Origin of the sequence: Pseudomonas sp. NUPR-001 (genome assembly GCF_052147955.1) — a bacterium.
In the GTDB taxonomy this organism is placed as follows: Bacteria; Pseudomonadota; Gammaproteobacteria; order Pseudomonadales; family Pseudomonadaceae; genus Aquipseudomonas.
Window position 1 is genome coordinate 675,047 of the sequence record NZ_CP197353.1, and the last position, 56,155, is coordinate 731,201.

The window sequence follows — 56,155 nt, forward strand, 5'->3', positions numbered from 1 at the left end:
GCCACCTACAAGCTGCACAACATCAATCGTACTCGGATGGAAAACTTGTTCCACCGGCTGTTCAGCCCAGCCCAAATAGAGCTGACCATCCCAGACCGCTTCGGCAACCCGGTAAAGCCCAGAGAGTGGTTTCTGGTGCCGCTACATGTGATTGACGAGGCGGTGGAGCGTATTCGCGATGGCTCAATCACTGGCGTGATATACGACCCACAATCGGCTCGGCTCATCACGGAGAAATAGCCCTACTGGAGGGCGCGAGGCCAAGAAAGCCCGCGCCCTATCGTCTTGTCGACTGTCCTAGTCGGCATCGCTTTTAGAGGCACCATTGCGAAATTACACCACACTCTACCACCTGTTTGCATTCGACCTGACCAGACATTTGCACTCCTTCTGACCACCGATTGCATCGGATCTGACCATCACGCTGCCTCACAATGAACGGCAGAAAACGGCCGAGGCTATGTAAAAACGTTTTAGAACGGAGTTTACGGTCAGAGGCGAACCGAAAATCGCGCGCCTACGCAAATTTTTGGTCTGCTGATTAACCAAACGCTGGCAGATTTTACGTAGCAACGCAGACTTTAAAACGATGGCTGCGTTTTTACACAGCCTGGGCCAAGAGCTGCCCGTGACGACGGCAGGGACTTCAGGCTAGGCTGTAAGCACAGTGACAGTATCAAGCGGAGTCTTTTACTTTGGTGTGGCGAAACTGTCACTGTAAAAATGGGAGTGCCCTTTGAATTTTTAACGCAGAGAAATTATTAAGGCGGGCGTTATTTAGTCTTCGTTTTGAACACGCTCTTATAAATAATGATAAACACTGTCTGAGCCCCTATCATTGCAAGTGCCCATTTTCCAATCAGTCCCGTCTGCTCAAGATCAATTTCAAAGCCTAGCCATCCTTGCCTGATCGAGATGGCAGAAATTAAAAAAATGGCTATTGACGGAAGAGTTCCGACAGAAAGAAAGGTCTTTTTAAAATCTTCATCAACATATTTGAGGCAAGCAGTCAAAGCCAAAACCCCAGCGATCAGTAATAAAAGCAAGCTTGGAACTCTCTTTGGATCCCCTCCCCACAGCTCAAATGCCCACAAAGCAATCGCACCTCCCAACGTGCCGCTGAACGTCTGCAAGAACCTCGCAATCAACTTCAAAATAAACTCCATAACGGTTATTGGCGCCCTGCGACGCTTATGATCTGTCAATTAAGTCGAATTAACTAATCTAATCAGAAATACCTTAAATAAGACAGACCATGTCTTCGAGCGACCAAATGCTATGGTCGGAAGCTATCGCTCACGAGCGACTGCTGTTGGCCGCTCTCTGCCGGTCACGACAGGCGGGATACGGCCCAGACCGTGTAAAAACGTTGGCATCGTCCTTGCTGTGATTTGATGGATTCAAAATCAGCGGGGGACGCCAATGAAGCGCTTTATCCAGGGAGAGCACCGAGGGCAAAGCACACTGCTTCCCGAGAGCTTGGATGACTACGTGGCGGACACCAACCCGGTGCGGGTGGTCGATGTTTTCGTCGATGAACTCGACCTTGGCCTACTGGGTTTCGAGGGTGTCGTCCCGGCGGAAACCGGCAGACCCGCCTACCATCCTGCTGACCTGCTGAAGATCTACATCTACGGTTACCTCAACCGTATCCAGTCCAGTCGACGTCTCGAACGCGAGAGTCAGCGCAACGTTGAGTTGATGTGGCTGACCGGACGTTTGATGCCGGACTTCAAGACCATCGCCAACTTCCGCAAGGATAACGGCAAGGCAATCCGCGGCGTCTGTCGGCAGTTCGTGGTGCTGTGCCAGCAACTTGGCCTGTTCTCTGAAGCGCTGGTAGCCATTGATGGCAGCAAGTTCAAGGCGGTCAACAACCGTGACCGCAATTTCACCAGCGCCAAGCTTCAGCGGCGAATGGAGGAGATCGAGTCCAGCATCAACCGTTACCTGACCGCACTGGATACCGCTGATCGCCAGGAACCGGCCGTGGCGCAGGTCAAAGCCGAACGCCTCCACGACAAGATTGCGACCTTGAAAACTAAGCTGCGGGAGCTCAAGGAAGTCGAGGTACAGCTCAACGAAACACCGGATAAACAGATCTCCCTGACCGATCCCGATGCCCGCTCAATGAAGACCCGGGGCAGCGGAATAGTCGGCTACAACGTGCAGGCGGCGGTCGACGCGAAGCACCACCTGATCGTGACCCACGAGGTCACGAACGACGGGGTCGATCGAGACCAACTGAGCTCCATGGCCAAGCAAGCGCGAGAGGCCATGGGTGTCGAGGAACTCTCGGCGGTCGCAGACAGAGGGTATTTCAAAGGCGAAGAAATCCTGGCGTGCCATGAGGCTGGAATCACCGTTTTCGTGCCCAAGACGCTGACCTCGGGAGCGACAGCGGCTGGTCGCTTCGGCAAAGGTGATTTCATCTATGACGCAGCCAAGAACGAGTATCGATGCCCGGCTGGGCAAAGCCTGATCTGGCGGTTCTCAAGCGTCGAAAAAGGGCTGAAACTGCACCGCTACTGGAGTTCGCATTGCCAGGGTTGTGCGTTGAAAGAGCACTGTACGCCTAGCTCAGAGCGCCGAGTGAGCCGATGGGAGCATGAGGCAGTGCTCGAAGCGATGCAGAGTCGCCTGGATCAAGCGCCTGAAATGATGCGAATCCGCCGTCAGACGGTCGAGCACCCGTTCGGCACGCTGAAGAGCTGGATGGGCGCCACCCACTTCCTCACCAAGACTCTCGACCGAGTGAGTACCGAGATGAGCCTGCATGTGCTCGCCTACAATCTCAAACGCGTGTTGAACGTGCTGGGCAGCGGTGCCCTGATGGCAGCGATGAAGGCCTGAGGCCTGTTCTACGACTCGTACCGCCCTCCAGCAGGCGTACTGAAGCCGAAAGTGCCATAGCAACCAGAATTATCGATTGCGCCTGATTGGGCCTCCGACGGCCTCCTAGACGCTGAGAAAATCCCCGGAAGTTGATGGTCATCGTTTGCTGCGTTTTTACACGGTCTGGGCCAGAAGCAGACGTTTGGCCTTTACCTCATTCAGTCATCAGCTGATTGCGCCATTTGAGAGCAAAAAAAGAAAGAGCCGTGGCTCCCTCTATATAGTACGCGGCTGCCGATGCAGGTGGGTGAAATAGCAGCTGTGGTCCAGTGGCGCTTGGGGCCGTTACTGCAACAGGTAACCGACGGGTTGATTGTCCTTATCGAAACAGAGGATTGTCTCGCAGAAGCCGCCGATCTGGTCGATGTTCGCTTCAGCAACTGCCGGCAACCACTTGCCAAGGTCTGTGATCGGGACCTTCTTCTCGTTGATGTAACAGTCGTCATCCATGCGTGGATTGCACCAGGCACTTTTCACTTCCGGCCATTCTGATTGGGGCGAGATGGCAGGTGACTGCAGTGCCGATGCTTGTACACCACCTTTCAGTGCTTGCCACGCTGCGTAACCACCTTCATAACGCCCGTTGAATGTGACAACGAGCTGATCATCGGGGACGCCAATATCCAGATAGAACTGGTACAGGAGAGAGCCTGCCTCGGCATACGACACCTGACGGGAGGAGTCGATGCGGTAGGCCACCGGCTTGCCATCGGTGCTGGTGCCGAGGCGGTACCAGATCGACAGCGCGAAGAAGACATCCTGATTCCATTCACCCACGATGCTGGTGTTCGTCCGGCACTTGCCGCGCAGGCATGTGCCACTGACCTGGTTGACATAGCGCATGTCCTGCTGGCGTTGGGCATCCCAGATGAGCACCTCGCGGGAGGTCTCCAGCCAGGTGCACTTGATCATGGGTTGGCCGTTGAAGGCTTTCTTCGTGATACACGGAATAGCTTCGGGGAGGCCATTGGTGGAGGTCTCGTCTGGGAAGGCGATACTGCCCCAGGCGTAATGGTCGATGACGGCGTTAGCGTTGGCACAGAAGACGAGTAGCAGGACGCTGAGTATCCGTTTCATGGGGTTATTCCAGTGTGTTGATGCTGTCGGGTATGAAATAGGAGCCGGTCGCTGAACGACCGGTGGCGGAGCAAGCGGACCCCGCAGCTCAGCAGGATCTTTCGCTGTTGGTAGCAGTGGGGATGGGCGGGACTACTTTTTGTAGATGACCCTGAGCCGCTTGTTCACGTAGTCCTTCAGGATTTCGTAGTCGGGATCGTAGGTGGCGAGTGTGTGGCCTACACCGGCGGCGGTTGCGATGGTTGCTGCTGCCAATGTTACTGGCATGGACGCGATGCTCAGCATGCCCCCCAAGATGCCGCCTTGTATGGCGGCACTTTTCACGTCGCTCTTGACGCGGCATTTCATCCCAAGTCTTTCAATCTTGGTTTCGACCAGTTTGATGCCGGCTGTGAAGTTGCCCCTGAGGCCATTGATCTCGAAGGACGCTCGGCTGCGCACGAGGCTTTCGATCTGCGCTTCGTTCAGTCCAGTAATGACGTTCATGCTGTTCGGTGCTCCTTGCTAGGGCATTGGTGGTAAAGAAAAAGTCGTATATCAACCTTTTGGGTTGAGTCTCGGTTTATGAAGTCCTTCATGTCAATGGGGTGATCCTCAACCATCCAGGTTGACCTGGAGGGTGGCATGTCGAAAAGCGATTCAAAGCAGTTGGCGGAGCTGGTGGGGCAGGCGATTGCACGTCAGCGCGCGCGTTGCGAGCTGAGCCAGGAGCAGGTCGCGGAGAAGCTTGGGATCGGTAGTGAGGCTGTATCCCGTATCGAGCGTGGGGTCGTCATGCCCAACGTGGAGCGTCTGGTCGAGCTCGCTTCGGTCTTCGGCTGCGAGACGGCCGATCTGCTGACCGAGGGGAGTTCTCGACCGGAAGACCAGGCGCGCCGCCTGCAGAATTTACTGTCTACTCTGAAGGCGGATGATCGGACGCTGGTACTGGAGATGGTGGAGCGTCTGGTGGAACGTCTCAGCTGCTGTTGAGGCTCTCCTGGTCCGCGATAGCCGCGTCGAATAGCGCGCCACAGCGCAGGCACAGGCAATCGAAGCCCCGGAAGTGGAAGCGGGCGACATCCTCAGCCGCATCCAAGGCGGCAGGGTAGGTCGGGGTAATCGCGGCCAGCCCGCTCATGAGCATGTCGCGATTGCATGCTCCGGGTGCGCTTCGAGCTCTCTGAGCCGCACCATCGATCAGCCCGACCAACAGCGCAAGGCCCTTGGCGGCGTCACGGGGCATTACGGCCCTGGACTCGCAGATCAAACATTGTCTGTTCATCTTCATGCTTCCTGGGGACCAGGGTTTACCTGGCTGCTTACGGGGGATGGTCACTGCAAGGAGGTGGGGGGCTTTGTCGGTGCTGCCTCTGACGTCTGGAACAGTTTCAGCAGTCGGCAGAGGATCCAGCACGCCAGCAGCACGGCGATCAGCAGTGGCGGAAAGCGCACCAGCAGAATCACCAACAGCAGGAGCGCCAGGCAGCCGGCGAGAATGCCAACGAACATAAACACGGCAGCCAAGATCCGTAGTAGCGTCATCTTCGTCTTCTCCTCACAGGTGGCCCTGTTCTGCCAGCGACAGGCAGCCTTCGCGACCGACGATGATGTGGTCCAGCGTCCGCACCCCGACCATGCTCAGTGCCTCCTTCAGTTTGTGGGTCAGGTTGCGGTCCGCCTGGCTGGGTTCGGGGTCCCCGGAGGGATGGTTGTGCACCAGGACCATGGCGGCGGCGTTGTGCTCCAAGGCTGCCTTGACGACCTCGCGTGGATAGATGCTGGCACCGTCGAGCGTGCCTCGGAACATTTCCTGGAAGGCGATGACTCGATGGCGGCTATCAAGGTGGAGAAGGGCAAAAACTTCATGCTCGTAATCGGCCAACAGTGCCTGCAGGTGGCTGAACACCGCTTTCGGTGAGGTCAGTGCTCGTCCCCGGCGTAGACGCAGGTTCGCCAACTGCCGGGCCATCAGCAGGATGTCGGTTTCGGTTACCGGCGACTCGACCAGGTAGGTGCCGGTCGAGTCACTGGCCTTCAGCTTGTGCAGGCGCATACTGGGCTCCTTGGTGGTAATCAGTTGGTGGGGTATGGCGCTGGGCTTGCGCCTCCAGCTTCTCGGTCAGGCTGTTTTTCGCGGATCGCTGGGGAGTGTTGGCGATAGGGAATTGACTTTCCTCGACGGGGTAGAACTCCTCGACGATGGTGCCGGCATCCTCCTCGCTGTCCTCGAACGCGCCATTGGCGAAGCCACGCTGCGCCGCTTCATCCAGCGCAGCTTGATCGAAGCCTGCTGCTTGCCGCTGCGCATCGAGCTCATTGGCGGCCTGCAGCGCCTCGGCCATGTCCATACCGCCACGTACTGTGAGGTCGACGTAGAAGATCGGCGTTCCGTGGCTCTGCCGCGTCGATTTTCCGCGCAGTCGCAGTTCCAGCGGCAGGCACGCCAGGCGGTTGCCGGAGATGGCTTGGAAGTAATGCAGCCGGGCGGCGAGGGTGCGGATGCTGTTGAAGCCGGTGGTGCGAAACATGAAGCTACCGAGCGGATCCTCATCGCCAATGACCACGTTCAGCCGTCCATAGGGCCTGCAGGCATTACCCTTGGCCAACGGGCAGGCATCAGGCGAAGGGCAGGGTAGGGACTGCATACCCTCCTGGGTGACGCGCCTGCAGGTCTCACCGTTGCCCACGCACAGCGGTCGTCCGGACTGCCGATCAAACAGCGTGTAGTCGGCACGAAAGTTCAACTCCGGCTCGTTGAACAGCAGACGTACCGGAATGCTGCGTAGCTTGTCGTCCTTGCCCTGGCGCAGTCCGTCGTTGAGTGGGTGCAGCAGCCAGCCGTCCTTGCCTTGCACCTGGGAGGTGATGGTGAACTGGTCATCCTTCTCCGGCAGGCGCTTGCCGTTCTTCTCGATGACCTTACCGATGGAGATGCGCCCGAGCACTGGGGGCGTCAGGGCTAAGCCTTTCAGCATGGTGGTACTCCTAGAAATGAAAAAAGGCCAGCCACGCAGCGCGAACTGCATGGACTGGCCAAGGGGGAAGCGAATGAGGAAAGTGAAAATCAGCCGACCAGGAAGCGCCGCGCACCGGGTTTCAGTAGAGGGTATTTGGCCTGCAAGTAGGGCTTGTCCTGGAGTAACTGAGCGACATCGAGGCCGAGGCTGTCCTTGGCTTTGCGCCAGCTGACGTAGCCACTGGTGAACTCCGCCCGGCTGGCATCGCCCATGGCCTGCTGCAGCATCTGCTTGAGTTCGGCCTCGCGCTTTTCCTTGTCGGCAATCGACTGGCGGACGGCCTTGAGCTCGATGTAGGTCGCCGTCAGTCCGGCATGACTGCTGAAGTCGACGACCTGACCGTTGTCTTTTGGATAAAGGCAGCGCAATGCGAATTCAGCAGAGGCGGTGCCATCGGCTGGCGGTGGCGTATCGGTCTTCACGTATTGCCAGAAAATGCGCTCCAGCTCGATCAGGCGCGCGATCATCTGTTCGTCCCGTTCGATACGGTGCACCTCCAGTATCTGGCCACCGAGCAGCACCGCCACATCTGCAGCCTGCTTGCCGGTGACGGCGAGTTGGTGCATCACTTGAAGCTGAACATACTCGGGGACGCCGTCCCTCCAAAGGCGTGCCCCGTTTATGCCAGCCGTCTTACATTCGAGGATCTGTACGTCGTCGGCCCCGATCACCTCGCGGTCGATGTTGGCCAGCATCCAAGGCAGCTCTGGATCCGGATGCTGCAGCACGGCGTTGATGCGACGGACCCTGTTCTTGGTGCGTTTGCTGTAGTGCCAAGCCACGATGGGCTCTAGGACATTGCCCCAGTACATTGGACTTTCCTCATCGTGAGGATCAACCTTTGGTAGCCCAGCATCGCGACCAGTTTTCTCCAGCCACAGTTCCAGCTGTGACTTGTACGGATTCAGCCCCACCGCTGCGGCGGCATCTGAACTGCCGATGCCTTGCTTGCGGATCTGCAGCCAGTCCTCGCGCGGCAGCTCCTTGGTGCTGACCAGGCGCAGGGCAGGGCGTTTCTTGCGGGTGCTGCCGTTCAATGACGTTGCTTGCATGGTATTCACCTGCAGACATAAAAACGCCCAGCCAGCACAAGGCTGACCGGGCGCGAGGTTGAGGTAAGTGCGGGTTAAGCGGCGAGCTGCAGTGCAGCATCCAGGGCGCGTTGCTTGATCTGCGCCCCCTGGCCGAACCAGGCCGAGTCCATGCGGTACTCGTTGCTACGCGCACGACGCTCGTGGTCAACGTACTCGGTCACGGCATTGAGCAGGCCCCAGGCAGTGCCTCGTGCCGAGTCCAGCTGACTGCCCCGACCCCGGCCCTCGTACAACTCCTGGACCTTACGCAGGGCGCGCTCGTTGGGCAGTTGCTCCGGCAGCGCGCCGGTCGGGCTGGTCTCGCACAGCACGTTCATGAAGAAGCTCATAGCCTCAGGCCACTGCACCTTGCGCTCGGACAGCGTGCGCATGCGGTACATAAACTCGTCCCAGCCAGAGACGGCGATACCCAGTTGCTTTTTCACCGCCTTGGGATCGAAACGGGTGTTGTGCGGCACCTTGATCGCCCGACTGGTGCCGTCCAGGGCAATGGTCAGGGTGTTGTTGCACACGACGCGAACCGTGGTTGGTGTGGCTGTGGTGGCCAGGGTGCCGTCGCAGGAGGTTGCCAGCAGCAGATAGCCATTCACCTGGTCGTTGCCCTTGAGCGCCGCGCCTTGCCCGGTACGCGCCAGCGCCCAGAACTTGCGCCCACCCTTGAGCACGCCGGCCGTTTCCAACTCGTAGCCGGAAACCTCGGTGAGGTCACGATAAAACTCCAGAACTTCCCGAGGTTGCACAGTGTGGTAGCGCTGGGAGACCACCGATAGCGGTGCCTTGGTGTCCGAACGGAACAGCACCTTCTGTTCGGGAAAGGAGTGGATCGCACCCAAGTGGCCGACTGCATCCGACTTGAAGTGCACGGGGCTTTCAAGGATCTGCCAGTCCATGCCGGCTTCGCGTTGCCAGACTTCGATGGGTTGTTTCTGAGTGAGTTGATTGCCCAGGCCGTGCCACGGAGTAGCGCCAGCGTAGGCCATGGTTTCGACGAGATGTGCCATGTGAACGATTCCTTTGGGTGCAGGCCGGCATAGAGCGCTGCGCGAGGCGCAGCACCGACCGGAGGTAATAAATAGAAGGGGAGTTGACTTGGTTAGGTCGGGAGGTTGAAGCGGTGACCGCAGAGTAGGCAGAGGTTGTGGGCCAGGACGTGGCGGTCGAGCGACTCGCCGAGCTGAGCGCCGAGTGCGCAGCCACCGACACCTCCGGCCAGGCCGCCGAGGATGGCGCCCGATACGGAGCCGAGGGTGATGCCAACTGGCCCGGCGATAGCGCCGATAGCTGCTCCGGCCTGCCCACCAGCCAGGGCAGCACTGACGCCACGCGCAACACCGCCAACGGTGCCGATGGCCGCGCCGACTTTCATGGCGTGATGGAAGGAAGCGACTTTGGGGGAGTGACAGTGAGGGCACTGCAATGACATGGGGTGAATCTCCTTGGGGGTGATGTCATTGCAGTAATGTGTGGTTGAGATTATTTTGAAACGAATATGCTGCCCGATTGTCCGCTCAGTTGGGGTGGGTCGAAAAATGGATATGGGCTGCCGCTATAGTCAGATGGGCAGGAAGCTTGCATCAGGTAACGTGAGCTGTTGGGTTAGAGGGCCTTCAACCCCGGGCAGCAGAGTCCGATTGGAGGCTGAGGCACAGGCAGGAGGGACCTATACGTGCAAATAGAGGTCAGACTCTTTGCACGCTTGGGCTTGCCGATCAAGTCAATAGACAACAAAGCTTGCACAGTGAGTTTTGACACCAGTAGGGGCACCAGGCGCCCAGCAGCTAAGCAGCGCTTTACAGTCTGGCAGGACTGTCATAGGATGGTCGGATTTGCTTAGGTGAATCAGTGCGTTACGCTGGTTTTCGACGCCATCTCGGTAATACATGGATGACAATCAATGACTTCGCAGCGCACCATTGCATTCAGCTCGCGTCTGCGAGCTATTCGAAGTCGTCTTGGCTTTTTACATCTACGCCATCATCGCCATCCTTCGCGGCGAGGCCACTGGCTGTGGCGTCACTAAAACCCAGTGGCTTTTTTGTGAGGGCGGTGCTATCCCTCGCTCCGAATCAACCAGAAGTAAGAGCAAGCAACTTGTCATATCCCTGTGCGCCTTCTAGGGTAGTGAAAGAGCACAAGAATTGGTCTGATACTGGCAATAATTACGGAGCTGTTGAGACTCATCAGGTCGAGGAGCTTTTATGAGCACTTACATCGATCTACTTGTCGATATGCTCGGCTACTCCGGCGATGATGGTTTACTTCAAGGTCCTTCAGACTATGCCCGCGCAATTGGCAGTGCCCATGCATTGCACGCTGCTGCGGATGCGATCAAGTTGAAAGCCTGCTTCGGCGCATGGGAGCCAGGGTTTGGTGACCGACTCACTAGTCGATTTGTTCCCATTGTTTATCTTGCTCACGCGGATAGCATTGAGGAAGCACGGCGACACCATCGGTGGGTATGGAGCCAGGGTCTAGCGCCGTGGCTAATTATTGCGGTAGAAGAGCGCTTCATTATCTGCCCAGGCTTTGATTTTGCTCCTGAAGCCGACTGGGCAAGACTCGTAGTTTTTGCCGACTCCGATGACTTGAAGAAGGAGGAGGCAGGCTCAGTCTTCAAAGATTTTGTTGCTGTGCGCTTGCGATCATCACTGCAATGGCGAGATTTTAGGCTGCAGTCAGCAGGTACAGTGGACAAGCGCTTACTCCGAGCCTTGGAGCACCTGCATAAACGCTTAGCCTCTACGATAAAGGGTGGCGAGCTTCCCGCAGCGATCGTCAACCGGCTGATTGGGCGTGTCCTATATACGTTCCTTCTGTTGGATAGGAAGGTGGTACCAAGTGAATGGGCTCAAGGGTTAGTCGTAGACGATAGCTCGTTACACTTCACTCGACCGGCGATTTCTCTTGTTCAATTCTGGGCGCTGCAGGACAGGATTGACGATATCTTCAATGGCGCGGTTTTTTTACTGGATTCCAATCAGCGGCTCAAGATCCAGCAAGACCATCTTGATCTTGCGATCGATTATCTGCGCGGGGGAACAACGCTGCACGAAGGGGGGGAGCAGACTGAACTCTTCGAAATAGATCTCACAGCGATCCAGATCGAGACACTGTCGGCTGTTTACGAAGAGTTTCTAAGGAGTGAGAGTCCGACCAGCGTACGCAACGATGGTGTTGTCTATACGCCACCTTTTCTTGTGGACTTTGTCATCAATCGACTTAGCGATGAGTGTGAATTTTCAAAAGCCTCTCGTGTTCTGGACCCAACTGCGGGATCCGGTGTCTTCCTCGTGGCTGCCTTCCGGCGGATCGTTGAGCACGTTCTTGTCGAGCATCGTCTGCAGCGCCTTCCCATGGAGGAGTTGCGTCAAATCCTGGTGGAGTGCATTTACGGAGTCGAGAAGGCAGCATCTGCAGCGGCAGTTGCTGCTTTCAGCCTTTATTTGAATCTCCTTGAGTACGCTGACCCAGCCGAGTTGCAGGCCATTGTCACTGAGAGGAGGCGCCCGAAGGTCTTCCCTTCTCTCATCGGTAAGAACATCTTAGTGGCTGACTTCTTTAGTGCGCCGAGACATTTCGAAGGGATCGAGTTCACCTGTGTGGCGGGCAACCCACCCTGGAAACCACTAGAGCGAGTCACAACCTACAAGATCGTCAGCGATGATCCGGTTGATGGTCAGGAAGCATCTGAATATATAACGTGGATGAGTTTAAGGCGCTACCTGAAAGCGGGTGGCGTGCTTGGCCTTGTCATGCCGTCGAAATCGATTTCAAGTCCTTCCGCGAAGACATTCATAACGGGATTAGGGCAGGAATTTCATGTTCGGGCCATCGTCAATTTATCGCAATGGCGCCGACATCTTTTCGAGAATGCTGAGCAGCCCGCTGCTTTGCTGTTCGTCTCTGCGCGTACAATTACATATTCCAGCCGCACTGCATTCTATTCGCCTGCAATGTGGACTCAACCTTTCACTCCCAAGGCGATGTGGACGTTGGCGATCGATTGTTCCGACGTACAATGGATGCCCAGTATTCTTGTCTTTCGAGATAGGGAGCATGTCTTTGAGGCGTATGCTCTTCGTCCGCTGGATCGTGCCGCGAAGAACAGGTTGCGACAAGCCGTGTCACGAGGAGCAGCGACTACATTTGGTGAGCTACTGGTGCAATTGGGACTGGTGTCTGCGGGAGGTAGTACGCCGGCAAGAACTCTTTTACGCGCCGATGAGATCTGCAGTATTAGCGATTTTGCCAAATATGGTGACGGGTTTAGTGTACTAGCCAGCCATCCTAAGCAGTTGTCCGAGCAGCGGCTCGAGGACTGCAGTATGCAGCACCGTAAAAAGTTTCAGGGCGAGAGACTGCTAGTCTCACGAAGCTTAGCCCAGGCCTTGTCGGTAGACTTTCCTCTTGCGGTTAATTCTTCAATGAACGTGATCCACTGGAAGGACAACCCAACTCACTTGACGCCCGCTAAACGCGCGGCCGTGCTGTCTAAGTTGGGACGCTTTTTGATGGGCGACTTTGCCCGTTTTCAATTCGCACTGTTCGGCCAGCTGTGGCAGGTGGACCGCACTCGCGTTGAGAGACGTGACTTAGATGGAATTGTGGTGCCTCGACCGGAATATTTTCTGCAGCCTGAGGATTATACCTCGGATACGCCTGATCTTTTGGCGGCGATGCAAGTTGAGGATGTCGCTGCTGCCATGCAAGATTACCTCGACATGCGCCTTCAATTCGAAAATGGTCTCACTCCTACCAATGCAAACGAGCGCATTGACAAGGTGCCGGGCGACTATCTGGAGGTGCTAAGTACTTCCTTGAGCAGCAGTTTTGGCGCACTCTTCCAGGGCTGCGATGCGAGTTACATTAGCGATTCTTCAATACGAATCGTTATTGACATGACTGACCCGCTGCCGAAGTCGCCGGTGACCCACTTAGCTGCGTTTCAGTTTTATGACTCAGCGCATGTCATGTGGATTGAAGGTGAGCGGCAAATAGTAGTCGACAAGCCAGCCGGGCGTCTTAATTTCTCGCTTGACCGTGCATACGGCGATGCACTGCGAATTGCGAACCTTCTCTTGGCTGCTCAATGACATCCTCCGAAAATTTTTCAGTGAAGCTCAAACAGTCCTTGGTCGAAGCGGGCATCAACCCGTATCGTGCATTAGCAGTAGCAACTTTCGTTACCCAATGCTATGACCTTCTCCTGACTGCACATCACGCTTTGGTGCAGCCTGCTAGGTGGAGCCAATTCTGCGCGACACGAGGAGCCACAACAAGAAGAAGGCGCGTAACCGCAGCGCCAGCAAACATCTCGGAAACAGCTATCACAGCCCATCTCTCAAGCGAGGCTCAGCGGCTCCTACAAGAGCGTGGAGGAGTAGGAGCGCTGGTTCCGGGAATCAGTATTGCTTGTGTAATCGCTGATCATACGGCTCCCAGTGACATTGCTACTGGGTCGAGTTCTAAGCGTCCAGATCTTGTGTTTTTCCCTGCTGATCCAGCGCTGCAGCTCCAATTTGCTATGGAGGCCAAGATCATTCGTTTGGCAGCGGACATAGCAAATGAACTGCTTGGTGAGGCGGGCTACGGGTGTTTTGTTCGTAGTATCGATCCGTATGAAACTAATGGTGTGGTTGGTCTGCTGGGCTACGTGGAGCCGGCGCAATCCATTGCCATGATGGGCGAAACTGAACGTTGTATGAAGGCAGATGCCCGCTTCAGGCAAGTGAAGGCGCAGGAATTGATCGTGAGCGAAAGGGGGCTCAACCATCGGCCTCATACTGTAGTCGGCCACATAGCCGGTGCTGGGCCAAAGGTGTGTATCGCCAACATGCTTGCGGTCGAACTCACAGCACAGTAATCATTGAGCTACCAGTTGGAGCGACCGAAGCGTAAGCCGCCTAAGACTGACCCGTGTGAGCTACCGCTCCGATGATGGGCCTCGGCCCACCATCGGAGCGGTGCATCGAGCTGGTGGCATCAGTCGATCATCAGCCAGGGCCGCAGTTCCTTGAGGTTTTTCACCACGATCTGCTGCGCCTCGGGGCTGGTCGCTAGGTTACGCGGGTCGATGTGGAAGCGCTGCAGCACGTATTTCACCAAGGCCTTACGGCTCGGCACCACCAGTTGTTCGTGCTGCATGCCGAAGTCGGCTTCTATGATGGCCTTCTGCGCCTCGTTCAGTCGCCCGTCGGGCTCGAAGATGACCGGCACTTCGGAGTTCCATTCCTCGTCTAGCTCCCGTGTGTTCGGCGACTCGTCGAGCAGGTCCGGCTGCCCGCGCAGGCGGCTGAGCACGAAGTCGCGGTACTGGCCGTTCTTTTCGCAGTAGGCCCGCACATGCCAACGCATGCCGGTGTAGACCAGCGTGTGAGGGGCGATGAGGCGAATCTCTACGTTCGGGGTATTGAACGACACGTACTCGGTTTCCAGGCGCAGGCCTTCGCGGCAAGCCTTGAGCAAGGGGCGCAGGATCTCCGGCCGAATGGGGCGATCCGGTACTTCCAACACTTTGGTGTGCGCATAGGCCAGTGCCAGCCCGTCGATGTGTGGGGCACGCTCATTGTTCTGATAGAGCAGGTGCAAATAGGCACTGGCACTGTCGTCGATGAACAGTGGCTTGAACTGCTTGCTCGGCACATACCCTTTGAGCTGCTTGTCATATGTCAAGTTTTTGGGCGCATGCTCGCTGATGTAGGTATTGATGTCCTTGGACGCCTGCTGGCGGCTGATGCCAAAGCTCTGCATCAAGTGCCCCGTGGTCAGTCTGCCTTCCCACCAGGCAACGGTCTCGATCAAACGATAGCGAAGTGCCAGGTCCCAGCGTACCTGTTCAATGGATTGCTTGCGTTTCATACCCTCTCCATGTGCACGAATACTTTACCTGTATAAGTCTACATTCTAGACCTGTCGTTAATCACTACATATCGTGTATCTGCCTTAGAAATAAATTGAAGTCACGAAAGGAAGTGGACATGACTATGTCTGAAGCGGTTTCGACAGGGGCGTTGGTGTTGATCGGGGTGGTCCTGACGGTGCTCCTAATGCAGTACCTGAGGTTGCGAGAAATCTGGCACATGGCGCTTGCCTGCCGCAAGGACGCACGTTGGGCGCGGATCTGGGAGATGGAAAACCGGGAGCTACGTTCGGCACTGCGTGCTGAGAAAGCGCACATCGAGCAGTTGCAAAGCAAGCTGGTGATTTTGCAGAACCTGATCTCTGCAGAGCGATAAGGGAAGTGCATGAACAGACTTGAACGGATCAAAGGCTGCCTGCTGGGTGGTGCTATCGGAGACGCGCTGGCGCCCCCGTGGAGTTTCTTGAGTGGCCTGCCATCGAAGCCAAGTTCGGTCCGCAGGGCATCATTGATTTTGCCCCGGCTTACGGCAACACCGGCGCCATCAGCGACGAAACGCAGATGATGCTGTTCACCGCAGAAGGTTTGCTGCGCGCTTTTGTGCTTGGCAGTTTACGGCAGGCGTGCCATGTCCCGAGCATTGTTCACCAAGCGTTGCTGCGCTGGCTGATGACCCAGGATTACCCCTCTGCGATACCGATCGTCACAGATGGCTGGTTGATCAAGCAAGTCGAGCTCTGGTCTCGTCGCTCCCCAGGCACAACTTGCCTGAATGCACTAAAGGCCAGCGCGCGGTTGGGAGCGGTTGCCGAAAACAACAGCAAGGGCTGCGGCGCCTTGGTACGTGTTGCGCCCTGTGCATTCTTTGCCAATGCATTTGACTACGCGGCGCAGTCTGGGCGCCTGACGCACGGGCATCCGACGGGCTACCTGGCGGCAGGGCTATTCGCCGACATTCTTCAGCGTGTTGTCGAAAGACAAGACAGCCTGGAACACGCGGTAACTCAAAGCTTGGCCAAATATGGGCAAGTACCTGGTATGGAAGAAACGCGCAGCCTCATCGAGCGCGTGCTGTTTTTCTACTACGAGGGCTATTCACCCACCCCGCAACGCATTGGCGACCTTGGCGGTGGGTGGGTTGCCGAGCAGGCGCTGGCGATTGGACTGTGGTGTGCGCTGACAGCACGATCACTCGAAGAAGGGGTGATCACGGCGGTGAATCACAGTGGCGATAGCAACAGCACAGGGCTTGTCGCCGGGCACTTGTTGGGTGCCCAGTATGGTGCTGCTGCCATTCCTTCCCGCTGGTTCGAACGCCTGGAACTGCGCCAGGTGATCGTGCAGGTAGCCGAGGATCTTGAGCGTGTTCCACGTGATTACTGCGGGGTTGGTGGCGCGTTCGACGAGCAGATCGAATTGGCTTATCCGGGCAGTTGAATGCACCGATGGCAATACATCAGCGAAGAAACCAAGGAGCTTTAGAATGCCCATCAAACCCAGGCCCTTCACCTTTGAATGTGAAGGATGCGGTTGGACAAAGACAGTGGCACCGCAAAGTGATGCGCTGATGCCCGGCGAGTGGTTTGACCAGTGCCCGAGTTGCGGGAGCAAGGCACTGAAGATGCGCACCGCAGGGTGGCTTGAAGGGGCGTTGGCGGAGTTGCTGGCGCGGCGGCGATTTTGAGTGCACAGGCCAGGGTTCAGCGCCCTGGCCAGCAACGGCCTGCCAGCAGGCAGGCCTGGGTTAGTAACACGCTGTGTGCCGGCGTTTACCGGCGTATTCGAGTGCGAAGGAAGCCATCAGACTCGACAGAGGTTCTGGTACGAACGAGTTCGCAAACCTCCAGGGCTTTTCGAGCGGCCAGCTTGAGCGTTCGACGAAGGCCTTCGCATTCATCAACGAGTTTTTCCAGCCCGGAAGAATCGAACATTTGCTCAGAGATGGGGAATGCTCGATCAATTCTGTCAAACAGCGCCGTTCCGCCTATTTCCAGCGCATCGAGCTTGAACGCATTGAACTCGCCCTTGCGGCCTTCCAGTTGCGCAATATCGGCCTGGATGGCCTGCTTGTAGGCATCGAATACGGTATCGAGCTTGCTGTTAACCTTGCCGACTACATCCACTTTACGGTTGATCGAGCGCAGGAACTGCTCGAACGTCAGGCCTCTGGAGGGGTAGTCTTTCTTGCGCGTGGACGAATAGGCGCACATGCCGGCGTACTCGATACCCGCGAAGCTCAGGTCGTCGGCTACTTGCTCCATGATCTCAAGAATATCGTCCTGAGACTTCACATCCGCCTTGTTCAACACGATATACAGCGACTCTGCGCGGAACGGCGTGGACTCGATGAACTCGATGTCGGACTGGTCGATGGTCCCGGCCGGGTCAAGGCCGATGACCCAGACCAGCGCCGAGGCCTGATTGACCAGGGAGGCTGCAGTGCTACGGTCGGAGGCCGCGGCCCCACCCGTGGTACCCGGGTTGTAGCCGGGCGTATCGATGATGCACAGGTTGCCGAACAGCTCCGGGTCCATGGGAACTTTGACGCTGATGAAAGGCAGTATGCGCCGCAGGTCGAAGCCGAAGGCCTGAACATATTCGTGGCACATCGATGCGTACAGGCTGGGCTCAAGGTCGATGGCTCCGCCGTTGTACGAATAGCCCTTGATCCGGGTTTCTTCGGAACACACCACGTAGCTGGGCACCACGGTCACCGGATTGATGCCGGTCGCCAATTTCACGCTCGGGTTGCGGATGAAGCTGTTGACGAACGCCGATTTGCCGCTGCTGAAACCACCCGCAATGCTCAGGATGGTTTTGCCCGCAATGCTCGGGAAGTTGTTCAGCATCTGCATCTCGGCGAGGATCGCCTGCATGTCGAGCACGGCTTGGGCTTCACCGGCCAACGACGATTCCCGGCTGGCGAACTCCATGTAATCGTGGTTGATCAGGTCGGCGAATTTGGCCAGTTCTTCATTACCGGGAGGTTGCTGGGCCAGGACTTTGCTCACCAGAGAAAATTTCTCGGTGAGCGACAGGTGCTGCTTGTTGATGTCAGCGTAGTTGTCCTCCAGATGCTGCTGGGAGGCTTTCAATTGTTCGGTCAGGCTTTCCAGAAGGTCGACGTTCTGCTCCGTGGAAAGCAACTGGTTCTTATGTTCCTCCAGGTACGTCTCCAGCTCGGCAATTTGCGCCAGCGCCTGTGCCTTGCGTTCCTCCAGCTCGGCAGCATTGGCTCGTTCTGCCTGCAACTGGGCTGTTAGCGCTTCATTGTCCGACTCCAGCGAGTCGATCTGTACAGCCTGCCCGGTGCACTGTTCGGCCAACTGCTGTTTGGCGTCGTTCAGTGCTTCGATCTGCTGTTGAGCGTCCGAGAGGGTGTGCCCAAGTTCAGCGATACGCTGTTCTTTTTCCGCCAGCGCCTGCTTGCGATCTGCCAGTTGCTCTTGAAGGGTGGTGATCTCGGCAAGCGCCTGGTCCTTGCGTGCTTCCAGCTCTGTCGTATTGGCCTGTTCGGCCTGCAACTGGTCGCTGAGCGCCTCCTTGCGCGACTCCAGCGTGCGGATCTGCTCAGTCTGTTCGGCGCACTGCTCGCTCAACCGCTGTTTGACGTTGTTCAGTGCTTCGATCTGCTGTCGAGTATCGGCCAGGGTGTCCTGGAGTTCCTGAATGCACCGCTCTTTGTCGACAAGCTGCTGCCTGTGATCGGCAAGGTGCTCTTCGAGCCCGGCGATCTGGGCCAAGGCCTGAGCCTGCCGCTCTTCCAGATCCTTGGCGTACGCCTTGGCCTGAGTGAGTGCGAGCATAGCCTTCTGGAGCTTGCCCTTCTCCTGCGCCAAAGCTTCGGAGGTCGAGGCCAAATTGGCTGTTTCAAACTGCAACGCATCGACGAGCGAGCCGTTGCGCGACTTCAGCTCGCCGATTTCGTCGTTCTGGCCTGCGCACAACGCGGACAATTGCTGATTGGTGCTGAACAACGTGTCGAGCTGGCACTGGGCATCATCGAGGTGGCCCTGAAGCTCAGCTGCCAGCTTCTTGCGTTTGAACTGCCAGAAGCGGGACAGCGACTCCAGCGTCGAGCGTGCCTGTTCATGAATGGCTGGCGGGTTGCTCACAGGGTGACCTCTTCGGCCTTGCGTGCCAGGCGTTCAAGCCGGTCAATGGTTTGAGCCGCGTTGTCGACCTGATCCTTGAGCACATTGATACGGCGTTGAATCTCATCGACGAAGGAGTTAGAGATGGTGGAAGGCGCGTTGCGTTCAACATCGTTGATGAACGAACTGATCTTGCTTTTGACCTTGCTACCCAACGAGCCGATGAAGTCATCGGCGGCATCCTTGAAGCGTTCGGCCTCGTAGCCCTTGAGCGTGCCGTTGCTTTTCAGGGTGTCAGGCAACGGAATGCCCAAATCAAAGTCATCGTCAGGAATCGATTGAATGATCGAAAGAATCGCGAGCTTGATCATTTGCGCATTGGCATCCTGTTCAAGCACCTCACGGATCTTCGGCGTGAGGGTCCGGGCCAGTTCTTCGTTCAACCCGCGATGAGAGCTTTCCACCTTGGCGCCCAGCTCATCCTGGATGTCGTTCATGAACTCGTTGATGGTGGAGATGACCTGGCTACTGATGATCTTGGCGCGGACGACCGTTTTCTCGGTAGTGCCGCCGCCCCAAAGCTTGCGGGCAAACCAGCTGCCAACCCCAGGGTTGTCGACGACAATGGTTTCACTGAAAGAGCCTTCCGCGTCTTTGACAGTGGACTGCGTCTCGCGAAGCAATTGTGCAGCTGACTTGCGCATCTCGTCACGCAACTTCTGGCGGTAGTCGGCCATGGTGTATTTGAAGCTGACATCCAGTTCCAGCGAGAGATCCAGTCGCTTCGATTCCAGCGAAGCCAGTTGTTCGTCCAGCTGATCGACGTTGGCGTTCTTGATCTGGATGACCTGGTTGCGTGCCAGGGTGATGATCAGCGCCTTGAATGCCTCAAGGTTCTTTTGTTTGCGAACCATCAGGTTGGCGATTTTTTCCCGTGTGATCTCCGCTTTCTTCTCGCGCACCTGGGCAAGCATGGCGTTGATCGCATCAATGTTTGCCAGGCTGTCCAGGCTGCTCAACGACAGTACCTGGTTGTCGCGGGTGAAGTAATCCGGGTAATCAGTGGACAGGTTGTCCCACGTCACCTGCTCGTTCGAGTCCCAGGTTTCGGGTGAGTCGAAGCGGCGGTTGAGGCTGTGACACAAGCCGGAGCTGTGCAGCAGGTTACGGTGCACCGAACCGATCAGGTTGTCGAACACCGAGCCCACTTCCGGGCTGCTCAACTTGAGGTCGGTGAGGGTGCTCTGCGCCCGTGCCGACAGCTGGGCACGGATGGCTTCCACGGCATCGCTCAAGCGTGCACGTTTTTCGCTGCCGTACAGTTGTGTGTCGATCTGGCTGGCCACCAGTACCAGTTCCTGAATGCCTTCCTTCTGGGTAATACGCCCCATCACCTCAAGGTCTTGCTCATTGAGGAACTGGCCGGCCGGGCTGACGATGAACACCACGTCGCAGGTTTTCAGCAATTCGACCGTGCGCTCTTCGCGCGACTGGACCGGATCGTTCATGCCGGGGGTATCGATGATGCAGATATCGCGTAGTGCCTCCAGCGGCATGGCGACATGAACCGTCTTGGTGAACGGCATGTATGTGCCATCGGCACCGACATAGTTGTGAAGGCCAGCAGCCAGCTCTTTCGGGTTACCTGCCTGAATCTCGCTGTGCAAGTGCAGCTTGGCCGCATCGAGCCCTGACTTCTTCATGCGCTGGAACTGGTCGTATGCCGCGAACAAGCCTTCTTCGCGCTGCAGTTCGTTCAAGGCTTTTTTATCGGCCATGATCGTCAGCTGCGCCATATCGAGGGGCGCGCCATTGGCTTGGGCGTTACGACGCTTCACCAGCTCTTCCAGGCATTCGCGCTTGCGCGTGGCCAGGCGTTGCTCGAACTGGTCCGATTTGAAGCGGATCGCGGCGATGTCCGTTTCGCTGTAGAACTCAACCTTGGCCTGGAACACTTCGCCCCAGGTAATGGTGGTCAGTGCAGCGGTCATGGGAGTTGCGGCCTTGGGCAGGATCGGCTCGCCATTAAAGATCAGCGCATTGAGCAGCGATGACTTTCCGGCTTTCACGCGACCAACAATACCGATGTTCATCAGCCGGTTCTGGTCCTGCAGCGTCTGGCACGCTTGCGCGAGCTGTTGCGGTTGGTCGATGCCGTTCAGCCGCTTGAACTGCTCGATTTCGCGCTCAAACAGGTCCTGGTTGCTTGCTGCCAGCGTGTGCAGGCTTTCGCTAAAAGCGACGAGTGATTGGTAATCCATTAGGTCGTTCGCCTTACTTGTAGAGGTGTTCGTTTGCAGCGGCTTTTACTGCGGTGGCGAGGTTTTCCAGCACAGCCGTCTTCTCGCTGATCTGCGCTTCAAGCTGCAGGCTTTCCTGTGCAATTGAGTCGATCACATGCTTTTGCTTGGTGATCTGCTCTTCGAAACCGTCGCTGATCTTCTTCAGCATGGCGTTGAGTTGCTCGTCGATGATTGCTGGAATTTTCCCGCGCAGTTCCGCCTTGATGTTGGGGAACACTTCACCGGTCAGCTTCTGGCGAAACTTCTCGCGCTCGTTACCGCCACCGTTAAACATCTTGAGAATTTCGGGCAAGAAGATGATCACCAGCTCTACCAGCGGATTGACCACGGTGGTGGTGACAGCGAGCACGGTAGAGAGGCTGCGGTAGAGCATGACGCCGCTGCTCTTGTCTTCCTCGGCCCGATTGCTCAGGCGTGTCGACCAGTCGCTGAGCATTTCCGTGGTGCGCTCCAGCGAGAATTTGACCTTGTTGGAAAGTTCCTCGCTCCAGTTGCCGCTGATGTCCAGCACGGACATCTGGCTGCTGGTGGCGCTGAGGTTGCTGGCAATCCGGTCGACCATGTTGGTGGAGATGTCCTGCACTTCAGATTTGATCGTGCTGGACAGGCTGCTGCGGATGATGTCGGAGAGTGCATTCGACAGGGCACTCGGGTTCTTGCTGCTGCCCAAGGTGACCAGCTCGTCGAGGGAGTCATTAAGCGCGTTGTCCAGGCCGCGCAGGCTACGGTCGAGCATTTTTCCCGAGTAGCGATCTTTCAGGTCCGACTCGACGTCTTTGCGTTGCTCCAGCAGCTTGGCCAGGGCCTGCTCGAGTGCGCGTGCGGTTTGCTCGCTCTCGGCCTTGTCCTTTTTCAGCATGCTCAGCGCCAGGTTGATCTGCGCCAGTACTTCGAAATTCTGGTCCTTGAGGATGTCGATGAACAGGCGCGAGAACAGAACGTCAGGCTGCAATGCGGTCAGTGCATTTGTCAGTTCCTCGCCACCCCGGTTGCCGAGAGTGATGCTGCGGTAGTGTTCGCCGAAATACACCCCGAGCTGGTCGTCAATGTAGGCCTGCACGTCTTCCACCTGGTCGGCGGCGCGCAGGTTGCATTTGCTCAGCAGGAAGGTGAAATCGGTGTTGTAGGTTTTTAGCTCATCGAGTTTGCGTAGCATCGACTGCGTAATGTTGCCGTCCTCGATACTGGTCAGCACCACGAAGTGCACACCGCGTGGCAGGTAGTACGCAATGGCCTTGTTGTGGTTTTCCAGCGATGAGCCAAAGCCAGGCATGTCGACCAGCACCAGAGGTGCAATGGCTTTCAGCGCCTCGCTGTCCAGGTAAAGGCGCAAGTGCGAAAATTCGCTGGAACGACGATTGATGGTACTCAGCGCTTCAACAGGCAAACGTTCTTGCACACCGTCGGGTTTGATCGCCAGCAGATAAGGCTCGGAGGAATAACGCAGCTCGGTCGCCAGTTCAGTTTCTGGCGCAATTCCGACCGGCAAGATGTCCTTGCCCATCAGCGCGTTCAACAGCGAGCTCTTACCGGCACTGAAGGCCCCGATCACGGGCACCACAAGCTCGGTCTCCATCACTTTTGCAAGCAATGACTGATCGAATGAAAACGCCTGGCCATTGAGCAGCGACTGCATTTTCTTCAAATAAGTGGCGAACTCTTTCTGGCTTTCGAGCATGGTGATATTCCTTTAAGTGTTGATGGTCTGCGCGAAGACACGGCATAGGGTGCACAGAGGCTTATGCGCTGGGATATTCAAGTAACCGCTGGTCTTTTGTCATCGTTCGAGAAGGGGGCCTGCCCGAGAAGGTTACAACCGCAGTTGCCTCATTCGGGGCGCGTCCAGTGCCGTTCACGAGGTCGATGCGTCACTGCTTGGCGTCGGGGTCCTGTTCCAAAAGCATTGAGTGCAATTGAAGGGGAGGGGCAAAGGCATGCACACGTCCTTGTCTGTAGGGTGTTGATCGCGCATGCCCTGTAAATAACGGCATACCGCTTCCCGGATGAGATGGCATTGGGTGAAACCTATAGATCGGCACGATCTGTATCGCCTGCATGATGGCACTTTGACTTGGCAGCGTAAACTGTCAACAAAACGCCCATATCCCAGGGTTTTCTTCAGATGCAATGCGTATTTTCAAGGCCTAGCGCGGCGGTATATGTTTTAAAGTGTTACCTGTATATTTAATCAGTGCTCAGGCGCTGTACGTGTAACTGCTAGCGGTAGGGGTAGAACGAAAGCAGGCCAAGCTATTTTCTCGCCAGTAAGGATTTGGCGACGGCTCCATTTTTCTGGTGGCGGCCTATTGATACTATGCTGGTCGAGTTTTTGATGACGGATCTCGCTTGGCTATCCAGCGAACTGGCAGGAGCAGCAGTGAATGGTTGCGGTTATTGGTATTGTCGTCGCGTTGATCGGCTTTGCGATGATGTCTCGTCCTTTCAGAATTGGTTTCGCCCTCTATTTGGCCTTTCTGGCTTACTACATCTACCTGTATGGCGGTAATGTGCGTCCATCGATTACGGGAGAACGCTCGAAAACTCGCATGGTTGGTGCCTGCCTGATAGTTTCCCGAGGTTGCGTCTGGGCAGCCCACAATGCTCCCGCGTACCACGCCGGCACTCCGGCCCGGCTGCTGGCTGAATAGAAAGAACAACGCAGCGATGAAGGGATTGAGGAGTATCTATCGTGAGCACAGGTAAGAAAGGCCAGATCGACAGTGCCAAGATCGTGATCGGCGAAGTGTTTTCCCGTTTCTGGTTCCGCATTCCGGACTACCAGCGTGCCTACGTCTGGGGCAAGGATGAGATTTCCGAGCTGATCGACGATGTGAACTACGCCAGCGAGCATAATCCAGACGGGCAATACTTTCTGGGCTCGATGGTGCTGCGCAAGGCTACACGCACTACCGACGGGGTGAGTTTTGAGGAGTACGAGCTGCTGGATGGCCAGCAACGCCTGACCACCCTGATGCTGATGTTGGCCTGCATCCGTGACCGGGTTACGGACGATAAGCTCAAGGGGGCCTGTCGCGAGATGCTGTTCCAGGAGGAAAACAAATGGAAGAAGATTCCTGGACGTAACCGCATCGTCTATGACATCCGCGATAACGTGGGCAATTTCATTGAGCGCTATGTCAAGGCCGACAACGGTTCGTGTAGCGCAGACTTGCGGGGCATTGCCGCTAGCAAGAATCTGTCCTTGGCCAATATGGCAGCAGGCATGCAGACCATTCATGGTGGTTTTGATGATAGCAGACGCTTCCCCACGGAAGGGGGCTTCGACCGATTCGTTGGCTATCTGCTGAACAACGCCCTTTTCATCTATGTGGCCACCGAAGACCTGGACGATGCCTTCCGGCTTTTTACCATTCTCAACGACCGGGGTATTCCGCTGTCCAACAGCGACATTCTCAAGGCCAAAAATCTCGGGGCGGTCACCAAGGAAAGCGAACGCAGCAAGTGGGCTGAATACTGGGAGGAAGTTGAAGGCGAGATGGGGCGCGACGAGTTCGACCGCTTCCTCTCGTTGGTGCGCACCATCTATGTGAAGGACAAAGCACGGGAAGGCCTGCTCAAGGAGTTTGACGAACGCATCTACGGCACTAAGCCGCCTCTACTGGCACTGGGCAGCGAGAGCTTTGAGGCCGTGAAGGCCTACAAGGATGCCTTCGATGAGGCGATCCAGCTCGATGGCCTGCCGATCGGTCTGGGCAATGCCTATCGCAACCGTATCAACGTGATGCGTCGAGGCCTGCCATCCACCGATTGGATTCCGCCGGTACTGGCCTGGTATCGCAAGTTCAAGGCAGAGAAGTTGCTCGATCTGATCGAGCGCATCGACAACAAATTCTCGGCTGACTGGATCGTGCAACTCACGCCCACCCAGCGCATCAGCAACATGAATGAAGTGCTAAAGGTGATCGAAGCGGCCGAGACTCCGGCTGAAGTGCTTGCCAGCAAGGCTTTCGACTTTGACCGCAAGCAGTTGCAGGACTTACTGGATGACGCTATCTACGGTCGGCGTTTCGCTCGATATGTCCTACTGCGCCTGGAGTACCTGCTGGCCAGCCATGCTGCGCCGCTTAATCTGCCCGATGATATTAGTGTGGAGCACATCCTGCCGCAGAATCCGGGCGGTGCGAGCCAGTGGGTCAGAGACTTCAATGAGGAGCAGCGTGAGACGTGGCTGCACCGACTGGGTAACCTGATGCTGCTCTCGCGGCGCAAGAACACGTCCCTGGGTAATCTGGACTTTGCGAGCAAGCGGGTTCGATACTTTGAGGATCGGGTGGAAAGCTTGCCAAACTCGCAGCGCTTGTTGGCAATGGGGTGTTTTGCGCTGGCTGATCTGGAGGCGCGCCACAAAGATCTGTTGCAACGTCTGAAAGACTCCTACGCTCCGGGAAAGTGATTCGGCGCTTGGTAAGGCCTCACGCAAAGAAAAAATCCAAGTCACAGCATGAGCAGCCAATGGCTGCTCATGCTGGTTTATGCCCGATTGACTGGAGTGAGTTGTTGGTGTTCGGGATCGCCGCATGGATGGGCACCCTGACGTAGGCCGTCGTTGAGCGGGTGCAACAGCCAGGGGGCTCTAGAGGCGCTACCGTCGACAGTTTTCGGTGATGCGGTTTGTCAGTCAAAACATGATAGGGTTTTCTTACTAGAAGGCGGTTCTTCTGCAGCTGGAATTATAACGGTTCACCACTTATGGCTTTATCCGGAATAACCTTGTGAGTCGTCTCGGTGTCGTGGAGTAACTTAGGCTGGATTTGCTAGGTGGATCTTTCGGCTTTCCGTTTATGTGGCTTTTGTCGACCGTATGATCCATCTCAAGTGAAATGCTGTCACTTTATGTGAGAGCAGAATGTTGCCCAGTCCGCCATTAGGATTCTGCGCTTCTCCAGAAGATCCGAGCGTGAGTAGGCAGCTTCCGTTTGGTCGCGCTCATCGTGTGCGAGTGCGAGTTCGCAAACCTCTCGTGGATAGTGTGTGTACTCATTCGCCCAGTCCCGGAAGGTAGAGCGGAAGCCGTGTCGTGTAATATCCGCGTGGCCGAGCTTATGTAGTAGGTTGCGTATTGCGTTGGCATGGATGACTCCGCTCTTCCCTTGACCGGGGAACACATTGGGCGAGTCTGTGCGGGTCATGTCACGTAGCATGCCAACTACTGCTGAAGGGAGTGGTATTACGAATGCCTTTCTCATCTTCATTCGTGCAGCTGGCAGTGACCATACTCCTGCCTCTAGATCAAACTCTGACCATTGGGCGAAACGAATCATGTGGGCGCGGGCTCCCGTCAAAATTAGCAGGCGGGCTGCGATGGCATCTCGGCTGGGAATTTTAGCGAGCTTCTCCATCAGCTCTGGCAAGTCCTTCCAGTGCATAGCGGGGAAGTGTGTTCGCTGACGAGCTTTCTTCTTTTCTGCTTTGCTCAGGAGGTTATCTAGGTGACCTCGCCAGCGGGCGGGATTGTCGCCAGTACGTAGACCGCGGGTTCTTGCTGCATCCAATATCTGCTCGATCTGGCCGCGAACTTCGTCAGCAGTACGAGTCTTGGTGGCCCAGATTGGACGCAGCACGTTCACCACTTGCTCGGTTTGGATCGCATCTGCCGAGACAGATCCGATGGTAGGGAATGCGTAGAGCTCCAGTTTTCTAAGCCAGCCTTTGTGCCACTTCTCTGACCAGGAAGCTCCGTGTGCTTGTTGATACTGCAAAGCGAGGTCTTTGAAGGTTATACGGCGTGCGTCTGCCTGGCGCTGAGCCTCACGTTTGGCTTCTCGTTCTGCATCGCGGGTGCCCAGAGGGTCTGCTCCGCTTGCCAGTATTTTGCGTTGCTCAGCAGCAAGCTGGCGTGCCGCACTGAGAGTGATAGTGGGGAAGGGACCTAATCCCATCTCACGGCTTCGCCCCTCCAGCTTGTAGCGGAAGATCCAACTGGATGCTCCGCTTTTCGATACCTGGAAGTAAAGCCCGTCACCGTCGTTGGTTTTTCCTGGCACTGCAGCCTTGGACAGCGATTCGGCCGTCTTGCTCGTTAGCTTACCCATTCTGACTCTCCAGATCTGCCCCCTTGACCCACACTCTGACCCACACCTTGGGCTCGGATTTAGTGGTTGCTTATCGGACGCTATGGGACAGATGGTACGCAGCAGGCCATGTAAATACTAGGCTGTGGGATCTTGGTGGATTTCTTTGGACAAATAAAAAGCCGGCTTGTGGCCGGCTTCCAGGGGAAGGCTTTGGCTAATTTATGGTAAGCCGCAACCCTCTTAAAATCGTTGGACCGGCACTGGGGCCGGGAGTGGCTGCAAGCAGTGTATGCCGCGCCAGGCCCGCTGGCGTGCTAGGCAGCCGGGGCTAAATGTGCGGCGTAGCATACTGGGTATGGCGGCCGATGCCCAGCAATAATTGCATCTCAAGCGCTCAAGCCGGGCGACTGGCTCGTAGATGCCCCCACCAGAACACCCAACCCAATATGCTCAGCTTCTGACTTTTCAGCTGCGCCGGGCTGTAGGTTTCGGTGGGGTGTTCGTCGCTGTTATGGCTGTGCAGGCGCAGGCTGCCGTTGGCTTGCTGGCTGAGGCTGTTGATGCGTAAGCGTCCGTTGTGCAGCAGGGCATAGCATTCGCCTTCGACGATGCGGGTCAGGCCGCAGTCGATGGCCAGGGTACTGCCCCTCGGCAGCAATGGGCTCATGTTGCTGGTGGGCATGCTCAGGCACAGGGCCTGGCGAGGGTCGACGCCAAGGGCGTCGAGCGCGCGAGCGGGCAGGCGCAGGTAGTGGTCGGCAATGGGTTTCAGCTGCCGGGATTGCATGCTGTAGAACGGCAACTGGATGTCGCTGGATGTGTGAGCGGCCAGCAGGGCCGAGTCTGTGGGTTCGATGCCGGGTTTGCGCGGTGCTGCGTCAAGGCGCGGTAATGGAGTGGGGTGCTTGGGGCCTTCGCCGGTGCGCAACCACTTGCTGCGAACACACAGTAGCTCGGCGATTTCCTCGAGCCGGGCCAAAGGCACTCCGCGTTTGAACCAGTTATTGACGTGCTGCGGAGTGACCTTGCGCTGTGCGGCAAAATCCGAAGGCGAGAGGTTGCACTCGTGCAGCAGTGTTTTGAGACGATCACCTGACGTATTCATAAAACCGAGTCTAGTGGGCTTGTACGGGCAGGGATATAAACGCGAAGTTCATTTTTGAAGGCGATAAATAGCTAGGTTTACAGGCATTTCCTAGATGGCTGTAAGAGATTTCCTGGCAAAAAATCAGCCTGACCTGCGCAGCACCTGAATCAGGTGCGACCCGGCGCACATTCCTTGAAATCGGCGCAGGATGATGGCCAATTGATGGTTACCTGTTCAGGAATATCGCTGTATAAGGCAGTCAGCGCGAGAGGGTCCGTTCAGACGGGCCGCGCCTGCACGCAAGCGTCCATGAGGGCGGTTGGTAAAAATGGAATTTGTGCTCGCTTTGGATAGCCTGCGGCGACGCACCTTTGGGCCTGCCTTATGAAAACCTACAAGCTCATTGCAGTACTGATCCTGCTGCCTTTATGTCTGAACCTGTTCGGCGTCTGGGAGCTGAATCGCAGCACCGAAACCAATTCGGAGCTGGTCAGTATTCAAGCCAACATCAACGAAATCCTTCCCGAACTTGAAGCGCTGGTCTCCCAGAGCGGCGCACGCGCGCCGATGGTCGAGATCGACGGGGAACGCCTTTCCGCCAGTCTGGCCTTGTCCCGGCTGAGCACCGCTAAAAGTGACATAGAAACGCTGATACCCCTGGGTGAATTGAAGAGCTGGCTGGCCAAGGCGGTGATTGCCTTGGGGCTGCTCGCCGCGCTGGTCGGCGGAATCGGCATGTGGGGGTTGAACTGGGCAGGGGCGCGCGCCCTGCATTCCCGTGAGCGATTGCTTCACACGTTCACCCGCGTCAGCCGGATTCTGCCCTACGTGCTTGTGGGGCATATCATTTTGATGGGCGCCGCGGTTGCCTCGATTCTCGCCTTTGAAGGCTTGGGGATCTGGCACGCGGGGAAAATGAACACCGGCGAAATCAAGTTGATGCTGGTCACGCTTTTGATCATGGCGGGCTGCCTGTATTCAATGTGGCAAATGGCCAAGCAGTTGCGGGTCATGCTGCACATGTTCGAGCCTACCGCCATGCCGGTGTTGGGGCAGGACGTTAGCGAAGCACAAGCGCCGGTGCTGTGGGCGCATGTGCGCGAGCTGGCCGGGCGACTTGGTGCGCTGGCACCCGATCACATCGTACTGGGCATGTCCGAGGGCTTTTACGTCACCTCCAGCGACGTCGACCTGTTGCCCGCCGGCAGCACGCTACAGGGCCGTACGTTGCATGTGCCGCTGATGTACCTGGGGCTGCTCGATACCGGGGAGATCGATGCGGTCATCGGGCATGAACTGGCGCACTTCGCCGGTGCCGACACCGAGTACAGTCTGCGCTTCGTACCGATTTACGATGGCATCGGCCGCAGCCTCGGGGTGATTGCCGAAACCATGCTGGCCAGCGATATGCTGCAGCGCACGATCTTGCGTCCGGCATTCATGCTGGGCGTCTATTTCATGGAGAGCTTCGACCACGCCGTCAATCACTGGAGCCGTGTGCGCGAGCTGGCGGCCGACGCTGCAGGCGCACAATTGGCGGGCAATCTGGCTATGGCTTCGGCACTGGTGCGTATCTCCGCCATCGATCCTGTACTGCTGGAGCGGATGCACACGCATATCGCCAGCGCGGTCCAACAGACGCCCGAGCATCCGCCGGTTGCCGACTTGCCGACCTGTGTCACCCAGGAGTTGGCGGTGCAAGCATTGCACCTTCCGGAAGAGGAGATGGCGACGCAGTTGCCGCACCCTTCTGACACTCACCCCTCCAATGGCGAGCGCGTAGCCGCATTGCAGATTGCTGTCGATGATGCCGTCCGTAGCGGCACCCGCGCCTTGGACGCCGGGCAGGCCTGCGCTGCGATGGATCGCTACTTTGCCGACCCGCAGGCGTTGCGCACGCGCATCACCCAGGATTACATCAACCACTATGTGGCCCAGGATGCCGCAGCGGTTGAAGCGTTACGTGATCATGCCAGCAAGGTCAGCGGCAATGTCAGCCTGCATGAAGGCTCGCAGCTGCGTGGTTTGCTGTTGCTGGTGTTTTGCGCGGTGCTCACGCTTGCAGCGTTTGCTGTGCTGGCCGTGCCGTTCCTGTCTCCGACGGCGGGGGAGAAGTTCCCGCGCATCTTGATTGTGACCTTCAGCGTTTTGATTTTCACGGTGGTGTGCATTGTGCCGTTTGCGTTGCGCATGCGTGCCCGCGCCGACAAAACGGCCTTGTTGCTTACGCCGGACCATCTGGTTTTCAGCAACTTCAAAGCGCCATTGCCGATTCAACACATTGCCGACTTCGGTTTGCAGACGGGTCAGGGCATGATTCTGAACATTCAGCTTGAAGAGGACGCGCCATTGCCGGAGTTGGCGTCGCGGTCGTTCTTTGCCCCAAATGCCAAAGTGTTCAAGAAAAAACGCTGGATACAGTTGCAGTTGACGCAGTTCTGTCGCGATGGCAAAGCGCTCAAGGCTCAGGAACTCGCCGACCTGATCGGTAGCTACCTGAACGCCGGCGCCGCGCGGCACTTGCTGCAACAGCGTTTCGAACAGGCATAACGAGCCCTCTGCAAACAAAAAGCCCCGCAAATGCGGGGCTCTTTGTTAAGCGGTGGCTTAGCCTTTGTAGGCAGCAACCGATTTGGTGATCGCAGCGCGGGCGGCGTCAGCGCCGTCCCAACCTTCGATCTTGACCCACTTGCCCTTCTCCAGATCCTTGTAGTTGGCGAAGAAGTGCTCGATCTGCTGGATCAGCAGCGCTGGCAGGTCGGTGTATTCTTTGACGTCGACGTACAGTTGCGACAGTTTGTCGTGCGGTACGGCAACCACTTTGGCGTCGCCGCCGCCGTCGTCGGTCATGTTCAGGATGCCGACCGGACGAGCACGGATCACCGAGCCTGGGGCGACTGGGTACGGGGTAACAACCAGGACGTCCAGCGGATCACCGTCGTCAGCCAGGGTGTTCGGGATGTAACCGTAGTTGGCCGGGTAGAACATCGGGGTGGCCATGAAACGGTCAACGAACAGGCAATCGCTGTCTTTGTCGATCTCGTACTTGATCGGGGCGTGGTTGGCTGGAATTTCGATGGCGACGTAGATGTCGTTCGGCAGGTCTTTGCCAGCCGGAATCTTGCTGTAGCTCATTGGGCAGTGCCCCCATGTTTGGCCAAAAATTGGTCGCGATTATAGGCACATTCCGCACTGCTTGCCACGTCCGCCCTGATGTCCGGCGTATCAGCCTTGTGTCTGCTGGTAATGCGGGTGGCTGTGCTGCAACTGATGCAGGCGGGCCAGCGGGTCCTGGCGGTAAAAGCCGCGCAATTGCTGGTATACAGCGGGGTAGGCGTCGTTGAGCAGGTCGGGGGCGCTGAAGAAGTATTCGCTGGTGACAGCGAAAAACTCCGCGGGGTTTTCCGCCGCGTAAGGGTCGATGGCGGTCTCGGCGTCCGGGTCGCGGTCCAGCTGGCGATTGAGGTCGTCGTAGGCGTCTTGCATGGCCTTGGCCCAGTCGCTGACGCGCATGTCGTTGTGCAGCGGCGGCAGGCCGTTGGCGTCGCCGTTGAGCATGTCGAGTTTGTGCGCCAGTTCGTGGATGACCAGGTTGTAGCCTTCCCAGCCACCGCTGGCCAATACGCCGGGCCAGGCCAGAATCACCGGGCCTTGCTGCCAGGCTTCGCCGCTGTGCTCACCGTTCCATTCATGCTCCACGCCACTGGCGTCGCGGTGGCGCTGAGGGCTGAGGAAATCATCGGGGTACAGCACGATTTCATGGAAGCCCTGGTACCAGTTCAACTCGCCCAGATGCAGCAAAGGTAGCTGGGCCTGGGCAGCCAGGAACAGGCGTTGCTCGCCGTCGAGTTCAACACCGGGCAGGGCGCTCAGGTGTTTGTCATGCAGAAACAGTACACAGGCTTCGCGTAGCCAGTGGTCTTCGTCGGCACTCAGCCCGTCGAGCATCGGCAGGCGCTCGCGAACCCGCTGCCAGCGCTGCGGGTCGATGGGGTGACGTGCCAGGGTGCGGCGACGGCGCCAGGCGCTCAGCGACCACATGGCCCGGGCTTAATGAACCTTGGCAGCGCGGTGCATGCGGCTGCGCACTACGCCAATGATCATCGGCACCAGCGACAGCAGGATGATCGCGACGATCATCAACGACAGGTTCTGCTTGATGAACGGTACGTTGCCGAAGAAGTAGCCGAGGGTGACCAGGCCGCCGACCCACAGCACAGTGCCGGCGACGCTGAAACCGAGAAAACGTGGGTAGTGCATTTTCGCAATGCCGGCGACGAACGGTGCAAAGGTGCGCAGGATCGGCAGAAAGCGCGCCAGGGTGACGGTTTTGCCGCCATGACGCTCGTAGAAGTCGTGGGTTTGCTGCAGGTAGTCGCGGCGGAAGATTTTCGAATTGGGATTGCGAAATAGCCGTTCACCGGCGGTTCGGCCGACCACATAGTTGGTGCTGTCACCCAGAATCGCCGCAGCCATCAGCAGGCCACCCAGCAGTACCGGGTCCATGCCACCGCCAGCGGCCACGGCACCGGCAATGAACAGCAAAGAGTCACCCGGCAGGAATGGCATCACTACCAGGCCGGTCTCGCAGAAGATCACCAGGAACAGGATCGCGTAGATCCACGGGCCATAGTTGTTGACCAGCAAATCGAGGTAGGCGTCGAGATGCAGAATGAGGTCCAGCGGGTTGAAATCCATGTACAGCACCTGTGTTCTTTGACCCGGTCGAGGGGCATGCGAGGACTGGCAGTGCGAATGCGAGCAGCCGCTACCCGAGAGATGGGTAAAGTTTCACACATTTTGAGAGGGTGCATTATACGGAGGCGATAAGAATGTGCCCGTGCAGTTTGTAGCGACGGATTTCTAAAATTGTGGGAGCGGGCTTGCCCCGCGATAGCGATATACCTGACACACCGCTATCGCGGGGCAAGCCCGCTCCTACCGGGGGATCAATCTGATTTGATTGGCAGGATGTAGCTTTTGAACTCGGTGTCTTCACGAAAGCCGATGGATTCGTAGGTTTTCATCGCCACTTCGTTGTCGCTGCTGGTCGATACCCGCAGGCGTACGGCGTTGGTCTCCTTGGCCATTTTCTTGGCTTCCTGCATGAGGTGGTCAGCGACCAGCATGCGTCGGGAATCTTCCGCTACAAAGATGTCGTTGAGAATCCACACGCGCTTGAGCGACAGCGACGAGAAACTGGGGTAGAGCTGGCAAAAGCCCATCAGCTTGGTGTCGTCATCGTCTGGCAAGGCCAGGTAGATAATCGATTCGCCGCGCTCAAGGCGCTTTTGCAAGAAATTGCGCGACGAGTCGGGGTAGGGCAGTTGTCCGTAGAATTCGCGGTAACGGACGAACAGAGGGGCAAGCAGGTCCAGATGTTCCAGGGTTGCTTTGATGATTCGCATAAGCAGGCCTCAGGGTCCATGGAAGTGTGCGGCGAATCGCCGGCAGCCGCGGTAAATGCTGCCTGAAGGCAATTAGAAAGTGCAATCTACGAAACCGCCACCGCTTCAGGATTTGCTTAGCAAGAAGTTTCCTTTGTTCGGCGCATCCGCTGCTGACTCAAGTGTGTGCACCTGCGCTTCATCTTTGAGGTTGACCCCGGACAGTTGGCGTCGGCACGCCTCGCGCATCAGGTACAACAAACGATGGGCGGCCATGCCGTAGCTGAGGCCTTCAAGGCGGACATTGGAAATGCAGTTGCGGTAGGCGTCGGTCAGGCCGACTTTGGGGTTGTAGGTGAAGTACAGGCCGAGGCTGTCGGGAGAACTCAGGCCAGGGCGCTCACCGATGAGGATCACGGTCATTTTCGCCCCGAGCAATTCGCCGACTTCGTCCGCCACCGCCACGCGCCCTTGTTCCACCAGGATCACCGGCGACTTCGACCAGCCTTCGGCAGCAGATTGCTCTTCAAAGCGCGTGAGGAAGGGCAGGGTGTGGCGATGCACGGCCAGGGCCGAAAGGCCATCGGCGACGACGATGGCCAGGTCTACGCCCCCGGGATTGGCTTCGGCATGCGCGCGCAGCTGTTGCGCCGAGTCCGGGTGCAGGCGGCGGCCCAGGTCGGGGCGTTGCAGGTAGCTGTGGCGGTCGGCAGCGGCGCTGTGCAGCAGCAGGCTCTGTTGTTGGCGTTCATCCAGCTGTGCACGCAGCCCCTGGTGATCGAAGGCCAGATGCACGGCATCACGGGCCTGGGCGTGGGCAAACTGGAAGTCCAGCTGGGCGCTGGTCGGCAGGCTGGTGCCGGTACGGCCCAGGGCAATCCGGGCCGGGGTCAGGCGGCGCAGTTCCAGCCAGGGGTTGCTGCTGTGGTCGGGGGTGTTGTCCATGTTCGCCTCGCTTATCCCAATTGCGCCAAGGCCTGGCGGAACGCCGGTGGCAGGTTGTCACCGAAGCGCACGCGGCCATCGGCCTGGGTGAAAATACCGGTGCGTGCCAGCCAGGCTTCGAATTCCGGTGCCGGTTTCAAGCCCAGGGTCTGGCGGGCATACAGGGCATCGTGGAATGAGGTGGTCTGGTAATTGAGCATGATGTCGTCGGAGCCGGGGATGCCCATGATGAAGTTGATCCCGGCAACGCCAAGCAGGGTCAGAAGCATGTCCATGTCATCCTGGTCGGCTTCGGCATGGTTGGTGTAGCAAATGTCGCACCCCATCGGCACGCCAAGCAACTTGCCGCAGAAGTGATCCTCCAGACCGGCACGGATGATCTGCTTGCCGTTGTACAGGTACTCCGGGCCGATGAATCCGACCACGGTGTTGACCAGAAACGGCTTGAAGTGGCGGGCCACGGCGTAGGCGCGGGTTTCGCAGGTTTGCTGGTCGACGCCATGGTGGGCGTTGGCCGACAGCGCACTGCCCTGGCCGGTTTCGAAGTACATCAGGTTTTGCCCGAGGGTGCCGCGATTGAGGCTCAGGCCGGCTTCGTAACCTTCTTTGAGCACATTGAGGTTGATGCCGAAGCTGGCGTTGGCCGCTTCAGTACCGGCAATCGACTGGAACACCAGATCCAGCGGCACGCCACGGTTGATCGCTTCGATCGAGGTGGTGACGTGGGTGAGTACGCAGGCCTGGGTCGGGATGTCGTAGCGCTGGATGATGGCGTCGAGCATTTCCAGTAGCGCGCAGATCGAGGCGATGCTGTCGGTGGCCGGGTTGATGCCGATCATGGCGTCGCCGTTGCCATACAGCAGGCCATCGAGAATGCTTGCGGCGATACCGGCCGGTTCATCGGTCGGGTGGTTGGGCTGCAAGCGGGTCGAGAGGCGTCCACGCAGGCCCATGGTGCCGCGAAAGCGGGTTACTACACGGATTTTCTGCGCCACCAGCACCAGGTCTTGCACGCGCATGATCTTCGACACGGCAGCAGCCATTTCCGGCGTTAGACCGGGCGCCAGGGCACGCAGGCGGGCTTCATCAGCCTGATCGCTGAGCAGCCAGTCGCGCAGGCCGCCCACGGTCAGGTGGCTGACCGGGGCGAAGGCGGCGGCATCGTGGGTGTCGATGATCAGGCGGGTGACTTCATCGGCTTCGTAGGGAATCAGCGCTTCGTTGAGAAAGTGTTTGAGGGGGATATCGGCCAGGGCCATCTGCGCGGCAACCCGTTCGCCATCGTTGCTGGCCGCCACCCCGGCGAGAAAGTCGCCCGAGCGGGCCGGGCTGGCTTTGGCCATGACTTCTTTGAGACTTTCAAAGCGGTAGGTCTGCTGACCTGCCGTGTGTACAAAACTTGCCATACAGACTCTCCAGAACGCCGCAGGTCTGGCCTGCGGCGCAGGTGGCGTTGATCAGTGCAGGGCCTCTTCGGCCTTTTGGATCGCGGCGAACTCTTCTTCCGGTGTGCCCGCTACCAGGTGGTGGCGGCTGTAAAACGCAAAGTAGGCAATCAGTACGCCGTAGATTATGGCGGCGCCAATCACTACACGCGGGTCTACCAGAAAACCGGCGACGACGGCGATGCAGGCCAGCACCAGAGCCACACCCGACGTGAAGATCCCGCCCGGCGTGCGGTATGGGCGCTCCATTTTGGGGCGTTTGATGCGCAGGGTGATGTGCGCGGCCATCATCAGTACATAAGACAGCGTAGCGCCGAACACCGCAACCAGGATCAGCAGGTCGCCCTGGCCGGTCAACGACAGAGCAAAACCGATGATGCCGGGGATCACCAGGGCCAGCACGGGCGCTTTACTCTTGTTGGTTTCCGAGAGTTTGCGTGGCAGGTAGCCGGCCCGCGACAAGGCGAAGATCTGCCGGGAGTAGGCGTAGATGATCGAGAAGAAACTGGCGATCAGCCCGGCCAGGCCGACCAGGTTGACGAAGCCGCCCATCCAGGTCGAGCCGCCGTAGGCTTTGGCCAGTGCTTCGACCAGCGGGTTACCCGAGCTTTTCAGCGCTTCTGCGCCTGCCCCCCCCGGCCCAACCACCAGAATCAGCAGGGCGAAGGCCAGCAATACCAGCATGGCGCCGATCAGCCCGCGGGGCAGGTCGCGCTTGGGGTTTTTGGTTTCTTCGGCAGCCAGTGGTACGCCTTCAACCGCAAGGAAGAACCAGATGGCGTAAGGGATCGCCGCCCACACGCCGACATAACCGAACGGCAGGAAACTGCTGGCGCCCACGGCGTCGGTCTGGGCGATGTCGAACAGGTTGCTCACTTCGAAGTGCGGCACCATCGCGACCAGGAACACGCCCAGTGCAATAGCGGCCACGGCCGTGATGATGAACATCAGTTTCAGTGCTTCACCGACCCCGAAGATGTGGATGCCGATAAAGATGATGTAGAAGGCCAGGTAGATCATCCAGCCGCCAATGCCGAACAACGATTGGCAGTAGGCACCGATGAACACGGCAATGGCCGCCGGGGCGATGGCGTATTCGATGAGGATGGCGGTGCCGGTCAGAAAGCCGCCCCAGGGCCCGAACGCGCTGCGGGCAAAGCCGTAGCCGCCGCCTGCGGTGGGGATCATCGAAGACAGTTCAGCCAGGGAAAAGCACATGCACAGGTACATGGTGGCCATCAGCAAGGTGGCGAGGAACATGCCACCCCAGCCGCCTTGGGCCAGGCCGAAGTTCCAGCCGGCGTAGTCGCCGGAAATCACGTAGGCAACGCCAAGGCCGACCAGCAACACCCAGCCTGCTGCGCCTTTTTTCAGTTCACGTTGTTGGAAGTAGTCGCTGCCGACCTTTTCGAAGTCGACGGAAGAACCGGCCGGCACACTGCCGGAATGATCGCTTGGCATAGGGTTCACCTGTTTTTTTCTTTTTCAACCGGCGGCTGCCAGCTGTTGGTGATGGTCTTGCAGGAAGCGAGCCAGCGCGGCCCCGGGGTGGGGCCGCGCTGTTTTGCGGGTTAGAAGAAGCCCAGCGGATTGATGTCGTAGCTAACCAGCAGGTTTTTGGTTTGCTGGTAGTGGTCGAGCATCATTTTGTGCGTTTCGCGGCCAACGCCGGACTTTTTGTAGCCACCGAACGCGGCGTGCGCCGGGTACAGGTGGTAGCAGTTGGTCCACACGCGGCCAGCCTTGATACCGCGGCCCATGCGGTAGGCGCGGTTGATGTCGCGGGTCCATACGCCAGCGCCGAGGCCGAACTCGGTGTCGTTGGCGATCGCCAGTGCTTCGGCTTCGTCTTTGAAGGTGGTGACGCTGACCACCGGGCCAAAGATTTCTTCCTGGAACACGCGCATCTGGTTGGTGCCCTTGAGCAGGGTCGGCTGGATGTAATAGCCGGTCGACAGGCTGCCTTCGAGTTTTTCCACTTTGCCGCCGGTCAGCAGTTCAGCACCTTCCTTCTCGGCGATTTCCAGGTAGGAGAGGATCTTGTCGAACTGCTGCTCGGACGCCTGGGCGCCGACCATGGTGTCGGTGTCGAGGGGATCGCCGCGCTTGATCTGTTTGATCTTCTTCATGACCTCCTGCATGAACGCTGGGTAGATCGACTCTTGCACCAGCGCACGCGATGGGCAGGTGCACACTTCGCCTTGGTTGAAGAACGCCAGTACCAGGCCTTCGGCGGCTTTTTCGATGAACGCAGGCTCGGCCTGCATGATGTCTTCGAAGAAGATGTTCGGCGATTTGCCGCCCAGTTCTACGGTCGACGGGATGATGTTCTCGGCAGCGCATTTCATGATGTGCGAGCCGACCGGGGTGGAGCCGGTGAAGGCAATCTTGGCGATGCGTTTGCTGGTGGCCAGGGCTTCACCCGCTTCGCGGCCATAGCCTTGCACCACGTTGAGCACGCCGGCTGGCAGCAGGTCACCGATCACTTCCAGCAGCACGGTGATACCCAGCGGAGTTTGCTCGGCAGGCTTGAGCACCACGCAGTTACCGGCAGCCAGGGCGGGTGCCAGTTTCCACGCGGCCATCAGGATCGGGAAGTTCCACGGGATGATCTGCCCGACCACGCCCAGTGGTTCGTGCAGGTGGTAGGCAACGGTGTTGCCGTCGATTTCTGCGGCGCCGCCTTCCTGGGCACGCAGGCAGCCGGCGAAATAGCGGAAGTGGTCGGCAGCCAGCGGGATGTCGGCGTTGAGGGTTTCACGGATGGCCTTGCCGTTGTCCCAGGTTTCGGTAATGGCCAGCAGTTCAAGGTTCTGTTCGATGCGGTCGGCGATTTTCAGCAGGATCAACGAGCGTGCCTGGGCCGAGGTGGTGCCCCAGGCGTCAGCGGCGGCATGGGCAGCGTCCAGGGCTTTCTCGACGTCTTCGGCGGTGGAGCGCGGGAACTCAGCGATCAGTTGGCCGTTAACGGGCGAGGTGTTCTCGAAGTATTGCCCTTTGACCGGCGCAACGAATTCGCCACCAATGTAGTTCCCATAACGGCTCTTGAAGGAAACCTTGGCGCCTTCGGTACCGGGGTGTGCGTAACGCATGGTGTGTCTCCTGGCTTTTGTGCTTGTTGGGGAGGTTACTTAAGCATAGAGCAAGGCTTGGGCCAGTGTGGCCGGGGTCAAGTAAATCAAGGGCTTGCGAGGTTTTGCCAGGGCAGGGCGCGGAGGTGCTGTGGCAGCCTCGGCACAGTACAGGTGACACTTTGTACCGTTTCTGGCACAGGCGGTGACTTGCCGGTCAAGCCAGCATTGCATTGCGCGGACGGGTAGAGGATGCTGAGGCCATCTCGTCTGCGGAGAACAATAAAAAGTGCAGAACAATCACCTCAGCCGGCACGCCCGGCAAGTGCTTACGGTGACTCAGGGACAGGCACAGATGCAGGGGCCCGGCAGTGATCCTTCGATTGCCCGCTCATGGCTGCGCTGCCTTGAGGATTACCACCTGGACCCGGCCCTGAGCGTGGCGCCCACCGTGCTTGAGCACGGGCGCGTGCTGGAGAGCCGTGAGCGCCTGCAGCAGGTCTTGCAAATCGCCGGCAACGAGATGAACAGCCTGCATCAGCAGTTGTCGGGCGCAGGCCATGCGGTGCTGCTCACCGATGCCCGCGGGGTGATCCTCAACTGTGTCACCGCCGCCACTGAACGGCGGATTTTCGAGCGTGCCGGGCTATGGCTGGGGGCCGACTGGAGCGAAGCTCGCGAGGGTACCAATGGCATTGGTACCTGTCTGGTCGAGCGTCAGGCGCTGACTATCCATCAAGATGAACATTTTCGCGGCCGCCACACTGGCCTGACGTGCTCGGCCAGCCCGGTGTTCGATCCGCACGGCGAGCTGATGGCCGTGCTCGATGTCTCTTCGGCGCGCCCGGATGTGTCGCGCCAGAGTCAGTTCCATACCATGGCGTTGGTCAACCTCTCGGCGCGGATGATCGAGAGCTGCTATTTCCTGCGTTACTTCGAGAACCAGTGGCTGCTGCGTTTTCACCTGCAGGCGGAATCGATCGGCCTGTTCAGTGAGGGCCTGCTGGCGTTCGATGGTGAGGGGCGAATCAGTGCGGTCAACCAGAGCGCGCTGAACTTGCTCGGCACCATCCGCGGCGGCGTGCTGGGCAAACCGGTGGAGATGTTTTTCGATTGCTCCCAGGACGAGCTGTTCAGCCGGGCAATGGCGGAAGGCAGCACTCGCTGGCCGCTGCGCACCCGTGATGGGCGGCAGCTGTTTGCCAGCCTGCGGGGGCAAGCGCGCTCGGTGCCGTCAGTGGCGGTGCCGGCTGTACCTGCACAGGCGTGCAGCCCCGCGAGTATCTGCCTGGTCGATCCGGCGCTGCAGAATGATTTTCGCCGTGCCGTGCGGGTGTTCGAGCGTGATGTGCCGTTGCTGCTCAATGGCGAAACCGGTTGTGGCAAGGAGGCGTTTGCCAAGGCGGTTCATCAGGCCAGTCAGCGCAGCGGCAAGGCTTTCGTGGCACTCAACTGTGCTTCGATCCCTGAAAGCCTGATCGAGAGTGAGCTGTTCGGTTATCGCGGCGGCAGCTTCACCGGCGCACGCAAAGAGGGCATGCGCGGCAAGTTGCAGCAAGCTGATGGCGGCACGCTGCTGCTGGACGAGATAGGCGACATGCCGCTGGCCTTGCAGACCCGCCTGCTGCGTGTGCTGGAAGAGCGCATGGTGGTGCCGATTGGCGGCGAGCCGCAGGCGGTGAACGTGCGCATCATCAGCGCCACGCACCGCAATCTGCTTGAGCGGGTCGAAGACGGCAGTTTCCGTGAAGACCTTTATTACCGTCTCAATGGTCTGGAAATTCAGTTGCCAGCGCTGCGTGAGCGCAGTGACAAGTCGCAGTTGCTGGATTTCATCCTGGCCGAGGAGGCCGGTGAGCAAACAGTGGTGCTGGAGCCTGAGGCGCGCCAGGCGTTGCTTGAATTTGCCTGGCCCGGCAACGTGCGTCAGTTGCGTAACGTGTTGCGCACGCTGTCTGCGCTGTGCGATGACGGCTGCATCCGCCTCCCCGACCTGGTAGGCGCGGGCTTGCCCCGCGATGCGGTGTGTCAGGCAGAACGCAATCGCGGGGCAAGCCCGCTCCCACTGTTAGTCGATGCGGAGCGCAGTGCATTGCTCAGTGTGCTGGAGCAACACCGCTGGCATATGACGCATGTGGCCGCGCAGTTGGGGGTCAGCCGCAATACCTTGTATCGAAAACTTCGCAAACACGGCATCGCCCGCGACGCATGAGCGAAACACAGGGTGCGAATTCCGACGCCCTGGGCTACCCTGCCTCGACGTTTTACGAGGTCGATCATGCATATTCATATTCTTGGTATTTGCGGCACTTTCATGGGCTCTCTGGCGGTGCTGGCCAAAGAGCTCGGGCATCGGGTTACCGGCTCCGACGCCAATGTCTATCCGCCGATGAGCACTCAGCTCGAGGCGCAGGGCATCGAACTGACCCAGGGTTATGATGCCGCCCAGCTGGATCCGGCTCCCGATCTGGTCGTGATCGGCAACGCCCTGTCGCGCGGCAACCCGGCGGTCGAGTATGTGCTCAACAAGGGCTTGCCGTATGTCTCGGGCCCGCAGTGGTTGGCTGACCATGTACTGCAGGGGCGCTGGGTGCTGGCAGTGGCCGGTACGCACGGTAAAACCACCACCAGCAGCATGCTGGCCTGGGTGCTGGAACATGCCGGTATGAGCCCGGGCTTCCTGATCGGTGGCGTACCGCAGAACTTTGCCGTGTCGGCCCGACTGGGCGGCACGCCGTTCTTTGTGGTGGAGGCCGATGAATACGACAGTGCCTTCTTCGACAAGCGCTCGAAATTCGTGCACTACCGTCCGCGCACCGCGATCCTCAATAACCTTGAGTTCGATCATGCGGACATTTTCCCTGATCTGGCCGCCATTGAGCGACAGTTCCACCACTTGGTGCGAACCATTCCAAGCGAAGGCCTGGTGATTCATCCCACCACTGAACCGGCGTTGGAGCGGGTGATCAAGATGGGCTGCTGGACGCCGGTACAAACCACCGGTGAAGGCGGGCAGTGGCAGGTCAAATTGCTCAGCGCGGACGGCTCGCGTTTTGAAGTCAGCTTCGAAGGCGAAAGCCAGGGCGTGGTTGAGTGGGAACTGACCGGCCAGCATAACGTCGCCAACGCCTTGGCGACGCTGGCGGCGGCCCGTCATGTGGGCGTGGTACCGGCCATGGGCATCGCTGCGCTGAGTGCCTTCAAAAGCGTAAAACGGCGTATGGAAAAAGTCGCGGAAGTGCAGGGCGTGACCATTTACGACGACTTTGCCCATCACCCGACCGCCATTGCCACCACCCTCGATGGACTGCGAAAACGCGTTGGCGATGCACCACTGATTGCCGTGATCGAGCCGCGCTCCAACTCGATGAAGCTTGGCGCCCACCGCGATGGTTTGCCGGAAAGCGTCAACGATGCGGATCAGGTGATCTGGTACGCACCACCGAACCTGGGCTGGGATCTGGCTGCCACTGCGGCTGAGTGCACAGTGCCGTCGATGGTCGCCGACAGCCTTGAGGCGATCATTGCCCAAGTCAAGGGCCAGGCCAAGCCCGGCACCCAGGTGGTGATCATGAGCAACGGCGGCTTTGGCGGCCTGCATGGCAAATTGGCAGAGGCGCTGAAATGAACGGGCCGGAACGCATCACACTGGCGATGACCGGCGCTTCGGGGGCGCAGTATGGGCTGCGCCTGCTCGATTGCCTGGTGCGCGAAGACCGCGAGGTGCATTTCCTGATTTCCAAGGCGGCGCAACTGGTGATGTCGACCGAGACCGATGTGGTGCTTCCGGCCAAACCTCAGGCAATCCAGGCGTTTCTGACCGAATACACAGGGGCTGCTGACGGGCAGATTCGCGTGTATGGCAAGGAAGACTGGATGTCGCCGGTGGCCTCCGGTTCGGGCGCGCCAGCGGCGATGGTGGTGGTACCGTGCTCCACGGGGACCTTGTCGGCAATTGCCACGGGCGCCTGCAATAACCTGATCGAACGCGCTGCCGATGTGACCTTGAAAGAGCGTCGGCAATTGATTCTGGTACCACGTGAAGCGCCATTTTCGACCATTCACCTGGAAAACATGCTCAAGTTGTCGAACATGGGCGCGGTGATTTTGCCGGCGGCGCCGGGGTTTTATCATCAGCCGCAGACCATCGACGATCTGATCGACTTTGTCGTGGCGCGGATTCTCAATCTGTTGAACATCCCTCAGGACATGCTGCCGCGTTGGGGTGAGCATCACTTCGGCGCTGATGAATGAGGCGTTTGCTCGGGGTAGCGCTGCTGGGGTTGTTGGTCAGCGGCTGCGCTACCGTGCGCACGCTGGATGCAGCCAAGCCGGGGGCACCGTTGGTGTATAGCGGCACGCGCCTGGACATGTATGCGTTGCAAGGTGGGTGTTGTGCTATGGATCGGTTCGGTGCCGAAGCGCCGAAGTACCCGGGGTATGACCTGCCGGGCAGCGTTTTGCTCGACACCTTGTTGCTGCCGTTGTCGGTTTTGACGGCTATAGGCGTGAGTTTTCAGGCGACGGGTGGATTGTGAATCGCGGGGCTTGCCCCGCGATCATTCATTTCCCCAGCCTGCGCAGCTCGTCAGACTCGACAACACGAATCCCGTCCTGCTCTTCCAGTGCCAGGCGCCACAACGCACGCGCCAGCTGGCAGGCTTCAATGCCTCGATACTTTCCTGGAATCAGCTTCGACAGCGGCCCGGCAACCCGTTCGGCCAGGCGTGGCTCTTGCCGATCGCCCAGCAGCAGGGAAGGGCGGGCAATGGTCAGTTGCGGCCAGTCCTGCGCTTTCAGCGCTTCTTCCATCTCACCTTTGACCCGGTTGTAGAAGATCGGTGATTTTGGATCGGCGCCCAAGGCACTGATGACAATCAGGTGACGCGCACCCATCTCCCGCGCGCGTTTGCCGAAGGCCACCACCATGTCCAGGTCAACGGCCCGGAACGCCGGTTCAGAACCTGCCTGTTTGATGGTGGTACCCAGGCAGCAGAAGGCGATATCGACGCGACCGCCCAACTGCGGCAAGAACAGCGCAGGGTCGCCCACCGGGTTTTCCAGGTGCGGGTGTTCCGCCAGTGGCCGACGCGTTGGCGCCAGTACACGGCTGACGGTCGGCTCGTTGAGCAGCCGGTCAAGTAGATGTTCACCGGTAAGACCGGTGGCTCCAGCAAGCAGGATGTGTTGAGGCGTCAAGTACATGATGTCTCTCCCTTGATACACTCAAGCTTAGTGGTTGCTGGCATTTTTTGCATGTCCTGCCTCGTTTGGCGCACTGCTCTGCAGGGCTTTACGCGCCTGCTGTTGGCGCAGTTGCTGCCAGCGCGACAAGACCTCGCCTGGGGCCCATATCTGCGGCTCGGACGCTTCGAAACCTTCCACCGCCTCCCGCTCGGCAACCAGGGTGTTGGCCAAGTCAAATGCCTGACGCAAATCGTCGGTCTGGTTCAGTGCCTGGGCGAACAAGGCATCACCAAAATAGGTGAAGTCGGCTTCTTCCGAGCAGCCAAACGACACGCGGTCGGCGCGTGCGGCGGTCATGATCAGGGTCTTGTTGTCTTTGAGGGCATCGATGAAACCGCCGGAATAGCACGCCGAGATGACGATGACTTTGTTGCGATCTTTTAATGGCGCCAAAGCACTGGCCAGCGCTTCGGCGGGCAGGTCGGCCAGTTGCAGGCGCGGCAGGTCCAGCACCAGTTCGTGTTCCGCGCTGCCATGGCTGGTCAGGTAGATGAACAGCAGGTCTTCCGGGCCGCTGCGTTCGGCCAGGGTGCGTGCGGCGCGCGCGAGGTTCTCGCGGGTGGCCAGCGGCCGGTCGTCGAGGTGGTCACGGTGGTTGATCAGATTGATCTGCCCTACGGCGCCAAAGCGGCTTTTGAGCAGGGCGCTGACATACTCGGCTTCGCGCATGAATACGCTTTGCTTGCCGTCACCCGCCAACACCAGGCTGTACAGTTCGATCTCGGGTGTCGATGGCGCGACCTTGGCCAGGGAGTGCTCCAGTAGAGTGCCCTGGTTGAGCAGCGCCAGCTCCAGCGGGTCGGGCAGTAGCCGACCGTACTCGTCGCGCACACGCTGACCATTGACCCAGTAACCACTCTGGCTGCTGCCATCGCTAGAGGTCAGGTGGCCTTGACCGTGATAGGTATCGTTGTCGAATCCGCCGACATACAGGCTGCCGTCGGCCAATTGCAGGCGGCCCTTGCCGGAAAAGTGCCAATCCTCGAAGTTGCCCTTGTAGTGGCTGCCATCGGCGGCGATCAGTTCACCTTTGCCGTTGAGCGTGCCGTCCTTGAACTGACCAATCCACACATCGCCCTCGGCGCTTTCGTAGCGGCCGCGGCCTTCCAGGCGGTTGTCACGAAAAGCGCCGATGTACTGGTCGCCCTCAGCGCTGTTGAAGGTGCCGCTGCCTTCGAGCTGGCCATTGACGAAGCGACCGCTGAACTGGTTGCCGCTGGCGTCACTGCGAATGCCTTCGCCATTGGGCTTGCCGCGGGCGAACAGACCTTGATACTGGCTGCCATCGGCCAGTTCCAGATGCCCGGCACCGCTGTATTGGTCGTCTTTGAACTGGCCTCGGTACAGCAGGCCGCTCTCTTTGAGGGTGCCCTCGCCATCGCGCCGTCCAGATTTGAAGCCGCCGCTGTAGCTGCTGCCCGGTGTTTTCAGGGTGCCTTGCCCGTGAAACAGCCCCTGTTGGAACTGGCCACGGTAGACCTCGCCATTGCTGCCATGCCATTCACCCTGGCCGTGCCATTGACCGGCCTGAAAGTTGCCGGCATACCAGCTGCCATTGGGGTAGTCGATGCGGCCTTCACCTTGCAGCAGGCCATCCACGACTTGCCCACGGAAACGACCGCCATCGGGCAGGCGCGCGTCAGGTGGCGACAGTGGTTCACCTTCACCGCAGGCGGTGAGTAGCAAGGTCAGGGCAAGCGGAACAAGTGGGCGCATGACGGGGTCCGGACGGGTAAGGCCCCGAGTATGCCGCACAATGCGCAGGCTGAAACAGCCACAGGGGCTGTTTCAGTGTAGGGCGGGGTTCAGACGAAGCAGAGGGTCAGCGGCTCGGCAATGTAAGCGGGCTTTTCCTGGCCTTCGATTTCCAGGGTTGCGGTGAGCTTGATCAGCCATTGACCAGGCTTTTTCTCAGACACTTCGGCCATATCGACTTTGAGTCGAACCTGGCTGTTGACTTTGACCGGCTGGATGAAGCGCACGCTGTCGAGGCCGTAGTTAACCACCATCTTCACGCCTTCAGGCAGCACGACGATGTCTTCCATCAGCTTGGGGATCAGCGACAGGGTGAGAAAACCGTGAGCGATAGTGCTGCCAAATGGCGTTTTTGCCGCCTTGGCCGGATCGACATGAATGAACTGAAAGTCGCCAGTGGCTTCAGCAAACAGGTTGATGCGGTCTTGATCGATGGTCAGCCATTCGGAACGTCCAAGTTCCTTACCAACGTACTGCGAAAGCTCTGCAACAGGTACTTGAGGCATCGTGACTCTCCAGATTGCTTTGGTTTTCTTATGGGGGCGGCAGAATCGAAAGGCTAAGATCATCACGCCTTCCCAAAGCGGTCAAGTCGCTATGTTTTCGGCGAATATCAGCTTATAGCGCGGTCGTTAGCATGCTTATAATGGCCGCCAGGCCCGAAGGAGAAAGTTATGCTGTTGCGTGGTTTGACCTGGCTGGTGTTGTTTCAATTGCTTGGGACGGCGATTAATCATTTATTTGTACCCATCTTGCCGGGGCCGATCATTGGCCTTCTGCTGCTGTTGGTGTTTCTGATGCTGCGCGGCGAAGTCGGCGCACCGCTGAGCGAAGCGGCCAATAGCCTGTTGCGCTACCTGCCGTTGCTGCTGGTGCCGCCAGCGGTGGGGGTGATGGTGTACGCCGCCGATATTGCCGCAGATTTCTGGGCCATTGTCGGCGCGCTGGTGATCTCGGCGTTGGTGACCATGGCCTTTGTCGGTGTGCTCATGCAAAAGCTCATCGCCCGCCAGAGCAAGCGTGAGGAGCAGCCATGAGCCTGGACTGGAACGGCGCGCTGAACGCGGTGATTCACCATCCCTTGTTCGGCATCGGCATTACCCTGGGCGCCTACCAGCTGGTGCTGGCGGCCTACGAAAAGACGCGCTGGATCTTTCTGCAGCCGGTGCTGGTGTCGATGCTTGTAGTCATTGGCGTACTGCTCACTTGTGGCCTGACTTACAACGAGTACCGCAAAAGCACCGAGATCATGAGCATTCTGCTCGGACCTGCGACGGTGGCGCTGGCCGTTCCGCTTTATCTCAATCTGCGGCGCATTCGCCAGCTGTTCTGGCCGACCTTTACTACGCTGGTAATCGGAGGGGTCGTGGCAACCGGTGCTTGCGTGTTGCTGGGCTGGTGGTTTGGTGCCGAGCATATGATTCTGATGACCATGGCCCCCAAGTCGGTGACCTCGCCTATCGCCATGCTGGTGGCCGAGCAGATCGGTGGTGTGGCCGCATTGGCAGCGGTGTTTGTGCTGATTACCGGCGTCATCGGCGCGATCTTTGGTCCGCAGCTGCTGTCGCGTTGCGGTGTACACAGCCCGGAAGCGCGGGGCATGGCCCTTGGCGTGACCGCGCACGCAGTGGGCACTTCGGTGGCGCTGCAGGAAAGTGATGAATGTGGGGCTTTTGCGGCCCTGGCGATGAGCTTGATGGGGGTGGCTACCGCGGTGTTCCTGCCGCTGGCGGTCAGCCTGGTTGCGTGAGGAATTGCAATGACGTTACCGCTGTTTCCACTCAATACCGTGCTGTTTCCAGGGTGCTTCCTTGATCTGCAGATCTTTGAGGCGCGCTACCTGGACATGATCGGCCGCTGCATGAAGCAGGGCGGCGGCTTTGGTGTGGTTTGCATTCTGGAAGGCGAGCAGGTCGGCAAGGCGCCTGAAGGCTATGCCTCGATCGGCTGTGAAGCGGTGATTCGCGATTTCCAGCAGCAGGACAATGGCCTGCTGGGCATTCGGGTCGAGGGTACCCGGCGGTTCCGGGTGCAGAGCGCCCAGGTGCAGAAAGATCAGCTGTTGCTGGCCGACGTGCAGTGGTTACAGGAACGCCCGGACACGCCATTGAGCGAGCAGGATGACGATCTGCTGGCCCTGCTCACCGCACTGGGTGAGCACCCCATGGTCGCGGCATTGAGCATGCCGACTGAGGTGCTTGGCCAGCAGGCGTTGGCCAACCAGTTAGCCTACCTGCTGCCGTTCGTCGAAGAAGACAAGCTCGACCTGCTGGCCATCGACTCCGCTCAGCAGCGCCTGAATGCAATTCAGGCACTGCTTGATCGTCTGCAAGGCGAGCTGTTCGCCTGAGCCCTCAATACTGATAACGCAGCAGCGCATGCGGCAGCGAGTGCAGGCTGAAGAACGCCAGCAGGGCGACGCACGCCGGCAGAATCAACCACCAGACCTTCAACGGCAGGGCGGTAAGCGGTTCGCGGTGCTGGATCAGGGTCAGACTGGTGGCGCAGATGCAGCAGGCGAGCATGGCCCCGGCCAGAATGTCGGTTGGCCAGTGTGCGCCCAGATAAACCCGCGACAGGGCAATGGCCAGCGCCGGCAAACAGCCGAGCATGATCCAGGTCAGGCGCATACGTGCCGGTTGGCCGCGCCCGGCCAGTACCGCCAACACCAGGAAGAAGGCGAAGGCTGCCGAACTGTGGCCACTGGGCATGCTGTAGGTGGTGAGCGGGTCGGTCAGGACTTCCGGGCGGGCGCGGGCGAACAGCCATTTCAGGCCACCATTTGCCAGCGCGGTGCCGATCAGGGTGGTACCGGCAAACAGCGCAGGGCGCCACTGGCGTGCCAGCAGCAACAGCGCGGTCAGCAGGCCGCCGAGGAAAAACTGGGTGCGAAAGTCGCCCATGCGCGTGATCAATACCACGCTGCCATCGATGACGTTGCTGCGATGTTCCTGGATCAGGGTCATCAAGCCTTGATCGAACTCATGCAGATACGGCCAGCCAACGAACAGTGCGGTCAGCGCCAGTAGGCTGAGCCCGGCAATTACCCGGGTGCCGCGACGCATGCTGCGCAGGCTGCAATTGATACTGACGCCCACCAGCAACGCCAGGCCTGCAGCGATCAGCCCGGCATCCAGCCAGAAGCCTTCGGGTAATGGCAAGCGCATGGCGGCGCCGGTAGCCCAGCCGGGCAACAGGTACGCCACCGACCACCCCGCACCGGCGACCAGGCTGACGGCGATAAAGCGTGGCAGAGGCATGTCGAACATGCCGGCGACCATCGGCAGCATCGGCCGCAGTGGCCCGATGAAACGGCCTACCAGCAGGCTGGCGATGCCATAGCGTTGGAAATAGGTTTCGGCGCCGCCGATCCATTCCGGGTGATGGCGCAATATTGGCAAGCGGCGGATGTTTTGATGGAACTTGCGCCCCAGGGTGTAAGAGATCGCATCACCCAGCAGGCCACCGAAAAAACCCAGCAGCAGGGTTTCGCCCAGCGACAGGGCGCCGCTGCCGGCCAGCACGGCGACGGCAAACAGCAGAACCGTGCCCGGCACGATAATCCCGGCGATGGCCAGGCATTCCACGCAGGCCACCAGAAATATTGCCAAGCCTAGCCATTGCGGGTTGGCGCCAAGCCAACCAGTCAGGCTGTCGAGCCATTGGCCCATCGTGTCAGTTTCCTTGTGTCAGTAAAAAATAGTCGCGGCCTTCGACTTGGCCACGACGCAACGGGTTCCGTGTGCAGAGGTGGGCAAATTCGGCGTCGACAAAACGATAGGGCAGATGTTCGTCGCGGCCTGCGGGGATGCCTAGACGAGTGGTCTGAATAATGTGTTTCACGTTAATACCGCAGTCTTCCACGAACAACCGCTCAGGGTCGAAGCGTTTGGCATCCCAGTGCGGCACTTTCAGGCCCAGCGCCTTGCACAGTAGCGTCTGGCCGGAGCAGAGGCGTTGGCTATCGCGCAATTGGCCATTGGCGGCGGGGTTGTTCAGTTGCATCTGGGCCAGGCTGTTGGCGTCGGAGATGGCGTCAACGAAGGCAACGGCAGATTTGATCAGCACCGCATTGCCGGGGCCGTGGGCACTGAAGTTCAGCGAGTCGCCGCCGCGTGCGTAGTACATGTAGATGTGTCCGCCATTGAGAAACAGCGCCTTGCGTTTTTCGGTGTAGCCCAGCGAGGCGTGGCTGCCTTTGTCGCTCAGGTAGTAGGCCTCGGTCTCGATAATGCGTGCTGCCAGCCAGTAGGGGCCCTGGCGGTGGCGGATGATCTTGCCCAGCAGCGCCTTGGCCAGTTCCTGCGCATCACGGTCGAAGAAACAGTCGGCTAGCGCTTGGGTCGGGCAGGGGGCTGAGTCGGGCATGCGCACGGATTCGTGGTGGACGGGCGGCGATAATAGCAATTTCTACCTTAACCGAACCTGTAGGAGCGGGCTTGCCCCGCGATAGCGATTTGTTTGTCACATCGTATCGCGGGGCAAGCCCGCTCCTACGGGGAATTGAAACTGTTTTTGACCATCCGCCTGTCACCGCTGGGCGCGGGGCGGCGCGACAGTTATAATCAGCCGATTTCCCCTTCGCCAAGACACTGAGCCCATGACTGAGTCTGTTCTTGACTATATGACCCGCTTGGGTCGCGCCGCCCGTGAGGCTGCCCGCGTTATCGCCTGTGCCAGCACCGCGCAGAAAAACCGCGCGCTGCAGGCTGCCGCCAATGCTCTGGACGCTGCCCGTGCCGAGCTGACTGCCGCCAACGAGCTGGACCTGGCCGCCGGCCGCGCCAATGGTCTGGAACCGGCCATGCTCGAGCGCCTGGCGCTGACTCCTGCACGTATCGACAGCATGATCGTCGGCCTGCGGCAAGTGGCCAGCCTGCCCGATCCGGTCGGTGCCATTCGTGACATGAGCTACCGGCCATCGGGTATTCAGGTCGGCAAGATGCGTGTTCCGCTGGGCGTCATCGGCATCATCTACGAGTCGCGCCCGAACGTGACCATCGATGCGGCCAGCCTGTGTCTGAAGTCGGGCAATGCCACAATTCTGCGCGGCGGCTCGGAGGCCATTCACTCCAACCGCGCCATCGCCGAGTGCATCCAGCGCGGTCTGGCTGAAGCCGGGTTGCCAGCAGCGGTGGTTCAGGTGGTCGAAACCACGGATCGCGAGGCGGTCGGTGCGTTGATCAGCATGCCGGAGTATGTCGATGTGATCGTGCCGCGTGGCGGCAAAGGCCTGATCGAGCGTATCAGTCGTGATGCGCGGGTCCCGGTGATCAAGCACCTCGACGGTATCTGTCACGTGTATGTGGCCGAGCATGCCGAGCTGGACAAGGCGCGGCGTATTGCCTTCAATGCCAAGACCTACCGCTATGGCATCTGCGGGGCGATGGAAACCCTGCTGGTCGATCAATCGGTAGCTGCAGACTTCCTGCCGGAAATGGCCGGTCAATTTCGGGAAAAAGGCGTCGAACTTCGCGGTTGCGAGCGTACCCGTGCGATCATCGATGCGCTGCCGGCCAGTGAAGAAGACTGGAACACCGAGTACCTGGCGGCGATTTTGTCGATCCGCGTGGTCGATGGTCTGGATCAGGCGATCGAGCACATCAACCATTACGGCTCGCACCACACCGATTCCATCGTCACCGAACACCAGGGCCAGGCCCGGCGCTTCACGGCTGAGGTCGATTCATCCTCGGTGATGATCAACACGCCAACCTGCTTTGCCGACGGTTTCGAGTATGGCCTGGGGGCGGAAATCGGTATTTCCACCGACAAGCTGCACGCCCGCGGCCCGGTCGGTCTGGAAGGCCTGACCTGCGAAAAATACGTAGTGATCGGCGACGGTCAACTGCGTGGTCAGGAGTCGCTCTGACTTGGCTGAGCGCAAACCGCTCGCTACAGTCATGACGATGACGCCCGGCCGGCGCATCGGCGTGCTCGGCGGGACATTCGACCCGGTTCACATCGGTCACCTGCGCAGCGCGCTGGAGGTGGCCGAAGTGCTGGCGCTGGACGAGCTGCGGCTGATGCCCAACGCCCGCCCGCCACACCGGGACACGCCGCAGGTGTCGGCACAGGACCGTCTGGCGATGGTCCGTTGCGCCGTTGAAGGTGTGCCGAACCTGTCGGTGGATGCGCGTGAGCTGGAACGTGACACGCCGTCGTATACCATTGAAACACTTGAGCTGATGCGCGCCGAAATGGCCGCCGCTGATCAACTGTTTCTGCTGCTGGGCTGGGACGCGTTCTGCGGCCTGCCCAGTTGGCACCGTTGGGAAGAATTGCTGCAACACTGTCACATCCTGGTGCTGCAACGCCCGGATGCCGACGTCGAGCCACCGGATGCCCTGCGCAACCTGTTGGCCGCACGCTCAGTCAGTGATCCGCAGGCCCTGGTTGGGCCGGCGGGACATATTGCATTCGTCTGGCAGACGCCGCTTGCGGTGTCAGCCACGCAGATCCGACAGCTGCTGGCCAGCGGCAAGTCGGTGCGGTTTCTGGTGCCGGACGCAGTACTGGCCTACATCGATGCGCACAACCTGTACCGTGCGCCGAACTGAAGGTGCTGTGAAGCGCCTCATACTATTGAGTTGAATGAGTTTTATATGACCAAGCAAAAAATCAGTGCCATCAGTGGCGAAGAACTGGTCGAACTGACCAAGGCCGCCCTGGCAGACGTCAAGGCCCAGGACATCCAGGTCATCGACGTGCGTGACAAGCACAGCCTGACCGACTACATGATCATCGCCACCGGTACCTCCAACCGCCAGATCAACGCGATGCTGGAAAAGGTCCGTGAAGCCGTCAAGGCCAAGGGCGCGCAGCCACTGGGCGAAGAAGGCAAGGGCGAGAGCGATTGGGTGCTGCTCGACCTCAACGACGTCATCGTTCACATGATGACCGCTGCTGCCCGTCAGTTCTACGACCTCGAGCGTCTGTGGCTCGGTGCCGAGCAGAGCCGTGCCGCCGATGGCAAGCACCACAGCCCGGAAAACACCCACGCCTATTCCGACAATCTCAAAGACCGGGAATAAGGAAGGCTTGTGCGTCTGCGTCTGATCGCGGTCGGCTCGCGCATGCCCAAGTGGGTCGAGGATGGCTGGCATGAATATGCCAAGCGTCTGCCCTCGGAGCTGTCGCTGGAGCTGGTGGAAATTCCGCTCAATACCCGGGGCAAGAATGCCGATGTCGCCCGCCTGATTCGTCAGGAGGGTGAAGCCATGCTCGCCAAGGTCCAGCCAGGGGAACGGATTGTCACCCTGGAGGTCCATGGCAAGCCCTGGAGCACCGAGCAACTGGCTGTTGAGCTGGACCGCTGGCGCCTGGATTCGCGTACCGTGAACTTCATGGTCGGTGGCCCGGAAGGGCTGGCGCCGGAAGTCTGCGCGCGCGCCGAACAGCGCTGGTCGCTGTCGCCGCTGACCCTGCCGCACCCATTGGTAAGGATACTGATCGGCGAACAGCTGTACCGCGCCTGGACGGTATTGTCCGGGCACCCTTACCACAAATGAACCTGTAAGCCTTTCAATGACGCAGCCGATTCGTCTCAAGGATCACGAGAAAGACGCCCGTTTGGTGCGCAGTCGCGTCGTGGTCGGTGCCGTGGCGATCGTCCTGCTGATCTGCGTGCTGATCGCTCGCCTGTATTACCTGCAGGTGATCCAGTACGACTATCACTCGACCCTGTCGGAAAACAATCGGGTGCACGTGCAACCGATTCCACCGACCCGCGGGCTGATTTTCGACCGTAATGGCGTGATCATCGCCGATAACCGGCCCAGCTTCAGCTTGAGCATGACCCGGGAGCGTTCCGGCGACTGGCAGCAGGTGCTCGACGTGATTGTCGAGGTGCTGGAGCTGACCCCGGACGACCGCACGCTGTTCGAGAAGCGCATGCGTCAGGGGCGGCGGCCGTTCGAGCCGGTACCGATTCTATTCGAGCTGACCGAAGAGCAGATCGCCCGGATTGCGGTGAACCAGTTCCGCCTGCCCGGTGTTGAAGTGGTCGCCCAGTTGGTGCGCCACTATCCGCAGGGCGCGCACTTCGCGCATTCGGTCGGCTACGTGGGGCGGATCAACGAGAAAGAGCTCAAGACCCTCGATCCGGTCAATTACAGCGGTACCCACCACATCGGCAAGACCGGTATCGAGCGCTTCTATGAGCCTGAACTGCATGGCCAGGTGGGCTATGAAGAGGTCGAGACCAACGCCCGCGGCCGGGTACTGCGGGTGCTCAAACGCACCGACCCGATTCCTGGCAAGGACATTGTCCTGAGTCTCGACATCAAGCTGCAGGAAGCCGCCGAGGCCGCGCTGGCCGGGCGTCGTGGCGCGATTGTCGCGCTCGATCCGAACACCGGCGAAGTGTTGGCCATGGTCAGCCAGCCAAGTTTCGACCCTAACCTGTTCGTCACCGGTATCAGCTTCAAGGCCTACGCCGAGCTGCGTGATTCGATTGACCGGCCGCTGTTCAACCGGGTGCTGCGCGGCTTGTATCCGCCTGGCTCGACGATCAAACCGGCGGTAGCAATTGCCGGTCTGGACAGTGGCGTGGTGACGGCATCGAGCCGGGTGTTCGACCCTGGTTACTATCAACTGCCCAATTACGATCACAAGTACCGTAACTGGAACCGCACCGGTGACGGCTGGGTCGACCTCGACACGGCGATCATGCGTTCCAACGACACGTACTTCTACGACCTTGCACACAAGATGGGCATCGATCGCCTGTCCAGTTACATGAATCGCTTTGGTATCGGTCAGAAGGTCTCTTTGGACATGTTCGAAGAGTCGCCAGGCCTGATGCCGTCGCGTGAATGGAAACGTGCAACCCGCCGTCAGGCCTGGTTCCCGGGCGAAACCCTGATTCTCGGTATCGGCCAGGGCTACATGCAGGCCACGCCTTTGCAGTTGGCCCAGGCCACGGCGCTGATTGCCAACAAGGGCAAGTGGAACCGTCCGCACCTGGCCAAGACCATCGAAGGCCAGCCGCCGGTGGATGAGAACCCGATCGACGACATCATCTTGCGTGACAAGTCCGACTGGAACAAGGTCACCCACGGCATGGAGCAGGTGATGCATGGCGCCCGCGGTACTGCACGCAAAGCCTCGATTGGTGCGCAATATCGGATTGCCGGCAAGAGTGGTACCGCCCAGGTGGTTGCGATCAAGCAGGGTGAGAAGTACGACCGCAACAAGCTGCAGGAACGCCACCGCGACCACGCCTTGTTCGTGGGCTTCGCGCCGGCAGATAACCCCAAGATCGTGGTGTCGGTGATGGTCGAGAACGGCGAGTCCGGTTCCGGCGTTGCCGCGCCTGTGGTGCGTCAGGTCATGGATGCCTGGCTGCTTGGTCCTGACGGCCGTCTGAAACCTGAATTCGCCAACCCGTCCATTGCTCAGGAATCGGCCCCGTGATGAGTAATTTCGATCGCATGCTCTCCAGTGAGGATGTGATGCGCCGCCGCGCCAGCTTCTTGCAACGCATACATATCGATGGCCCGTTGCTGATCCTGTTGCTGACCCTGGCGGCCGGCAGTCTGTTCGTTCTGTACTCGGCCAGTGGCAAGAACTGGGACCTGCTGCTCAAACAGGCCAGCTCCTTTGGTATCGGCCTGGTGGCGATGGTCGTTATCGCCCAGCTGGAGCCGCGTTTCATGGCGCGCTGGGTGCCTCTGGCTTACGTCTGCGGGGTGGTCCTGCTGGTGGTGGTCGATGTCATGGGCCACAACGCCATGGGCGCCACGCGCTGGATCAACATTCCCGGGGTGATTCGCTTCCAGCCTTCGGAATTCATGAAAATCATCATGCCGGCCACCATCGCCTGGTACCTGGCCAAGCGCTCACTGCCGCCGCACCTCAA

The 56,155-nt window shown here is 58.9% G+C and carries 53 protein-coding genes (2 of these 53 cut by a window edge); 24 read left to right on the forward strand and 29 right to left on the reverse strand.

Annotated features, from left to right (window positions below; all coding sequences use genetic code 11):
- Window positions 1–240: the end of a GIY-YIG nuclease family protein gene (locus ACP6KB_RS03165; protein ID WP_442112006.1), read on the forward strand. 945 nt of this gene lie to the left of the window's left edge; 240 of the gene's 1,185 nt are visible here — the last part of the coding sequence; its start codon lies beyond the left edge, outside the window; the stop codon is at window positions 238–240.
- A gap of 533 nt (window positions 241–773) precedes the next feature.
- On the opposite strand, the gene ACP6KB_RS03170 is transcribed toward ACP6KB_RS03165, so the two are convergent.
- A complete protein-coding gene (locus ACP6KB_RS03170) occupies window positions 774–1,154 on the reverse strand; it encodes a hypothetical protein (RefSeq protein ID WP_442112007.1) in 381 nt (126 codons plus the stop codon).
- A 268-nt stretch (window positions 1,155–1,422) separates the two neighbouring features.
- On the opposite strand from ACP6KB_RS03170, the gene ACP6KB_RS03175 reads away from it, so the two are divergent.
- Window positions 1,423–2,853 carry an IS1182-like element ISPa7 family transposase gene (locus ACP6KB_RS03175; RefSeq protein ID WP_023098450.1) on the forward strand — a complete coding sequence of 477 codons (1,431 nt, stop codon included), beginning with the start codon at window positions 1,423–1,425 and terminating at the stop codon, window positions 2,851–2,853.
- Window positions 2,854–3,180: 327 nt separating this feature from the next.
- Here the strand turns inward: ACP6KB_RS03175 and ACP6KB_RS03180 are convergent, their stop codons facing one another.
- Together ACP6KB_RS03180 and ACP6KB_RS03185 are read right to left on the reverse strand one after the other, a co-directional pair.
- Window positions 3,181–3,972: a hypothetical protein gene (locus ACP6KB_RS03180; RefSeq protein ID WP_442112008.1), complete on the reverse strand. Its 792-nt coding sequence runs from the start codon at window positions 3,970–3,972 to the stop codon at window positions 3,181–3,183.
- Between the two features lie 132 nt (window positions 3,973–4,104).
- The gene (locus ACP6KB_RS03185) at window positions 4,105–4,458 is read right to left on the reverse strand and encodes a hypothetical protein (protein ID WP_442112009.1); all 354 of its coding nucleotides are present in this window, start codon (window positions 4,456–4,458) and stop codon (window positions 4,105–4,107) included.
- A 138-nt stretch (window positions 4,459–4,596) separates the two neighbouring features.
- Here ACP6KB_RS03185 and ACP6KB_RS03190 point away from each other — a divergent pair, with 138 nt between their 5' ends.
- Complete coding sequence (locus tag ACP6KB_RS03190; protein ID WP_442112010.1) at window positions 4,597–4,944, forward strand: helix-turn-helix domain-containing protein; 348 nt, start codon at window positions 4,597–4,599, stop codon at window positions 4,942–4,944.
- Here the strand turns inward: ACP6KB_RS03190 and ACP6KB_RS03195 are convergent.
- From ACP6KB_RS03195 to ACP6KB_RS03225, 7 genes are all read right to left on the reverse strand, one after another.
- Window positions 4,931–5,236: a hypothetical protein gene (locus ACP6KB_RS03195; protein ID WP_442112011.1), complete on the reverse strand. Its 306-nt coding sequence runs from the start codon at window positions 5,234–5,236 to the stop codon at window positions 4,931–4,933. The two genes, ACP6KB_RS03190 and ACP6KB_RS03195, sit on opposite strands and share 14 nt — an antisense overlap.
- A 50-nt stretch (window positions 5,237–5,286) precedes the next feature.
- Window positions 5,287–5,496 carry a hypothetical protein gene (locus tag ACP6KB_RS03200; protein ID WP_442112012.1) on the reverse strand — a complete coding sequence of 70 codons (210 nt, stop codon included), beginning with the start codon at window positions 5,494–5,496 and terminating at the stop codon, window positions 5,287–5,289.
- Window positions 5,497–5,509: 13 nt separating this feature from the next.
- Window positions 5,510–6,007 (reverse strand): RadC family protein, encoded by a 498-nt coding sequence (radC, locus tag ACP6KB_RS03205; RefSeq protein WP_442112013.1) that lies wholly within the window; start codon window positions 6,005–6,007, stop codon window positions 5,510–5,512.
- A complete protein-coding gene (locus tag ACP6KB_RS03210) occupies window positions 5,979–6,929 on the reverse strand; it encodes a recombination directionality factor (RefSeq protein ID WP_442112014.1) in 951 nt (316 codons plus the stop codon). Before ACP6KB_RS03210 ends, radC begins: the two co-directional genes overlap by 29 nt.
- Before the next feature lie 89 nt (window positions 6,930–7,018).
- Window positions 7,019–8,023: a YqaJ viral recombinase family nuclease gene (locus tag ACP6KB_RS03215; protein ID WP_442114247.1), complete on the reverse strand. Its 1,005-nt coding sequence runs from the start codon at window positions 8,021–8,023 to the stop codon at window positions 7,019–7,021.
- Window positions 8,024–8,097: 74 nt separating this feature from the next.
- Window positions 8,098–9,066, reverse strand: coding sequence for a DUF932 domain-containing protein (locus ACP6KB_RS03220; protein WP_442112015.1), 969 nt, complete (start codon window positions 9,064–9,066; stop codon window positions 8,098–8,100).
- 92 nt (window positions 9,067–9,158) lie between these two features.
- Window positions 9,159–9,488: a hypothetical protein gene (locus ACP6KB_RS03225; protein WP_442112016.1), complete on the reverse strand. Its 330-nt coding sequence runs from the start codon at window positions 9,486–9,488 to the stop codon at window positions 9,159–9,161.
- Window positions 9,489–10,263: 775 nt separating this feature from the next.
- Between ACP6KB_RS03225 and ACP6KB_RS03230 the strand changes: the two genes are divergently transcribed.
- Both ACP6KB_RS03230 and ACP6KB_RS03235 read left to right on the forward strand, forming a co-directional pair.
- On the forward strand, window positions 10,264–13,158 hold the full coding sequence (locus ACP6KB_RS03230) for an N-6 DNA methylase (RefSeq protein WP_442112017.1): 2,895 nt from the start codon (window positions 10,264–10,266) through the stop codon (window positions 13,156–13,158).
- A complete protein-coding gene (locus tag ACP6KB_RS03235; RefSeq protein ID WP_442112018.1) occupies window positions 13,155–13,928 on the forward strand; it encodes a hypothetical protein in 774 nt (257 codons plus the stop codon). The genes ACP6KB_RS03230 and ACP6KB_RS03235 overlap by 4 nt, the downstream gene beginning before the upstream one ends.
- Before the next feature lie 119 nt (window positions 13,929–14,047).
- Here ACP6KB_RS03235 and ACP6KB_RS03240 read toward each other — a convergent pair whose 3' ends face one another.
- Complete coding sequence (locus ACP6KB_RS03240) at window positions 14,048–14,923, reverse strand: WYL domain-containing protein (RefSeq protein ID WP_442112019.1); 876 nt, start codon at window positions 14,921–14,923, stop codon at window positions 14,048–14,050.
- A gap of 119 nt (window positions 14,924–15,042) precedes the next feature.
- On the opposite strand from ACP6KB_RS03240, the gene ACP6KB_RS03245 reads away from it, so the two are divergent.
- The 3 genes from ACP6KB_RS03245 to ACP6KB_RS03255 all read left to right on the forward strand — a co-directional run bounded on the left by ACP6KB_RS03245 (window position 15,043) and on the right by ACP6KB_RS03255 (window position 16,608).
- A complete protein-coding gene (locus ACP6KB_RS03245; RefSeq protein ID WP_442112020.1) occupies window positions 15,043–15,300 on the forward strand; it encodes a hypothetical protein in 258 nt (85 codons plus the stop codon).
- A 77-nt stretch (window positions 15,301–15,377) separates the two neighbouring features.
- Window positions 15,378–16,361, forward strand: a complete 984-nt coding sequence (locus tag ACP6KB_RS03250) for an ADP-ribosylglycohydrolase family protein (RefSeq protein WP_442112021.1) — start codon at window positions 15,378–15,380, stop codon at window positions 16,359–16,361.
- A gap of 46 nt (window positions 16,362–16,407) precedes the next feature.
- Window positions 16,408–16,608 (forward strand): hypothetical protein, encoded by a 201-nt coding sequence (locus ACP6KB_RS03255; protein WP_442112022.1) that lies wholly within the window; start codon window positions 16,408–16,410, stop codon window positions 16,606–16,608.
- An 85-nt stretch (window positions 16,609–16,693) separates the two neighbouring features.
- On the opposite strand, the gene ACP6KB_RS03260 is transcribed toward ACP6KB_RS03255, so the two are convergent.
- The 3 genes from ACP6KB_RS03260 to ACP6KB_RS03270 are packed head-to-tail and all read right to left on the reverse strand — an operon-like array spanning window position 16,694 to window position 22,999.
- Window positions 16,694–19,039: a dynamin family protein gene (locus ACP6KB_RS03260; RefSeq protein ID WP_442112023.1), complete on the reverse strand. Its 2,346-nt coding sequence runs from the start codon at window positions 19,037–19,039 to the stop codon at window positions 16,694–16,696.
- The gene (locus tag ACP6KB_RS03265) at window positions 19,036–21,279 is read right to left on the reverse strand and encodes a dynamin family protein (RefSeq protein ID WP_442112024.1); all 2,244 of its coding nucleotides are present in this window, start codon (window positions 21,277–21,279) and stop codon (window positions 19,036–19,038) included. Before ACP6KB_RS03265 ends, ACP6KB_RS03260 begins: the two co-directional genes overlap by 4 nt.
- A 13-nt stretch (window positions 21,280–21,292) precedes the next feature.
- Window positions 21,293–22,999, reverse strand: coding sequence for a dynamin family protein (locus ACP6KB_RS03270; protein ID WP_442112025.1), 1,707 nt, complete (start codon window positions 22,997–22,999; stop codon window positions 21,293–21,295).
- Between the two features lie 703 nt (window positions 23,000–23,702).
- Here ACP6KB_RS03270 and ACP6KB_RS03275 point away from each other — a divergent pair.
- Entirely contained in the window at window positions 23,703–23,969 is a 267-nt protein-coding gene (locus ACP6KB_RS03275; protein WP_442112026.1) for a hypothetical protein, read from the forward strand.
- A gap of 83 nt (window positions 23,970–24,052) precedes the next feature.
- A complete protein-coding gene (locus ACP6KB_RS03280; RefSeq protein ID WP_442112027.1) occupies window positions 24,053–25,735 on the forward strand; it encodes a DUF262 domain-containing protein in 1,683 nt (560 codons plus the stop codon).
- 433 nt (window positions 25,736–26,168) lie between these two features.
- On the opposite strand, the gene ACP6KB_RS03285 is transcribed toward ACP6KB_RS03280, so the two are convergent.
- Entirely contained in the window at window positions 26,169–27,374 is a 1,206-nt protein-coding gene (locus ACP6KB_RS03285; RefSeq protein WP_442112028.1) for a tyrosine-type recombinase/integrase, read from the reverse strand.
- Between the two features lie 376 nt (window positions 27,375–27,750).
- Window positions 27,751–28,461, reverse strand: coding sequence for a LexA family transcriptional regulator (locus ACP6KB_RS03290; protein WP_442112029.1), 711 nt, complete (start codon window positions 28,459–28,461; stop codon window positions 27,751–27,753).
- Between the two features lie 366 nt (window positions 28,462–28,827).
- Here ACP6KB_RS03290 and ACP6KB_RS03295 point away from each other — a divergent pair, with 366 nt between their 5' ends.
- The gene (locus tag ACP6KB_RS03295) at window positions 28,828–30,993 is read left to right on the forward strand and encodes a M48 family metalloprotease (RefSeq protein WP_442112030.1); all 2,166 of its coding nucleotides are present in this window, start codon (window positions 28,828–28,830) and stop codon (window positions 30,991–30,993) included.
- 57 nt (window positions 30,994–31,050) lie between these two features.
- Here ACP6KB_RS03295 and ppa read toward each other — a convergent pair whose 3' ends face one another.
- The 8 genes from ppa to exaC all read right to left on the reverse strand — a co-directional run bounded on the left by ppa (window position 31,051) and on the right by exaC (window position 39,312).
- Window positions 31,051–31,578, reverse strand: coding sequence for an inorganic diphosphatase (gene ppa / locus ACP6KB_RS03300; RefSeq protein ID WP_107024756.1), 528 nt, complete (start codon window positions 31,576–31,578; stop codon window positions 31,051–31,053).
- A 90-nt stretch (window positions 31,579–31,668) separates the two neighbouring features.
- Window positions 31,669–32,484, reverse strand: coding sequence for a zinc-dependent peptidase (locus ACP6KB_RS03305; RefSeq protein WP_442112031.1), 816 nt, complete (start codon window positions 32,482–32,484; stop codon window positions 31,669–31,671).
- A gap of 9 nt (window positions 32,485–32,493) precedes the next feature.
- A complete protein-coding gene (locus tag ACP6KB_RS03310; protein WP_442112032.1) occupies window positions 32,494–33,141 on the reverse strand; it encodes a DedA family protein in 648 nt (215 codons plus the stop codon).
- A 251-nt stretch (window positions 33,142–33,392) separates the two neighbouring features.
- Window positions 33,393–33,851 carry a GNAT family N-acetyltransferase gene (locus ACP6KB_RS03315; protein WP_442112033.1) on the reverse strand — a complete coding sequence of 153 codons (459 nt, stop codon included), beginning with the start codon at window positions 33,849–33,851 and terminating at the stop codon, window positions 33,393–33,395.
- A 105-nt stretch (window positions 33,852–33,956) separates the two neighbouring features.
- A complete protein-coding gene (gene eutC / locus ACP6KB_RS03320) occupies window positions 33,957–34,775 on the reverse strand; it encodes an ethanolamine ammonia-lyase subunit EutC (RefSeq protein ID WP_442112034.1) in 819 nt (272 codons plus the stop codon).
- A gap of 11 nt (window positions 34,776–34,786) precedes the next feature.
- Entirely contained in the window at window positions 34,787–36,181 is a 1,395-nt protein-coding gene (locus ACP6KB_RS03325) for an ethanolamine ammonia-lyase subunit EutB (RefSeq protein ID WP_442112035.1), read from the reverse strand.
- Between the two features lie 51 nt (window positions 36,182–36,232).
- On the reverse strand, window positions 36,233–37,681 hold the full coding sequence (gene eat, locus ACP6KB_RS03330) for an ethanolamine permease (RefSeq protein WP_442112036.1): 1,449 nt from the start codon (window positions 37,679–37,681) through the stop codon (window positions 36,233–36,235).
- 110 nt (window positions 37,682–37,791) lie between these two features.
- Window positions 37,792–39,312 (reverse strand): acetaldehyde dehydrogenase ExaC, encoded by a 1,521-nt coding sequence (gene exaC / locus ACP6KB_RS03335; RefSeq protein ID WP_442112037.1) that lies wholly within the window; start codon window positions 39,310–39,312, stop codon window positions 37,792–37,794.
- Window positions 39,313–39,580: 268 nt separating this feature from the next.
- On the opposite strand from exaC, the gene ACP6KB_RS03340 reads away from it, so the two are divergent.
- The 4 genes from ACP6KB_RS03340 to ACP6KB_RS03355 all read left to right on the forward strand — a co-directional run bounded on the left by ACP6KB_RS03340 (window position 39,581) and on the right by ACP6KB_RS03355 (window position 43,829).
- Window positions 39,581–41,503, forward strand: a complete 1,923-nt coding sequence (locus ACP6KB_RS03340) for a sigma-54-dependent Fis family transcriptional regulator (protein WP_442112038.1) — start codon at window positions 39,581–39,583, stop codon at window positions 41,501–41,503.
- Between the two features lie 66 nt (window positions 41,504–41,569).
- Window positions 41,570–42,919 (forward strand): UDP-N-acetylmuramate:L-alanyl-gamma-D-glutamyl-meso-diaminopimelate ligase, encoded by a 1,350-nt coding sequence (gene mpl / locus ACP6KB_RS03345; RefSeq protein ID WP_442112039.1) that lies wholly within the window; start codon window positions 41,570–41,572, stop codon window positions 42,917–42,919.
- Window positions 42,916–43,545, forward strand: a complete 630-nt coding sequence (ubiX, locus tag ACP6KB_RS03350; protein WP_442112040.1) for a flavin prenyltransferase UbiX — start codon at window positions 42,916–42,918, stop codon at window positions 43,543–43,545. Before mpl ends, ubiX begins: the two co-directional genes overlap by 4 nt.
- Complete coding sequence (locus ACP6KB_RS03355) at window positions 43,542–43,829, forward strand: YceK/YidQ family lipoprotein (protein WP_442112041.1); 288 nt, start codon at window positions 43,542–43,544, stop codon at window positions 43,827–43,829. Before ubiX ends, ACP6KB_RS03355 begins: the two co-directional genes overlap by 4 nt.
- A gap of 25 nt (window positions 43,830–43,854) precedes the next feature.
- Here the strand turns inward: ACP6KB_RS03355 and ACP6KB_RS03360 are convergent, their stop codons facing one another.
- The 3 genes from ACP6KB_RS03360 to ACP6KB_RS03370 form a co-directional block, all read right to left on the reverse strand.
- Window positions 43,855–44,496, reverse strand: coding sequence for an oxidoreductase (locus tag ACP6KB_RS03360; RefSeq protein WP_442112042.1), 642 nt, complete (start codon window positions 44,494–44,496; stop codon window positions 43,855–43,857).
- A gap of 27 nt (window positions 44,497–44,523) precedes the next feature.
- Window positions 44,524–46,254, reverse strand: a complete 1,731-nt coding sequence (locus ACP6KB_RS03365; protein WP_442112043.1) for a C13 family peptidase — start codon at window positions 46,252–46,254, stop codon at window positions 44,524–44,526.
- Between the two features lie 89 nt (window positions 46,255–46,343).
- Window positions 46,344–46,799, reverse strand: coding sequence for a MaoC family dehydratase (locus ACP6KB_RS03370; protein ID WP_442112044.1), 456 nt, complete (start codon window positions 46,797–46,799; stop codon window positions 46,344–46,346).
- Between the two features lie 168 nt (window positions 46,800–46,967).
- On the opposite strand from ACP6KB_RS03370, the gene ACP6KB_RS03375 reads away from it, so the two are divergent.
- The 3 genes from ACP6KB_RS03375 to ACP6KB_RS03385 are packed head-to-tail and all read left to right on the forward strand — an operon-like array spanning window position 46,968 to window position 48,643.
- Window positions 46,968–47,330 (forward strand): CidA/LrgA family protein, encoded by a 363-nt coding sequence (locus ACP6KB_RS03375; protein WP_442112045.1) that lies wholly within the window; start codon window positions 46,968–46,970, stop codon window positions 47,328–47,330.
- 2 nt (window positions 47,331–47,332) lie between these two features.
- Entirely contained in the window at window positions 47,333–48,043 is a 711-nt protein-coding gene (locus tag ACP6KB_RS03380; RefSeq protein WP_442114248.1) for an LrgB family protein, read from the forward strand.
- Window positions 48,044–48,052: 9 nt separating this feature from the next.
- On the forward strand, window positions 48,053–48,643 hold the full coding sequence (locus tag ACP6KB_RS03385; protein ID WP_442112046.1) for an LON peptidase substrate-binding domain-containing protein: 591 nt from the start codon (window positions 48,053–48,055) through the stop codon (window positions 48,641–48,643).
- 4 nt (window positions 48,644–48,647) lie between these two features.
- On the opposite strand, the gene ACP6KB_RS03390 is transcribed toward ACP6KB_RS03385, so the two are convergent.
- Entirely contained in the window at window positions 48,648–49,964 is a 1,317-nt protein-coding gene (locus tag ACP6KB_RS03390; RefSeq protein ID WP_442112047.1) for a bifunctional DedA family/phosphatase PAP2 family protein, read from the reverse strand.
- Between the two features lie 4 nt (window positions 49,965–49,968).
- Window positions 49,969–50,661, reverse strand: a complete 693-nt coding sequence (locus ACP6KB_RS03395; RefSeq protein ID WP_442112048.1) for a DNA-3-methyladenine glycosylase — start codon at window positions 50,659–50,661, stop codon at window positions 49,969–49,971.
- 232 nt (window positions 50,662–50,893) lie between these two features.
- Between ACP6KB_RS03395 and ACP6KB_RS03400 the strand changes: the two genes are divergently transcribed.
- The 6 genes in view from ACP6KB_RS03400 to rodA are tightly spaced (at most 45 nt apart) and all read left to right on the forward strand, a layout consistent with a single transcriptional unit that may run on beyond the window.
- Window positions 50,894–52,165, forward strand: a complete 1,272-nt coding sequence (locus ACP6KB_RS03400) for a glutamate-5-semialdehyde dehydrogenase (protein ID WP_442112049.1) — start codon at window positions 50,894–50,896, stop codon at window positions 52,163–52,165.
- A 31-nt stretch (window positions 52,166–52,196) separates the two neighbouring features.
- Window positions 52,197–52,853, forward strand: a complete 657-nt coding sequence (nadD, locus tag ACP6KB_RS03405; RefSeq protein WP_442114249.1) for a nicotinate-nucleotide adenylyltransferase — start codon at window positions 52,197–52,199, stop codon at window positions 52,851–52,853.
- Window positions 52,854–52,898: 45 nt separating this feature from the next.
- Window positions 52,899–53,327, forward strand: a complete 429-nt coding sequence (gene rsfS / locus ACP6KB_RS03410) for a ribosome silencing factor (protein WP_442112050.1) — start codon at window positions 52,899–52,901, stop codon at window positions 53,325–53,327.
- A 9-nt stretch (window positions 53,328–53,336) separates the two neighbouring features.
- Entirely contained in the window at window positions 53,337–53,804 is a 468-nt protein-coding gene (gene rlmH / locus ACP6KB_RS03415; protein ID WP_010222895.1) for a 23S rRNA (pseudouridine(1915)-N(3))-methyltransferase RlmH, read from the forward strand.
- A gap of 16 nt (window positions 53,805–53,820) precedes the next feature.
- Window positions 53,821–55,710, forward strand: coding sequence for a penicillin-binding protein 2 (gene mrdA, locus ACP6KB_RS03420; RefSeq protein WP_442112051.1), 1,890 nt, complete (start codon window positions 53,821–53,823; stop codon window positions 55,708–55,710).
- A 38-nt stretch (window positions 55,711–55,748) separates the two neighbouring features.
- On the forward strand, window positions 55,749–56,155 hold the beginning of the coding sequence (gene rodA, locus ACP6KB_RS03425) for a rod shape-determining protein RodA (protein ID WP_442114250.1). Its footprint extends 697 nt past the window's final position; the window shows 407 of its 1,104 coding nt (coding positions 1–407); it begins with the start codon at window positions 55,749–55,751; the stop codon falls past the right edge of the window.

Excerpts from the sequence above, each read along its gene's own strand:
- ACP6KB_RS03175 (WP_023098450.1), top strand. The coding sequence starts at position 1,423 with ATGAAGCGCTTTATCCAGGGAGAGCACCGAGGGCAAAGCACACTGCTT.
- ACP6KB_RS03180 (WP_442112008.1), bottom strand. The coding sequence starts at position 3,972 with ATGAAACGGATACTCAGCGTCCTGCTACTCGTCTTCTGTGCCAACGCT.
- ACP6KB_RS03185 (WP_442112009.1), bottom strand. The coding sequence starts at position 4,458 with ATGAACGTCATTACTGGACTGAACGAAGCGCAGATCGAAAGCCTCGTG.
- ACP6KB_RS03190 (WP_442112010.1), top strand. The coding sequence starts at position 4,597 with ATGTCGAAAAGCGATTCAAAGCAGTTGGCGGAGCTGGTGGGGCAGGCG.
- ACP6KB_RS03195 (WP_442112011.1), bottom strand. The coding sequence starts at position 5,236 with ATGAACAGACAATGTTTGATCTGCGAGTCCAGGGCCGTAATGCCCCGT.
- ACP6KB_RS03200 (WP_442112012.1), bottom strand. The coding sequence starts at position 5,496 with ATGACGCTACTACGGATCTTGGCTGCCGTGTTTATGTTCGTTGGCATT.
- radC (WP_442112013.1), bottom strand. The coding sequence starts at position 6,007 with ATGCGCCTGCACAAGCTGAAGGCCAGTGACTCGACCGGCACCTACCTG.
- ACP6KB_RS03210 (WP_442112014.1), bottom strand. The coding sequence starts at position 6,929 with ATGCTGAAAGGCTTAGCCCTGACGCCCCCAGTGCTCGGGCGCATCTCC.
- ACP6KB_RS03215 (WP_442114247.1), bottom strand. The coding sequence starts at position 8,023 with ATGCAAGCAACGTCATTGAACGGCAGCACCCGCAAGAAACGCCCTGCC.
- ACP6KB_RS03220 (WP_442112015.1), bottom strand. The coding sequence starts at position 9,066 with ATGGCACATCTCGTCGAAACCATGGCCTACGCTGGCGCTACTCCGTGG.
- ACP6KB_RS03225 (WP_442112016.1), bottom strand. The coding sequence starts at position 9,488 with ATGTCATTGCAGTGCCCTCACTGTCACTCCCCCAAAGTCGCTTCCTTC.
- ACP6KB_RS03230 (WP_442112017.1), top strand. The coding sequence starts at position 10,264 with ATGAGCACTTACATCGATCTACTTGTCGATATGCTCGGCTACTCCGGC.
- ACP6KB_RS03235 (WP_442112018.1), top strand. The coding sequence starts at position 13,155 with ATGACATCCTCCGAAAATTTTTCAGTGAAGCTCAAACAGTCCTTGGTC.
- ACP6KB_RS03240 (WP_442112019.1), bottom strand. The coding sequence starts at position 14,923 with ATGAAACGCAAGCAATCCATTGAACAGGTACGCTGGGACCTGGCACTT.
- ACP6KB_RS03245 (WP_442112020.1), top strand. The coding sequence starts at position 15,043 with ATGACTATGTCTGAAGCGGTTTCGACAGGGGCGTTGGTGTTGATCGGG.
- ACP6KB_RS03255 (WP_442112022.1), top strand. The coding sequence starts at position 16,408 with ATGCCCATCAAACCCAGGCCCTTCACCTTTGAATGTGAAGGATGCGGT.
- ACP6KB_RS03265 (WP_442112024.1), bottom strand. The coding sequence starts at position 21,279 with ATGGATTACCAATCACTCGTCGCTTTTAGCGAAAGCCTGCACACGCTG.
- ACP6KB_RS03270 (WP_442112025.1), bottom strand. The coding sequence starts at position 22,999 with ATGCTCGAAAGCCAGAAAGAGTTCGCCACTTATTTGAAGAAAATGCAG.
- ACP6KB_RS03275 (WP_442112026.1), top strand. The coding sequence starts at position 23,703 with ATGGTTGCGGTTATTGGTATTGTCGTCGCGTTGATCGGCTTTGCGATG.
- ACP6KB_RS03285 (WP_442112028.1), bottom strand. The coding sequence starts at position 27,374 with ATGGGTAAGCTAACGAGCAAGACGGCCGAATCGCTGTCCAAGGCTGCA.
- ACP6KB_RS03290 (WP_442112029.1), bottom strand. The coding sequence starts at position 28,461 with ATGAATACGTCAGGTGATCGTCTCAAAACACTGCTGCACGAGTGCAAC.
- ACP6KB_RS03295 (WP_442112030.1), top strand. The coding sequence starts at position 28,828 with ATGAAAACCTACAAGCTCATTGCAGTACTGATCCTGCTGCCTTTATGT.
- ppa (WP_107024756.1), bottom strand. The coding sequence starts at position 31,578 with ATGAGCTACAGCAAGATTCCGGCTGGCAAAGACCTGCCGAACGACATC.
- ACP6KB_RS03305 (WP_442112031.1), bottom strand. The coding sequence starts at position 32,484 with ATGTGGTCGCTGAGCGCCTGGCGCCGTCGCCGCACCCTGGCACGTCAC.
- ACP6KB_RS03310 (WP_442112032.1), bottom strand. The coding sequence starts at position 33,141 with ATGGATTTCAACCCGCTGGACCTCATTCTGCATCTCGACGCCTACCTC.
- ACP6KB_RS03315 (WP_442112033.1), bottom strand. The coding sequence starts at position 33,851 with ATGCGAATCATCAAAGCAACCCTGGAACATCTGGACCTGCTTGCCCCT.
- eutC (WP_442112034.1), bottom strand. The coding sequence starts at position 34,775 with ATGGACAACACCCCCGACCACAGCAGCAACCCCTGGCTGGAACTGCGC.
- ACP6KB_RS03325 (WP_442112035.1), bottom strand. The coding sequence starts at position 36,181 with ATGGCAAGTTTTGTACACACGGCAGGTCAGCAGACCTACCGCTTTGAA.
- eat (WP_442112036.1), bottom strand. The coding sequence starts at position 37,681 with ATGCCAAGCGATCATTCCGGCAGTGTGCCGGCCGGTTCTTCCGTCGAC.
- exaC (WP_442112037.1), bottom strand. The coding sequence starts at position 39,312 with ATGCGTTACGCACACCCCGGTACCGAAGGCGCCAAGGTTTCCTTCAAG.
- mpl (WP_442112039.1), top strand. The coding sequence starts at position 41,570 with ATGCATATTCATATTCTTGGTATTTGCGGCACTTTCATGGGCTCTCTG.
- ubiX (WP_442112040.1), top strand. The coding sequence starts at position 42,916 with ATGAACGGGCCGGAACGCATCACACTGGCGATGACCGGCGCTTCGGGG.
- ACP6KB_RS03355 (WP_442112041.1), top strand. The coding sequence starts at position 43,542 with ATGAGGCGTTTGCTCGGGGTAGCGCTGCTGGGGTTGTTGGTCAGCGGC.
- ACP6KB_RS03360 (WP_442112042.1), bottom strand. The coding sequence starts at position 44,496 with ATGTACTTGACGCCTCAACACATCCTGCTTGCTGGAGCCACCGGTCTT.
- ACP6KB_RS03365 (WP_442112043.1), bottom strand. The coding sequence starts at position 46,254 with ATGCGCCCACTTGTTCCGCTTGCCCTGACCTTGCTACTCACCGCCTGC.
- ACP6KB_RS03370 (WP_442112044.1), bottom strand. The coding sequence starts at position 46,799 with ATGCCTCAAGTACCTGTTGCAGAGCTTTCGCAGTACGTTGGTAAGGAA.
- ACP6KB_RS03375 (WP_442112045.1), top strand. The coding sequence starts at position 46,968 with ATGCTGTTGCGTGGTTTGACCTGGCTGGTGTTGTTTCAATTGCTTGGG.
- ACP6KB_RS03385 (WP_442112046.1), top strand. The coding sequence starts at position 48,053 with ATGACGTTACCGCTGTTTCCACTCAATACCGTGCTGTTTCCAGGGTGC.
- ACP6KB_RS03390 (WP_442112047.1), bottom strand. The coding sequence starts at position 49,964 with ATGGGCCAATGGCTCGACAGCCTGACTGGTTGGCTTGGCGCCAACCCG.
- ACP6KB_RS03395 (WP_442112048.1), bottom strand. The coding sequence starts at position 50,661 with ATGCCCGACTCAGCCCCCTGCCCGACCCAAGCGCTAGCCGACTGTTTC.
- ACP6KB_RS03400 (WP_442112049.1), top strand. The coding sequence starts at position 50,894 with ATGACTGAGTCTGTTCTTGACTATATGACCCGCTTGGGTCGCGCCGCC.
- nadD (WP_442114249.1), top strand. The coding sequence starts at position 52,197 with ATGACGATGACGCCCGGCCGGCGCATCGGCGTGCTCGGCGGGACATTC.
- rsfS (WP_442112050.1), top strand. The coding sequence starts at position 52,899 with ATGACCAAGCAAAAAATCAGTGCCATCAGTGGCGAAGAACTGGTCGAA.
- mrdA (WP_442112051.1), top strand. The coding sequence starts at position 53,821 with ATGACGCAGCCGATTCGTCTCAAGGATCACGAGAAAGACGCCCGTTTG.